Source organism: Streptomyces mauvecolor (assembly GCF_039532965.1).
Taxonomy (GTDB): domain Bacteria; phylum Actinomycetota; class Actinomycetes; order Streptomycetales; family Streptomycetaceae; genus Streptomyces; species Streptomyces violascens.
Genome location: NZ_BAAASQ010000017.1, coordinates 1 through 57536, shown reverse-complemented (window position 1 = coordinate 57536; position 57536 = coordinate 1). Strand labels below are relative to the sequence as shown.

At 69.5% G+C, this 57536-nt stretch carries 47 protein-coding genes, 1 tRNA gene and 2 pseudogenes (1 of these 50 running past the window's edge); 16 read left to right on the top strand and 34 right to left on the bottom strand.

Annotated elements, in window-relative coordinates:
• The 11 genes from ABD346_RS22935 to ABD346_RS22885 form a co-directional block, all read right to left on the bottom strand.
• Nucleotides 1-852, bottom strand: the 5' portion of a protein-coding gene (locus ABD346_RS22935; RefSeq protein ID WP_381229364.1) for a tryptophan 2,3-dioxygenase family protein. The gene continues 9 nt to the left of window position 1, outside the view; only the first 852 of its 861 coding nucleotides appear in the window; its start codon is at nt 850-852; its stop codon lies off the left edge, out of view.
• 102 nt (nt 853-954) lie between these two features.
• Nucleotides 955-1716, bottom strand: a complete 762-nt coding sequence (locus ABD346_RS22930) for a DUF3152 domain-containing protein (RefSeq protein WP_344377269.1) — start codon at nt 1714-1716, stop codon at nt 955-957.
• A gap of 252 nt (nt 1717-1968) precedes the next feature.
• Nucleotides 1969-2382 carry a DUF3151 domain-containing protein gene (locus ABD346_RS22925; protein WP_344377267.1) on the bottom strand — a complete coding sequence of 138 codons (414 nt, stop codon included), beginning with the start codon at nt 2380-2382 and terminating at the stop codon, nt 1969-1971.
• Between the two features lie 251 nt (nt 2383-2633).
• Entirely contained in the window at nt 2634-4088 is a 1455-nt protein-coding gene (locus ABD346_RS22920) for an MFS transporter (RefSeq protein WP_344377292.1), read from the bottom strand.
• Nucleotides 4089-4228: 140 nt separating this feature from the next.
• Entirely contained in the window at nt 4229-5251 is a 1023-nt protein-coding gene (gene fbaA / locus ABD346_RS22915) for a class II fructose-bisphosphate aldolase (protein WP_344377266.1), read from the bottom strand.
• A gap of 245 nt (nt 5252-5496) precedes the next feature.
• Nucleotides 5497-6045, bottom strand: a complete 549-nt coding sequence (pyrE, locus tag ABD346_RS22910) for an orotate phosphoribosyltransferase (protein WP_053726438.1) — start codon at nt 6043-6045, stop codon at nt 5497-5499.
• A gap of 24 nt (nt 6046-6069) precedes the next feature.
• Nucleotides 6070-6858: an aldose epimerase family protein gene (locus ABD346_RS22905; RefSeq protein ID WP_344377264.1), complete on the bottom strand. Its 789-nt coding sequence runs from the start codon at nt 6856-6858 to the stop codon at nt 6070-6072.
• 92 nt (nt 6859-6950) lie between these two features.
• Nucleotides 6951-7883, bottom strand: a complete 933-nt coding sequence (locus ABD346_RS22900; RefSeq protein WP_381229368.1) for an SRPBCC domain-containing protein — start codon at nt 7881-7883, stop codon at nt 6951-6953.
• A gap of 116 nt (nt 7884-7999) precedes the next feature.
• Nucleotides 8000-9577 (bottom strand): polyamine aminopropyltransferase, encoded by a 1578-nt coding sequence (locus tag ABD346_RS22895; protein WP_344377261.1) that lies wholly within the window; start codon nt 9575-9577, stop codon nt 8000-8002.
• A gap of 84 nt (nt 9578-9661) precedes the next feature.
• Entirely contained in the window at nt 9662-10186 is a 525-nt protein-coding gene (locus ABD346_RS22890) for a DUF2617 family protein (protein ID WP_344377259.1), read from the bottom strand.
• A gap of 391 nt (nt 10187-10577) precedes the next feature.
• Nucleotides 10578-10883 carry a hypothetical protein gene (locus ABD346_RS22885; protein WP_344377258.1) on the bottom strand — a complete coding sequence of 102 codons (306 nt, stop codon included), beginning with the start codon at nt 10881-10883 and terminating at the stop codon, nt 10578-10580.
• A gap of 112 nt (nt 10884-10995) precedes the next feature.
• Between ABD346_RS22885 and ABD346_RS22880 the strand changes: the two genes are divergently transcribed.
• Together ABD346_RS22880 and ABD346_RS22875 are read left to right on the top strand one after the other, a co-directional pair.
• Nucleotides 10996-12210 (top strand): pyridoxal phosphate-dependent aminotransferase, encoded by a 1215-nt coding sequence (locus tag ABD346_RS22880; protein ID WP_344377257.1) that lies wholly within the window; start codon nt 10996-10998, stop codon nt 12208-12210.
• A gap of 158 nt (nt 12211-12368) precedes the next feature.
• Nucleotides 12369-13502, top strand: coding sequence for a hypothetical protein (locus ABD346_RS22875; protein ID WP_344377289.1), 1134 nt, complete (start codon nt 12369-12371; stop codon nt 13500-13502).
• Nucleotides 13503-13515: 13 nt separating this feature from the next.
• On the opposite strand, the gene ABD346_RS22870 is transcribed toward ABD346_RS22875, so the two are convergent.
• Both ABD346_RS22870 and clpB read right to left on the bottom strand, forming a co-directional pair.
• Nucleotides 13516-14058, bottom strand: coding sequence for a type III secretion system chaperone family protein (locus ABD346_RS22870; protein ID WP_344377255.1), 543 nt, complete (start codon nt 14056-14058; stop codon nt 13516-13518).
• Between the two features lie 122 nt (nt 14059-14180).
• A complete protein-coding gene (gene clpB, locus ABD346_RS22865; protein WP_344377288.1) occupies nt 14181-16772 on the bottom strand; it encodes an ATP-dependent chaperone ClpB in 2592 nt (863 codons plus the stop codon).
• 131 nt (nt 16773-16903) lie between these two features.
• Between clpB and ABD346_RS22860 the strand changes: the two genes are divergently transcribed.
• The gene (locus tag ABD346_RS22860; protein WP_344377254.1) at nt 16904-17317 is read left to right on the top strand and encodes a pyridoxamine 5'-phosphate oxidase family protein; all 414 of its coding nucleotides are present in this window, start codon (nt 16904-16906) and stop codon (nt 17315-17317) included.
• A gap of 112 nt (nt 17318-17429) precedes the next feature.
• Here ABD346_RS22860 and ABD346_RS22855 read toward each other — a convergent pair whose 3' ends face one another.
• Nucleotides 17430-17762 carry a Rieske (2Fe-2S) protein gene (locus tag ABD346_RS22855; RefSeq protein WP_053726447.1) on the bottom strand — a complete coding sequence of 111 codons (333 nt, stop codon included), beginning with the start codon at nt 17760-17762 and terminating at the stop codon, nt 17430-17432.
• A 340-nt stretch (nt 17763-18102) separates the two neighbouring features.
• Here ABD346_RS22855 and ABD346_RS22850 point away from each other — a divergent pair, with 340 nt between their 5' ends.
• Nucleotides 18103-19080, top strand: coding sequence for a helix-turn-helix transcriptional regulator (locus ABD346_RS22850; RefSeq protein ID WP_344377252.1), 978 nt, complete (start codon nt 18103-18105; stop codon nt 19078-19080).
• Between the two features lie 5 nt (nt 19081-19085).
• On the opposite strand, the gene ABD346_RS22845 is transcribed toward ABD346_RS22850, so the two are convergent.
• The 9 genes from ABD346_RS22845 to ABD346_RS22805 all read right to left on the bottom strand — a co-directional run bounded on the left by ABD346_RS22845 (nt 19086) and on the right by ABD346_RS22805 (nt 28375).
• Complete coding sequence (locus ABD346_RS22845) at nt 19086-19934, bottom strand: helix-turn-helix transcriptional regulator (protein WP_344377251.1); 849 nt, start codon at nt 19932-19934, stop codon at nt 19086-19088.
• A 114-nt stretch (nt 19935-20048) separates the two neighbouring features.
• Nucleotides 20049-21023: a helix-turn-helix transcriptional regulator gene (locus ABD346_RS22840; protein ID WP_344377249.1), complete on the bottom strand. Its 975-nt coding sequence runs from the start codon at nt 21021-21023 to the stop codon at nt 20049-20051.
• A gap of 181 nt (nt 21024-21204) precedes the next feature.
• Nucleotides 21205-21654: a heat shock protein transcriptional repressor HspR gene (locus tag ABD346_RS22835; protein ID WP_344377248.1), complete on the bottom strand. Its 450-nt coding sequence runs from the start codon at nt 21652-21654 to the stop codon at nt 21205-21207.
• 1 nt (nt 21655) lies between these two features.
• Entirely contained in the window at nt 21656-22840 is a 1185-nt protein-coding gene (gene dnaJ, locus ABD346_RS22830; protein WP_344377247.1) for a molecular chaperone DnaJ, read from the bottom strand.
• 45 nt (nt 22841-22885) lie between these two features.
• Nucleotides 22886-23524: a nucleotide exchange factor GrpE gene (grpE, locus tag ABD346_RS22825; protein WP_344377244.1), complete on the bottom strand. Its 639-nt coding sequence runs from the start codon at nt 23522-23524 to the stop codon at nt 22886-22888.
• Entirely contained in the window at nt 23524-25380 is a 1857-nt protein-coding gene (gene dnaK / locus ABD346_RS22820) for a molecular chaperone DnaK (RefSeq protein WP_189967656.1), read from the bottom strand. Before dnaK ends, grpE begins: the two co-directional genes overlap by 1 nt.
• 322 nt (nt 25381-25702) lie before the next feature.
• On the bottom strand, nt 25703-26470 hold the full coding sequence (locus ABD346_RS22815) for an FkbM family methyltransferase (protein ID WP_344377243.1): 768 nt from the start codon (nt 26468-26470) through the stop codon (nt 25703-25705).
• Nucleotides 26467-27507 carry an MraY family glycosyltransferase gene (locus ABD346_RS22810; RefSeq protein ID WP_344377242.1) on the bottom strand — a complete coding sequence of 347 codons (1041 nt, stop codon included), beginning with the start codon at nt 27505-27507 and terminating at the stop codon, nt 26467-26469. The genes ABD346_RS22815 and ABD346_RS22810 overlap by 4 nt, the downstream gene beginning before the upstream one ends.
• Nucleotides 27508-27520: 13 nt before the next feature.
• Nucleotides 27521-28375, bottom strand: coding sequence for an NAD-dependent epimerase/dehydratase family protein (locus ABD346_RS22805; RefSeq protein ID WP_344377239.1), 855 nt, complete (start codon nt 28373-28375; stop codon nt 27521-27523).
• A 249-nt stretch (nt 28376-28624) separates the two neighbouring features.
• On the opposite strand from ABD346_RS22805, the gene ABD346_RS22800 reads away from it, so the two are divergent.
• The gene (locus ABD346_RS22800; RefSeq protein ID WP_344377238.1) at nt 28625-30892 is read left to right on the top strand and encodes a (Fe-S)-binding protein; all 2268 of its coding nucleotides are present in this window, start codon (nt 28625-28627) and stop codon (nt 30890-30892) included.
• Between the two features lie 107 nt (nt 30893-30999).
• Here the strand turns inward: ABD346_RS22800 and ABD346_RS22795 are convergent, their stop codons facing one another.
• Entirely contained in the window at nt 31000-32121 is a 1122-nt protein-coding gene (locus ABD346_RS22795) for a hypothetical protein (protein WP_344377236.1), read from the bottom strand.
• A gap of 254 nt (nt 32122-32375) precedes the next feature.
• Nucleotides 32376-34652, bottom strand: coding sequence for a S9 family peptidase (locus ABD346_RS22790; protein ID WP_344377235.1), 2277 nt, complete (start codon nt 34650-34652; stop codon nt 32376-32378).
• A gap of 188 nt (nt 34653-34840) precedes the next feature.
• On the opposite strand from ABD346_RS22790, the gene ABD346_RS22785 reads away from it, so the two are divergent.
• The gene (locus ABD346_RS22785) at nt 34841-35797 is read left to right on the top strand and encodes a Yip1 family protein (protein WP_344377234.1); all 957 of its coding nucleotides are present in this window, start codon (nt 34841-34843) and stop codon (nt 35795-35797) included.
• A 71-nt stretch (nt 35798-35868) separates the two neighbouring features.
• Here ABD346_RS22785 and ABD346_RS22780 read toward each other — a convergent pair whose 3' ends face one another.
• The 3 genes from ABD346_RS22780 to ABD346_RS22770 all read right to left on the bottom strand — a co-directional run bounded on the left by ABD346_RS22780 (nt 35869) and on the right by ABD346_RS22770 (nt 37228).
• The gene (locus tag ABD346_RS22780; RefSeq protein ID WP_114040692.1) at nt 35869-36375 is read right to left on the bottom strand and encodes a phosphoribosyltransferase; all 507 of its coding nucleotides are present in this window, start codon (nt 36373-36375) and stop codon (nt 35869-35871) included.
• Between the two features lie 2 nt (nt 36376-36377).
• Complete coding sequence (gene dcd / locus ABD346_RS22775) at nt 36378-36953, bottom strand: dCTP deaminase (RefSeq protein ID WP_167158741.1); 576 nt, start codon at nt 36951-36953, stop codon at nt 36378-36380.
• A gap of 89 nt (nt 36954-37042) precedes the next feature.
• On the bottom strand, nt 37043-37228 hold the full coding sequence (locus ABD346_RS22770) for a hypothetical protein (protein WP_189967835.1): 186 nt from the start codon (nt 37226-37228) through the stop codon (nt 37043-37045).
• 229 nt (nt 37229-37457) lie between these two features.
• On the opposite strand from ABD346_RS22770, the gene ABD346_RS22765 reads away from it, so the two are divergent.
• A tRNA-Gly gene (locus ABD346_RS22765) sits at nt 37458-37531 on the top strand.
• Between the two features lie 297 nt (nt 37532-37828).
• Here the strand turns inward: ABD346_RS22765 and ABD346_RS22760 are convergent.
• The 3 genes and pseudogenes from ABD346_RS22760 to ABD346_RS38665 all read right to left on the bottom strand — a co-directional run bounded on the left by ABD346_RS22760 (nt 37829) and on the right by ABD346_RS38665 (nt 39628).
• Nucleotides 37829-39049: pseudogene (locus ABD346_RS22760) on the bottom strand (tyrosine-type recombinase/integrase).
• Nucleotides 39049-39261, bottom strand: coding sequence for a helix-turn-helix domain-containing protein (locus ABD346_RS22755; RefSeq protein WP_344377211.1), 213 nt, complete (start codon nt 39259-39261; stop codon nt 39049-39051). The pseudogene ABD346_RS22760 and the gene ABD346_RS22755 overlap by 1 nt, the downstream one beginning before the upstream one ends.
• Nucleotides 39262-39472: 211 nt before the next feature.
• Nucleotides 39473-39628: a helix-turn-helix domain-containing protein gene (locus ABD346_RS38665; RefSeq protein ID WP_425583021.1), complete on the bottom strand. Its 156-nt coding sequence runs from the start codon at nt 39626-39628 to the stop codon at nt 39473-39475.
• A 794-nt stretch (nt 39629-40422) separates the two neighbouring features.
• On the opposite strand from ABD346_RS38665, the gene ABD346_RS22745 reads away from it, so the two are divergent.
• Nucleotides 40423-41585 (top strand): IS3 family transposase gene (locus tag ABD346_RS22745; RefSeq protein ID WP_344377209.1). Its coding sequence is split into 2 segments (ribosomal slippage): nt 40423-40707 and nt 40710-41585, totalling 1161 coding nucleotides; the frame shifts between segments, so codons are not numbered across the junction.
• A 46-nt stretch (nt 41586-41631) separates the two neighbouring features.
• Here ABD346_RS22745 and ABD346_RS22740 read toward each other — a convergent pair.
• Nucleotides 41632-42219, bottom strand: coding sequence for a hypothetical protein (locus ABD346_RS22740; protein ID WP_344377208.1), 588 nt, complete (start codon nt 42217-42219; stop codon nt 41632-41634).
• Here ABD346_RS22740 and ABD346_RS22735 point away from each other — a divergent pair, their 5' ends adjacent.
• Nucleotides 42220-42414: a hypothetical protein gene (locus ABD346_RS22735; protein ID WP_344377207.1), complete on the top strand. Its 195-nt coding sequence runs from the start codon at nt 42220-42222 to the stop codon at nt 42412-42414. It begins immediately after the preceding gene.
• A 37-nt stretch (nt 42415-42451) separates the two neighbouring features.
• Here the strand turns inward: ABD346_RS22735 and ABD346_RS22730 are convergent, their stop codons facing one another.
• Nucleotides 42452-44302: a toll/interleukin-1 receptor domain-containing protein gene (locus ABD346_RS22730; protein WP_344377205.1), complete on the bottom strand. Its 1851-nt coding sequence runs from the start codon at nt 44300-44302 to the stop codon at nt 42452-42454.
• 915 nt (nt 44303-45217) lie between these two features.
• Between ABD346_RS22730 and ABD346_RS22725 the strand changes: the two genes are divergently transcribed.
• The 5 genes from ABD346_RS22725 to ABD346_RS22705 all read left to right on the top strand — a co-directional run bounded on the left by ABD346_RS22725 (nt 45218) and on the right by ABD346_RS22705 (nt 50622).
• A complete protein-coding gene (locus tag ABD346_RS22725) occupies nt 45218-45979 on the top strand; it encodes a hypothetical protein (protein WP_344377204.1) in 762 nt (253 codons plus the stop codon).
• A gap of 258 nt (nt 45980-46237) precedes the next feature.
• Entirely contained in the window at nt 46238-47329 is a 1092-nt protein-coding gene (locus tag ABD346_RS22720) for a hypothetical protein (RefSeq protein ID WP_344377203.1), read from the top strand.
• A gap of 182 nt (nt 47330-47511) precedes the next feature.
• On the top strand, nt 47512-48306 hold the full coding sequence (locus ABD346_RS22715; protein WP_344377200.1) for a hypothetical protein: 795 nt from the start codon (nt 47512-47514) through the stop codon (nt 48304-48306).
• Nucleotides 48239-49462 carry a helix-turn-helix domain-containing protein gene (locus tag ABD346_RS22710; protein WP_344377199.1) on the top strand — a complete coding sequence of 408 codons (1224 nt, stop codon included), beginning with the start codon at nt 48239-48241 and terminating at the stop codon, nt 49460-49462. The genes ABD346_RS22715 and ABD346_RS22710 overlap by 68 nt, the downstream gene beginning before the upstream one ends.
• A 236-nt stretch (nt 49463-49698) precedes the next feature.
• On the top strand, nt 49699-50622 hold the full coding sequence (locus ABD346_RS22705; RefSeq protein WP_344377197.1) for an exonuclease domain-containing protein: 924 nt from the start codon (nt 49699-49701) through the stop codon (nt 50620-50622).
• Between the two features lie 749 nt (nt 50623-51371).
• Here the strand turns inward: ABD346_RS22705 and ABD346_RS38660 are convergent.
• A pseudogene (locus tag ABD346_RS38660) lies at nt 51372-51461 on the bottom strand (helix-turn-helix domain-containing protein); the annotation flags it as partial.
• Nucleotides 51462-51863: 402 nt separating this feature from the next.
• Between ABD346_RS38660 and ABD346_RS22700 the strand changes: the two are divergent.
• Both ABD346_RS22700 and ABD346_RS22695 read left to right on the top strand, forming a co-directional pair.
• Nucleotides 51864-56459, top strand: coding sequence for an AAA domain-containing protein (locus ABD346_RS22700; RefSeq protein ID WP_344377196.1), 4596 nt, complete (start codon nt 51864-51866; stop codon nt 56457-56459).
• A 1-nt stretch (nt 56460) separates the two neighbouring features.
• Nucleotides 56461-57306, top strand: coding sequence for a hypothetical protein (locus ABD346_RS22695; RefSeq protein ID WP_344377194.1), 846 nt, complete (start codon nt 56461-56463; stop codon nt 57304-57306).
• The last annotated feature ends 230 nt before the right edge of the window (nt 57307-57536 follow it).

Sequence of the window (57536 nt, the reverse complement as noted above, 5' to 3'; positions counted from 1 at the left end):
GCTGCGGGCCGTCCACAGCTCGGGGAACACGTTCTTGGTGGCCCGCTTCTCCAGCCAGGCCACCCCGGCCGAGCCTCCGGTGCCCGACTTGGCGCCCATGGCCCGCCGGGTCGCCACGAGATGGTCGTTGCGCCATCGCCACACGAGTTCGCCGACATCGGTCAACGCCTCGCCCAGGCGCACCAGTTCACCGTTCTGGTCACCCGCGTACAGCTCGGCCCAGACCGCCTCGACCTCGGCGGACGGCTCGTACTTGCGGGTCAGGTCGCGCTGCAGGACCGAGTACGGAACCGCGTACCCGCGCCGCGCGAGCAGCGCGAGCACCTCGTCGTAGAGGCTCGGCTCGCCGAGCGCCTTCTCCAGCTCGGCGTGCACGCGGGGCGCGCCCCGGTGCGGCACCAGCATCGACGCCGACTTGTCGCCGAGCAGGAACTCCATCCGCCGGTACATCGCCGACTGGAACCCGGAGCCCTCGCCGAGCGCGGCCCGGTAGGAGTTGAACTGGGCCGGGGTCAGCTGTGCCAGCGGCGTCCACGACGCGTTGAGCGCCTCCAGCTCCCGTACCGAACGCTTCAGGGCGTCGATCGCGACCGGCACCCGGTCCGCGCGCAGGGCCCGCGACGCGGTCTCCCACTCGTGCACGACGACCGTGAACCACAGCTCCATGACCTGGGTGGTGACCAGGAAGACCATCTCGCCGGGGTCGTCCGAGCGCAGATGCTGGAGGTGGGTGAGGACGTCCGCCTGGACGTAGTCCTCGTACGGTGTCGTGCCCTCGAAGTCCAGATTCGGGGTCTCCGGCTCGTCGCCCTGTTCGGGCGGCGTGACCGGTTCGGACATCTGTGATGACATCGCTGTCTCCTCGATGTGTCCGGGTAGCGGTCCGCCCCTTCCTTGGTCGGCATCGGAGCCCCGGTCCCCACCGGCATCATAAGCACGCTTCCGCGCCCTTCGTCAGGGCGCCGGGGGCCCCGTGACGAACGTCCCGTCCGCGGTGTACGGCCAGGCGTTGGACTTGCAGCCGTTCAGGCCCTTGATCTGCTGCATCATCACCGGGGCGGGCTTCGAGGGACCCGGGCAACCCATGTGCTGGTGGTAGCCGATCATGTGGCCTATCTCGTGGTTGATGATCAGGTGCCGGTACTCGGCGGGCGGCCCGTCGTACTGCGGCGAACCGGTCACCCAGCGCTTGAGGTTGACGATGACACCACCGGTGACCTCGCAGTTCAGCTCGCCGCCGGTGTCGCCGTTGGCAGCACACAGCTTGTCGGTGGTCTTCGGGGTAGCGATCTTGATGACCACATCACCACCGCTGGACACCAGCTGGAAGCGGCCCTTGCCGTGAGCGGCCCAGCTGCGCGGATCGGCGAGGATCGTCTGGACGTCGAGGGCGGCCTGCTTCGCGGAAACATCCGCTCCGTCCTCGACCTGCACCTCGTAGCGGCGCAGCGGGCCGCCGGTTCCGACGACCTTGCCGGAGGCCTGGGCGGTGGTGAAGGTGCCGGGGCCCGACAAAGGCACGGCCGGGGACGGCTTGGCGGGCGGCGACGGCTTGGCGGGCGGCACCTCGATGGGCAGCGGGGGCCGCTCCTCCATGGGGCTGGCCGAGACGTTGCCGGGCTCGACGACCGGCTTGTGCTCCCCGCCGGGCCACTGGGCGAGAGCGGCCCCGCCGACGAGCGTGCCACCGAGCAGACACCCGGTGAGGAGAAGCATGCGGGAACGGAGACGCCGCCGTCCCCTGCGGTCTGCGTGGTGCTGCTGTGCGCTGTGGGCGCCGCGCTTGCCCAAGACGGAGTACTCCCCTGCTCCCGGCTGGGTTGGGGGGAGAGGAGTGGGGCCTCTGCGCCAGCCTGTCCATGCGGCCGGGCGCGCGTGCGATGGTGCCGTCCGCAGCCGCCCGAACCGTCCGTGTCAGCCATACAGATGGCACGAACGGCCCGGACGTTCCCGATCGGCCGGGGTGGCTCAGCCCAGGGTGTCGGCGGCGAGCGGCGAGGAGTCCCGCAGGAAGGTGGTGCAGCGCTCGTACTCGGCGTCCTCGCCGATGGCCTGGGCGGCGCGGGCGAGGGCGTGCAGGGCCCGCAGGAACCCGCGGTTGGGCTCGTGCTCCCACGGCACCGGGCCGTGCCCCTTCCACCCGGCACGACGCAGCGAGTCCAGGCCGCGGTGGTATCCGGTACGGGCGTAGGCGTACGACTCGACGGTGCGGCCACCGTCGAACGCGTCGTCGGCGAGCTGCGCCCAGGCGAGGGAGGAGGTGGGGTACTTGGCGGCGACGTCGGCGGGCGCGGTGCCGCCGGCGAGCAGCTCGCGGGGCTCCGGGTCGTCGGGGAGGTGCGTCGGGGCGGGGCCCCCGAGGAGGTTCTCGTGAATGGACATGCGCCCAAGTCTGCCACCGCGAAGGCCGGCGGCAGCCGGCCGATTTTTCCCCGCCGGGAAGCCGGTTGCCTGGGGCTCCGCCCCAGACCCGTTCGCGCCCGAAGAGCGCTCGTCCTCAATCGCCGGACGGGCTGAAGGCTCCGATGCGGACCAGCACCACCCGAGGAGGGGTCATCGGGGTCTGGGGCGGAGCCCCAGGGGTTCAGGGGGTTCANCGGGGTCCGGGGCGGAGCCCCGGGGGTTCAGGGGGTTCAGGGTGCCGGCTCGCCGTGGTCGGGTTCGATGGCCGGGCCCGGCACCCCGGCCTGCATGCGGCACGCCGGCACAACCGCCTCCGCCGGCCGCCGTACGGTCAGGAAGGCAACCAGGGCGGCCAGCACCAGCGCCCCCGCACACATCGGCATGGCCCGCCGGAACGTCGCCCCGAACTCCGCCGCCGAGCGGTACGCCTCCGGCCCCATCCCCGCGGCCAGCGGCAACGCCGCCACCGCGATCAGGCCGGCCGCCCGCGCGGCCGCGTTGTTGATGCCGCTCGCCAGCCCCGCGCGCCCCTCGTCGACCGACGCGAGCACCGTCGCGGTGAGCGGCGCCACCAGGGTGACCATGCCGAGTCCGAGCACGACAAGGGCGGGCAGGACGTCACGTACGTACGACGCGTGCTCGCCCACCCGCAGCATCAGCAGCATCCCCGCCGCGCACAGCAGCGGCCCGACGGTCAGCGGGATGCGCGGCCCGATCCGCTGCCCCAGCTCGCCCGAACGCGCCGAGAGCAGCAGCATCAGCACGGTCGTCGGCAGCAGCGCCGCGCCCGCGCCGAGTGCCGAGTACCCGGCGACGACCTGGAGCTGGAGGGCGGCGAGGAAGAAGAATCCGCCGAAGGCGGCGTACACGCCCACCGTTACCAGGTTCACGGCCGTAAAAACCCGCGAGCGGAAGATGTCCGGCGGCAGCATCGGGTCGGGCAGGTGCCGCTCACGGCGCACGAAGGCCGCGCCCAGGCCGAGCCCGGCCACCCCCGCCCCGACGACCAGCCGCGACGAACCCTGACCGGGCGCCTCGATCAGCGCGTACGTCACGAGGGCGAGGGTCAGCGCGCCGAGTGCCGCGCCCACCACGTCGAAGCGGCCGGTGTGGGTGCGCGGGTCCCGCGATTCCGGTACGTGGCGCAGGGCGACGGGTACGCAGACCGCGGCCAGCGGCACGTTGATCAGGAACACCCAGCGCCAGCCGGGCCCGTCCACCAGCCAGCCCCCGAGGAACGGGCCCACGGCCGCCCCGACCCCGCCGAGCCCCGACCACACGCCGACCGCGCGGGCCCGGTCGTCCGGGTGGAAGCCCGCCTGGATGATCGCGAGGGAGCCGGGGGTGAGCAGGGCGCCGCCGATGCCCTGGAGGGCGCGGGCGGCGATGAGCACCCCGGCGTTCGGGGCGAGCCCGCACAGCAGCGATCCGGCGGCGAACCACACCACCCCGATCACGAACACCTTCCGCCTGCCGTACCGGTCGCCCAGGGCGCCGCCGAGCAGGATGAGTCCGGCCAGGGTGAGCATGTACGCGTTGACGGTCCACTGGAGCACGGCCATGTCGGTGTCGAGGTCGGTGCCGATGTGGGGCAGGGCGACGTTGACGACGGTCGAGTCCAGCAGGGCCATGCCCGAGCCGAGGACGGTGGTCAGCAGCACCCAGCGGCCGGGACCGGTGCCCATGCGTACGTTGTCCGCCACAGCGGATCTGTCCCCCACCCCACCCCTCCCCGAAACCCGCCGGGGGTGTGGGGCGGGGTGGGGAAATGCCTCGGGCCCGGCCCCCCAAGGGGAAGCCGGGCCCGATGTTCAGCGGCGCTGCATTACTTCAGCTTCGTTCCGGTGGACCGGAGGTTCGCGCACGCCTCGGCCACCCGCTTGGCCATACCCGCCTCGGCCAGCTTGCCCCACGTACGCGGGTCGTACGTCGACTTCTTGCCGACCTCGCCGTCCACCTTCAGGACACCGTCGTAGTTGCGGAACATGTGGTCCGCGACCGGCCGGGTGAAGGCGTACTGGGTGTCGGTGTCGAGGTTCATCTTCACGACGCCGTTCTCCAGCGCGGTGGCGATCTCCTCGGCCGTGGAGCCCGAGCCGCCGTGGAAGACGAAGTCGAACGGCGAGGGCTTGCCGTACTTCTCGCCGACACCCGCCTGGAGGTCCTTGAGCAGCTCGGGGCGGAGCACGACGTTGCCCGGCTTGTAGACGCCGTGGACGTTGCCGAAGGACGCGGCAAGGAGGTAGCGGCCCTTCTCGCCCAGGCCCAGGGCCTCGGCGGTGCGCAGCGCGTCGTCGACGGTCGTGTACAGCTCGTCGTTGATCTCGTGGCTGACGCCGTCCTCCTCGCCACCGGTCGGGGTGATCTCGACCTCAAGGATGATCTTCGCGGCGGCGGCCTTGGCGAGCAGCTCCTGGCCGATGGCCAGGTTGTCCGCGAGGGTCTCGGCGGAGCCGTCCCACATGTGCGACTGGAACAGCGGGTTCAGACCCTTGGCCACGCGCTCGGCGGAGACCTCGATCAGCGGGCGGACGTAGCCGTCCAGCTTGTCCTTGGGGCAGTGGTCGGTGTGCAGCGCGACCGTGATGTCGTACTTGGCGGCGACGACGTGCGCGAACTCGGCCAGGGCGACCGCGCCGGTGACCATGTCCTTGTTGTACTGGCCACCCAGGAACTCCGCACCACCGGTGGAGATCTGGATGATGCCGTCGCTCTCGGCCTCCGCGAAGCCGCGCAGCGCAGCGTGCAGGGTCTGGGTCGAGGTCACGTTGATGGCCGGGTAGGCGAACTTGCCTGCCTTCGCCCGGTCGAGCATCTCGTTGTAGACCTCGGGGGTTGCGATGGGCATCTGTCCGCTCCTTGTGATGTGCGGGTGTGCGATATGTGCTGGCCCTGACCTGGGGGCGACGTCATCGTCGCGGCCTATCTTTCCAGACTCTGACCGCGGCTCCACCCGGCGGACGCAGCAGGGGCGGGCTGTTTCACGTGAAACAGCCCGCCCCTTGAAAAACGCGCAGGTCAGCGGGTCGGATGCCCGAACCCCGGGACCTAGGTCACGACTTTCGCACCTCGGTTACGAGGGTTATACGAGGTTTACGCGAGGCCCAGTTCCGTCGAGGAGAACGCGAAGACGTACGGCACACCCGCGCCCTCGGTGATCTTCTCGGCGGCGCCGGTCGCCCGGTCCACGATCGTCGCGACGGCGACGACCTCGGCGCCGGCCGCGCGGACCGCCTCGACGGCGGTCAGCGGCGAGCCGCCGGTGGTGGAGGTGTCCTCGACGACCAGGACCCGGCGGCCCTTGATGTCCGGGCCCTCGACCTGGCGCTGCATGCCGTGCGCCTTGGCGGCCTTGCGGACGACGAACGCGTCCAGGGTGCGGCCACGGGCGGCGGCCGCGTGCAGCATCGCGCCGGCCACGGGGTCGGCGCCCATGGTCAGGCCGCCGACCGCGTCGAAGTCGAACTCGGCCGTGACGTCGAGCATCACCTGGCCGACCAGCGGCGCGGCGACGCCGTCAAGGGTGACCCGGCGCAGGTCGACGTAGTAGTCGGCCTCGATCCCCGAGGAGAGGGTCACCTTGCCGTGCACCACGGCCTTGTCCTTGATCTGCTGGAGCAGGTCTGCCCGTACGTCAGTCATGCCAGCCAGCTTAAAGGCGGCCGGTCACAGCCGTCGCCAGGTCCACGTCGTCGCGAGCTCCAGCGGCTCGATCGGGGTGACCTGGCGGGGCAGGGTGTTGAGGCCGTTGGGCGGGCCCGACTGCGGCTCCACGCACACGGCCTCGTCCTGCTCGTCGTAGACCACGACCCACTCGGTCGGGCTGGTCACCTTCAGTTCGAGCCGCTCCGGCCAGGTCAGGGTGACGTCGACGCCGTCGGGCATCCCGAAGCAGTCGTCCCAGGGGCCCGGCAGCGGTGGGATGCGCCGCCCGGTGGGCAGGTGGTCGTCGCCGCGCTCCTCCTGCCACTCGGCGTCGAAGGCGAGCTCGACCCGGCTGCCGTCGAGCTCCCGCACGAACCAGGGGTGCCAGCCGACCTGCGCCGGGAAGGAGTTGTCGTACGTCTCGACGCCCATCGTCACCGTCAGCGCGTCCGGGGTCAGCTCGAAGATCTGGGTGACCCTGCCGGTGAACGGCCAGGGCTCGGCCAGTTCGTAGGTGAAGACGGCCTCGGTCCCGGAGACCCGCGCGGTCTTCCAGGCGTGGTCGCGGGCGGTGCCGTGGATGGCGTGCGGGGGCGAGTTGAGCGGCAGCTGGTACTTCACGCCGCCGTCGCGGAACTGGCCGTTCTCCACGCGGCCGCACCACGGCACCATCGGGAAGCAGCCGTACTTGTCGCCCTGGCGCAGCACCTCGGTGCCGTCGATCCGCAGGCTGCTGATCCGGCAGCCGTTGCCCGCGTCGACGGTCAGTTCCACGGCGCCGGCGCCCAATGTGATCTGGTCACTGCTCACGCCGTCGACCCTAGCCGGTGGTCCGCGGATGTGGGGTCAGCGCCCGCACCCGAGATCCGGACAGCCTCGGGCGGGGTTCGGCCACAGGGCTCTCAGCGCCGGCGCCTCAGCGCGCGGCCGACGACCACGGCGGATGCCAGCGCGAGGGCGGCGGCCGGGGCGACCCAGCGCAGGGTCGCACCGGCGTTGCTTCCCGAGGGCGCGGGTACGGGGGCGTACCGGCCGCGCGGCGGTGCGTGGTCGACCTCCTCGGCACTGCGGCCGATCATCGTGCGGCGGGCGTGCGCGGCCTCGGCCGGCATCGGCTCGCCGACCTCGATGGCGAACTCCTCGTCGGCGAGCGGGTCCAGGGACGGCGGCGGCACCTCCGCGTCGAAGACGGAGGCGAGGCTCTCCGGGTCGAGGTCGGAGGCTGCACCGGAAGAGTCCGGGCCGGAGTCGGGGCCGGAAGAGTCCAGGTCGGTATTGAGGTCCGTGTCGAGTTCGGGGTCGAGGCCGGGAGCACGGCCGGCCGGCCGCTCCCCGGGCCCGTCGGCCAGATCCGTGTTGAGGTCGGTGTCGGCGGCCTCCGGCCCGGCGGACCCGTCCGCGAGGCCCTCGTCCCGCGCCGGCCGGGCCAGTTCCGCCGCGAACCGGTCGAGCAGGCGCAGCACCGAGGCCTGGGCCGCGTCGGCCGGCACCTCGGTCGCCCGGCCCTCCGCGAGCGCCGTACCCGCGAAGGCGAGGGTGGTGCCGCCGGGGGCCGCTGCCAGCCGTACGGTCAGGGTGACCTTGGCCGCGCCCGCGCCGCGGACCTCGACGCCCTCGCCCTCGATGGCGAACACGTCGTCGTCCTGCCCGGTGATGCGCAGCGCGCCCCGGTAGGTGATGGTGCTCCCGCCGAGGCGGACCTTCAGCCGACCCGCGATGGGTGGCTCGCCCGCATCCTGCTGGAGCCCCGGCACGCACCGCGCGACCCGGGCGGGATCGCGCAGCGTCTGCCGGAGTGCCTGGGCCTCAACCGGAACGAACACCTCATGCTCCATAGCCACCGAGCCTACTCAGCACCGGCCGCCACGTCTGCGCCAACGCGGCGCCGAATGCCGGACCGGGCCGCCGCCTCAGGCGGTGCGGCCGCCCGGCACCGAGGTCACCCGCCCCCTCAGTCCGCATACCGCGGATGCACCAGCGTCGACGGCGGGAAGGCGGCCGCGCCCGAGGGCGGTGTCAGCCACTCCGTACCGGGGGGCAGCCGCACGCCCGATGCCGCTCCCTGCGCCGAGAACGGATGCGGGGCGGGTCTCGCGGCCAGGACGAAACCCCAGTCGTGCGGGGACTTCGCCGAGTCCAGGGCGCGGTCGGGGCCCGCGGTGAACCCTGCGCTGCGCCCCGTCGCCCGGTACGCGAACGTCGTCAGGCCCGCCGCGCGGACCGTCGAGGCGACCGTCCAGAACGTGCGCGGCCGGCCCTTCACCGGCCCCGCGTGCACCACGAGCCGTCCGCCGGGGCTGAGCACTCGCGAGGCGAGCGCGTAGAACTCCTGCGAGTACAGCTTGGTGCTCGCGGTGATGCCGGGGTCGGGCAGATCGGTGACGACGACGTCGTACGTTCCCGAGGTGTAGCCGTCGCCGCGCAGCCAGCGGAAGGGGTCGGCGATCACCGCGTGCAGCCGCCGGTCCTGGTAGGCGTGGGCGTTCAGGGCCGCCAACTCCGGGTCCTCGCAGGCCAGTTGGGCCAGACCGGGGTCTACTTCGACGAGGGTCACCGAGCGCACGCCGGGGTGGCGCAGCACTTCGCGGGCGGCAAGCCCGTCGCCGCCGCCCAGGATCAGGACGCGGCCGTGCGGGCCGCCGTCGAGCGCGGGCCCCACCAGGGCCGCGTGATAGCGGGACTCGTCGCGGCCATTGACGCGGAGCCGCCCGTCGAGGAACAGGTCGAGGGGCGCGCCGGCCCTGCCCGTCAGGACGATCTCCTGCACGTGGGTCTGCACGGCGACCCGCACCTGCCCCCCGTACACGGCGCGGCGCGCGGCCTGTTCGAAGTCGTCGACCATGGCGGTGGTCAGCGCGAGGGTGGCCAGGACGAGCGCGTTGGCGGCGAGCAGCACCCAGCGGGCGCGCGGGCTCAGGTCGCGGCCGAAGAGCAGCAGGACGAGCGCGCCGCCCGCGACCGCGTTGACCGCGCCGGTGAGCAACGCGCTGGTCAGCTGGCCGAGTTGGGGCAGCAGCAGGAACGGGAAGGCGAGCCCGCCCACGAGCGCGCCCACGTAGTCCGCGGCGAACAGGTCGGCCACCGTGCCGCTCGCGTCGCCCTCGGCGCGCCGCGAGACGCGCTGGATGAGCGTCATCAGGAGCGGGATCTCGGCGCCGATCAGCATGCCGATCGCGAGCGAGAACGCCACCAGGGCGTACCGTGAGCCGCCGAACCAGGCGAACGTGGCGTACAGCGCCATCGCGGAGCAGCCGCCCACCAGGGCGAGCGCGGCCTCGATGAGGCCGAAGCCGACGGCGGCCCGGCAGCGCAGCCGCTTGGCGAGCAGCGAGCCGACGCCCATCGCGAAGACCATCACCGAGAGGACCACCGAGGCCTGGGTGACCGAGTCTCCGATCAAGTACGAGGCGAGGGCGACCAGTTCGAGCTCGTACACCAGGCCGCAGGCGGCACAGATGAACACGACGGCCAGGACGAGGAACCGACCCGACCGCGGCCTCCTCACGGGAGCGGGGAGCGGTTCGATCATGATGCGAACGCTACGTCACACTCCGTTCGCTTCCTGTCACCCACACGGGTTCAACTGGAGCCAACCGTCCGGGGATCGAGCGCCTCAGAGCCCGGCGGGCGCGGACACCCGTACGCCGACCCGGGTCCGGGTCACCACCAACTGCCCTTCCTGCGGGTAGGCGTGCCAGGTGCGCCACCACACCTGGCCGTCGCCGCGCTGCGCGAGCATCGCCGTGAAGGCGTGCGGCGAGCCCGGAAACGTCCCCGCCAGCCCGTTGGGATGGTCGGCCACGAGCGCGAGGAGTTCCTGCGCGCGCCCCGCGAACGAGCCGCGCGAGAGCGTTTCGACGCGTGCGGCGAACTCGTAGTCCCACTCCCCGAGACGTTTCGCCACACCGAGCGGCAGTGGCGTACTGCTGCCGGGCATGCAGGCGACGGTCTCCGAGCAGGTTCCGGCCGCCTCGTCGAGGAGCACCTGGTGCGAGGCACCCAGGAGCCTCAACTGCAGCTTGGCTCCGGTCAGTTCGAGGTCGAGTACGGCGAGGGCGGGCAGCGGCTCGCGGCCCAGCGCCCAGGCGAGGTCGGCGGCACGCGTGTCGGTGTAGGCGGTCTTGAGGGTCGTGAGCATGGGTGGGCTCCGCAAAACACACATGTGGCGGGTGGATGACCGAGGTCGCCTCGGGCCGCAACAAAGGACGGGGGGACCGCTTTCTGATCCCGGGGTCCGAGGGGCTGCGTCGTTTCTCATCTGCGAGGGAATCATGAAGTGCGCGGCGCTCACAGCTTTTTTACCCAACTTGATGGGGTTTCCATCCCCTCGGGGGCCACTCGGTTCAAACGTTCAACTACAGGCGTGAAAGAAGGCGCCCGGCCGGCCGGAACCGACCGGGCGCACAACGGGCACGACCGGCGGCGGAATCGGCTGCCCCGTGACAGCCGCGACCGCGTACGGGCCGGTCGTCCCGTCGGCCCTCGATCCCGAACTCCTGCTGTGCCGCGCGGAGTTCGGGCGTCGGCGCTCAGCTGGAGCCGCAGCCTCCGCCGCCCCCGCAGGACGAGTGGCCGCCGCCGCACGAGGAGTGCCCACCACCGCAGGAGTGGTGGTGCCCGCCGCCCCCGTGGTGCCCGTGGTGCCCGCTCCCGCCGGACGAACCGCCGTCCCCGTCGCCGGCCCACCAGCTGCCGGAGCTCCCGGAGCTGCCGGAGGACGACCACCTCGACCGCTTGCGCCCCGCCATGGCCCTGCGCCGCCGCCGCGCGCCCGGGCTCGCCACGATGATCAGCAGCACCAGCGCGACGATCCCCATCTCGATCGCGATGTCCATTCCCCCACCGTCCTTCCGTGCCGCGGTCCCCCGTTGTCCCGCGTGGTGGGGGGATGCCCCCGGCCGCCGTCGGCCAAAGCACACTTGAGCAACTCCAGAGGTTGCCCGCAGGATGGCGGTCATGACCTCCAGAGCGCGCCCACTCCTCAACCGCCGCCTCGCCGAGTTCGGGACGACGATCTTCGCCGAGATGTCCGCCCTCGCCCAGCGGACCGGGTCCATCAACCTCGGCCAGGGCTTCCCCGACACCGACGGCCCCGAGGCCGTGCGGGAGGCGGCGGTCCGCGCGGTTCGCGATGGCCGGGGCAACCAGTACCCGCCGGGCCCCGGCGTCCCCGAGCTGCGCACCGCGATCGCCGAGCACCAGCGGCGCCTGTACGGCCTCACCTTCGACCCGGACCGTGAGGTCCTGGTCACCGCGGGCGCCACGGAGGCGATCGCCGCCTCCCTGCTCGCGCTGCTCGAACCGGGCGACGAGGTCATCGCCCTGGAGCCGTACTACGACTCGTACGCCGCGTGCATCGCGATGGCCGGCGCCACCCGCGTCCCGGTCACCCTGCGACCGCACGAGGGGCCCCGCGGCGGAGCCGCACATGGACGCTTCGTCCTCGACCTCGACGAACTGCGCGCCGCCGTCACCCCGCGCACCCGGCTGATCCTCCTCAACACCCCACACAACCCGACCGGCACGGTCCTGACCCGCGCCGAACTCGCCGCGGTCGCCGAGCTGGCCTGCGAGCGCGACCTCCTGGTGATCACCGACGAGGTGTACGAGCACCTCGTCTTCGACGGCGCCGAGCACATCCCGCTCGCCTCCTGCCCCGGCATGCGCGAGCGCACGATCACCATCGGCTCGGCGGGCAAGACGTTCTCGTTCACGGGCTGGAAGGTCGGCTGGGTGACGGCGGCCCCCGAGCTGGTGGCCGCGGTCCGCTCGGCCAAGCAGTTCCTGACGTACGTGGCCTCGGGGCCCTTCCAGTACGCGGTGGCCGAGGCGCTGCGGCTGCCGGACTCCTACTTCGCCGGCCTGCGCGCGGAGCACCAGGCCAAGCGGGACCTGCTGAGCGCGGGGCTCGCGGCGGCCGGGTTCGAGGTGTTCCGGCCGGCCGGAACGTACTTCGTGACCACCGACATCCGCCCCCTCGGCGAGAGCGACGGCTTCGCGTTCTGCCGCGCGCTGCCCGAGCGCGCCGGCGTCGTGGCGATCCCCAACGCGGTCTTCTACGACCACCGCGAGGAGGGCGCCCCCTTCGTCCGGTTCGCCTTCTGCAAGCAGACGGCCGTACTCGAAGAGGCGGTCACCCGGCTGAAGGCGCTCGCGGGGTAGGGCGCACCGCCGGGTGGGCGGAGTTCTCCCCGGTCGGGGGCGCACCGGTCGCGGGAAGCGGGATCCGCGCCGAGGGTCGGTATGAACGACCAACGCGCGACCGGAGGTGTCCCCTGTCCGCCGAGATCACCGTCCCCGCCCGCGGCCGCCGGGCAGGGATCATCACGAGCGCCGCGCCCTGGACCGGCGCGCTGCGCCGGGCGGCCCCCGCGCTGGGCCTGTTCGCGGCCGCGCGGCTGACCGGGCTCCTGGTGGTCGCGGCGGCGGCCTGGCACCGGGGGTTCTCGCCCCGCGCGCGGCTCGCGACCTCCTGGGACGCCGACTGGTACGTCCGGATCGCGGCCCACGGCTACGGCCGCACCCTGTCCTGGCCGGACGGCTCGGTCCAGAGCGACCTGGCGTTCTTCCCGCTCTACCCGGGCCTGATCCGTGCCGTGACCACCGTCCTGCCGGTCACCGGCGGCACCGCGGGCCTGATCGTCTCGTGGACCGCGGCGGCCGCCGCGGCCACCGGGATCTATCTGATCGGCGAGCGCCTGTACGGCCGCCCGGTGGGCACCCTGCTCGTGCTGCTGTGGGGGCTGCTTCCGCACTCCGTCGTCCTGACGATGGCGTACACCGAGCCCGTCATGACGGCGCTCGCGGCCTGGTCGCTGTGGGCGGTCCTGGAGCGGCGCTGGCTGTGGGCGGGCTCGCTCGCGCTGCTCGCCGGGCTCGCCCGGCCGAACGCCGTCGCGGTGACCGCGGCGGTGACGGCGGCGGCGGGGTGCGCGATCTGGCGCGGTGAGCGGCGTTCCTGGCGGCCCTGGGCGGGCGCGCTGCTCGCGCCGCTCGGCTGGTGCGGCTACGTGCTGTGGGTCGGGGTGCGCAAGGGCGATCTGCTCGGCGGCTACTTCGCGGTGCAGGCCGGCTGGACGTCCCGGTTCGACTTCGGCGCGGGCACGCTGGAGTTCGTCAAAAGGCTCACGGCGGCCCCGTACGACCTGGGGTTCACGATGGCGGCGCTGCTGACCGCGGTGATGGTCGTCCTGTTCGTCCTGTTCGTCCTCGACCGGCCGCCCGTGCCCCTGCTGATCTACACCGCCATCCTGGTGCTGATCACGGTCGGCGGGGCGGGGTTCTTCGAGTCGAAGCCGCGCTTCCTGCTGCCCGCGTTCCCGCTGCTCGTCCCGCTCGCGCTCGCACTGACGAAAGCCCGGCCCCGGGCGGCGGTCGCGGTGACCGTCGCCCTGGCCGGGCTCTCGTTCTGCTACGGGGCCTATCTGCTGACGCAGGCCACCATGGCGCTGTGAATCCCCCGAAGGGTCACTCCGAGTCGGACTCGCCCGCCTCGTCGCCCTCGCCGCCCTCGACGTCCTTCTCCAGGCCGAGCTGCTCGAGCAGCCACTTGTCGAACTCGATCGAGGCACGGACCCAGCTCACGGTGGACGACACGAAGTGCTCCAGGGCGACGCCGGTGCCGATCAGCATCTGCGCCTCGCCGATGAGGCGGACGGTGCCGTCGTCGTGGGTGTGCGTGTAGACCTTGGGCCACAGGGTGCGGCGGTTCCAGTCGTCGATCGACTCCAGGATCTGGACCTTGTCGTCGATGCTGTGCGGCCGGTCGTAGAACGTCCGCACCGAGAAGACCTGCTGGTCGTCCTCGCCGCGGAACATGAAGTACGTACGGAAATCCTCCCACGGCGCGGCGAGGTCGCCCTCGTCGTCCACGACGTACTTGAGCTCCATCTGGTCCAGGAGCTGCTTCACCAGGTCCTGGTCGGGAACGACGGGCCCGGTCGGCGCACCGCCGGACTGCGGGCCCTGCTGAGCCCCGAAATTCGGAATCGAGGACGGGTCGATGCTCATCGTGAATCTTCCTTCGTACGGTTCCGGTCATCCTCCCCCATGCCGGGGCAGGGGTGGCAACCCCTGCCTCCGGGTATCCGCTGCGGGCTGACCGAATCCGGCCCGGGTGGCGGGGTGCGGCCCTACTTCGCGGCCCCCACGATCAGCCCCTCCCCGAATCGGTCGACCCGAACCGTGTCACCGTCGGTCACTTCACCCGCCAGGATCTCCTTGGCGAGCCGGTCGCCGATGGCGGTCTGGATCAGGCGGCGCAGCGGGCGCGCGCCGTACGCCGGGTCGTTGCCCTCGTCGGCCAGCCACTGAAGGGCCTCGGGGGTGACATCCAGGGTGAGCCGGCGGTCCGCCAGGCGCTTGGCCAGGCGGTCGATCTGGAGCCCGGCGATGTGGGACAGCTCGTCCTTGGTGAGCGCGGAGAAGACCACGAGGTCGTCGAGCCGGTTGAGGAACTCCGGCTTGAAGGAGGCCCGCACCACGTCCAGAACCTGCTGCTTCTTGACGTCCGCGCCGGTCGAGGGCTCGACGAGGTACTGGCTGCCCAGGTTGGAGGTGAGGATCAGGATGGTGTTGCGGAAGTCGACCGTGCGTCCCTGGCCGTCGGTGAGGCGGCCGTCGTCGAGGACCTGGAGCAGGATGTCGAAGACCTCGGGGTGCGCCTTCTCCACCTCGTCGAGGAGCACGACGGAGTACGGGCGGCGGCGGACGGCCTCGGTGAGCTGGCCGCCCTCCTCGTAGCCGACGTAACCGGGAGGCGCGCCGACCAGGCGGGCCACGCTGTGCTTCTCGCTGTACTCCGACATGTCGATGCGGACCATGGCCCGCTCGTCGTCGAAGAGGAAGTCGGCGAGGGCCTTGGCGAGCTCGGTCTTGCCGACGCCCGTCGGGCCGAGGAAGAGGAACGAGCCGGTCGGCCGGTCGGGGTCGGCGATGCCGGCCCGGGTGCGGCGCACCGCGTCCGAGACGGCCTGCACCGCCTCCGACTGGCCGATCAGCCGCTTGCCCAGCTCGCCCTCCATGCGGAGCAGCTTCTGCGTCTCGCCCTCCAACAGGCGCCCGGCGGGGATGCCGGTCCAGGCGCCGACCACATCCGCGATGTCGTCGGGGCCGACCTCCTCCTTGACCATCGTGTCTTTCGACTTCTCCTGCTCGGCCTCGGCCTCGGCGGCCTCCTCCAACTCCCTTTCCAGACCCGGGATTTCGCCGTACAGGAGCTTGGAGGCGGAGTCGAAGTCGCCGTCGCGCTGGGCGCGTTCGGCCTGGCCTCGCAGGTCGTCGAGGCGCTCTTTGAGCTCACCGACCCGGTTGAGGCCCTGCTTCTCCTTCTCCCAGCGTGCGGTGAGCCCGCGCAGCTCCTCCTCCTTGTCGGCGAGGTCCTTGCGGAGCTTGTCGAGGCGCTGGAGCGAGCCGGCGTCGGTCTCGTTCTTCAGCGCCAGCTCCTCCATGCGCAACCGGTCGACGGAGCGCTGGAGTTCGTCGATCTCGACGGGCGAGGAGTCGATCTCCATACGGAGCCGGGACGCCGCCTCGTCGACGAGGTCGATGGCCTTGTCGGGCAGGAAGCGCGAGGTGATGTACCGGTCGGAGAGGGTGGCGGCCGCGACCAGGGCGCCGTCCGCGATCTGCACCTTGTGGTGCGCCTCGTAGCGGCCCTTGAGCCCGCGCAGGATCGCGATGGTGTCCTCGACGCTCGGCTCGGCGACAAGGACCTGCTGGAAGCGGCGCTCCAGGGCCGGGTCCTTCTCGATGCGCTCGCGGTACTCGTCCAGGGTGGTCGCGCCGACCATACGGAGCTCGCCGCGCGCCAGCATGGGCTTGAGCATGTTGCCCGCGTCCATCGCCGAGTCGCCGCCGGCGCCCGCGCCGACCACGGTGTGCAGCTCGTCGATGAACGTGATGATCTGGCCGTCGCTCTCCTTGATCTCGGAGAGGACGGTCTTGAGGCGTTCCTCGAACTCGCCCCGGTACTTCGCGCCCGCGACCATCGCGCCGAGGTCCAGCGAGACCAGCCGCTTGTTCTTCAGCGACTCCGGCACGTCGCCCTTCACGATGCGCTGGGCGAGGCCCTCGACGACGGCGGTCTTGCCGACGCCGGGCTCACCGATGAGCACCGGGTTGTTCTTCGTACGCCGTGAAAGGACCTGGACGACCCGGCGGATCTCCTGGTCCCGGCCGATGACCGGGTCGAGCTTGCCCTCGCGGGCGGCCGCCGTGAAGTCCGTACCGAACTTCTCCAGCGCCTTGTACTGACCCTCCGGGTCGGGTGTGGTCACCCGGCGCCCTCCCCTGCTCGTCTCGAACGCGTCAAGGAGCTTCTTCGCGCTCGCCCCCTGCTGGGAGAGGATCTCACCGGCCTGCCCGCCCTTGGCCGCGAGGCCGATCAGCAGGTGCTCGGTGGACAGGTAGTCGTCGCCCAGCTCCTTGGCGCGCTGGGCCGCGTCCGCGATCACGGCAAGCAGTTCGCGGTTGGGCTGGGGCGGGGCGACGGTGGAGCCGGTCACGCTCGGAAGTGCGGCCAGGAGCCGCTCGGCGCCGGAGCGCACGGCGGCCTGGTCGGCCTCCACGGCGGCCAGCAGGTCGATGACGTTCTCGTTGTCCTGACCCTCCAGGAGCGCGAGCAGGAGATGCGCGGGGGTCAGATCCGGGTGGCCCCCGGCGACGGCCCGGTTGCTCGCGGCGTTGATCGCGTCCCGGCTCTTGTTCGTCAGCTCGGCATCCACGTGCGTTCGCTCCTCCTCGTCGTACGCCTTGGCAATGGCTTCACCGCCTATGACCCTTCCAACGTACACAAAGTTGAGTCCATTCCGCTCAAGGTGTGGCGAAGGGAGGGCGAGGGCTAGGTTGCCTGTCCATGGCCATAGACGTACGCAAGCCCGACGACGGCTATCTCAGCTTCTGGCGCGAGCGCCACATCTGCACCTTGACGACGCAGCGGCCGGACGGCTCGCCGCACGTGGTGCCGGTGGGGGCGACGTACGACCCGGAGGCGGGGCTCGCCCGGATCATCACCAACAAGGGGAGCCGGAAGGTCGCCAACGTCCTGGCGGCGCTCGCGCAGGACCCGGCGGGCGCGCGGGTCGCGCTCTGCCAGCTGGAGGGCAGGCGCTGGGCGACGCTCGAGGGCCGCGCGGTCGTGCGCACGGAACCCGAACTGATCGCGGACGCGGTGGAGCGCTATGCCGTGCGCTACCAGCGGACTCCGGCCCCGAACCCGGACCGGGTGCTGATCGAGATCAGGCTGACCAGGGCGATGGGCAACACCTGAGCCGGTGGCCGTCCGTACCCGGACAGCACAGCGGCGCCACCGTGTTCAGGTCCACGATGGCGCCGCTGTGTGGGGGAAGCACCTGCGCGATGTACAACGACGGGGGATCGCGTCAGGCACTGCGGGGGGTGGCGGTGGATGAATCGGGTTGAGCCTCCGACTCGAAAAGCTGGTGGTCACGTTGGTCGAGATTCACGAAGACCATGCCGTACCGGACAACACAGCGAATGGGCTGCGGTGCCCCGCGCGGCCGGCGCAGGCACCGGTAGGCACGGACGTCCTCGTCGTCCTCACGGGCGATCAGGATCGGCTCACCGAGCAGAGTGACCATCAACGAATCGCCACGAAAAGGAACTGCTGTGGCGAGGTCGATGAAGTGCCACCCCGAGCGGTAGGCCGTGGCCATTTCGCGACGGAAGGTGCGGTCGTCGGGCGGGAAGCTCATGCGACAGCACCCTTAGGGGCGGACTCCCAGGTGACATCCGTGCCTATCGCCGCGACCTTCGGTGCGATCTCCCAGGTGACGTCCATTGCGGTCGTGGCTGAGGACTTCGCGGGGTGGGTCTCCCAAGTAACGTCCCCAGGCGCCGAGAGAGCGCAGAGAGCAGCCGCCACAACGGCTGTCGTGCTTAGTGCTCGAACCATCCTGCTCATGGCCGATCTCCACCTCTTTTGATCATTACCTCCCCCCGCGGATACGACGATGGCCCACTCCGGCCACTTGCACCAGCGCAGCCAGGCATCATGTTCCTGTAATTCAAAAGGATGAGGGGGGTGCAACTAGGTTGAAACAAGGGCACATAGGACACGATCACGGCCCAGTTGATCTGTGCGAGACAGGAACGGCTCTGTACGCCCTTGCCCTGCGTACAGGCGGGATTACCCGCTCAGAGGCCGACTCCGCCCCGTGTCTGGTCGACCTCACCCTGCTGCGCCCCGACCCCGACGACGCCCAGCTGCTGCGCCCGGTTCCGCCCACGGTGGTGCTCAACCTGCTGACCCAGCCACTGGAACGCGAGATCCAGGAGCGCAGAAAGCAGTCGGTTGCCCTCGCGAACACCTTCGAGCCGTTCATGTCGATCGCGACGCCCGCGACCACCGGCACGCACGCGATCACGGTCCTCGAAGGCCTGGAACTCATCAACGCGACCCTCGACCGCGTCATCAACGAGTGCACCGAAGAACTGCTCGTCATCCAGCCCGGCAGCGGCCGCAGGCCCGAGAGCTTCGAGGCGGGGCTGCGCCGCATAGAGCCGCTGCTCGCCCGCGGCGTCGAGATGCGCACCCTCTACCAGCACACCGCCCGCCACCACTCCGCCACGATCGGCTACGTGGAACGGATCGCTCCGTACGGTCTGGAGGTGCGCACCCTGGAGGAGATCATCGACCGGCTGATCATCATGGACCGCAAGGTCGCCTTCATCCCGGCGCGCAGCGACCGCCAAGTCGCCCTGGAACTGCGGCACGAGGGGCTCGTGCAGTACCTGGTGGGCGTCTTCGACCAGTTCTGGCAGTACGCCACCCCCTGGGACGACGAGGTGCCGTACCACCTGGAGACGGCCGGCATCACCGGCGTCCAGCGCTCCATCGCCAAGCTCCTGGTGGAGGGCCACGTGGACGAGGCGATCGCCCGCCGCCTCGGCATGAACGTACGCACCTGCCGCGCGCACATCGCCAAGCTGGCGGCCGCGCTCGGCAGCGGGAGCCGGGCCCAGCTCGGCTTCCTCATCGCACAGTCCGGCATCCTGGACCAGGACGCCTGAAGCCGTCACCGCGGGGCGACCGGGTGCGCGGGGCCGCCGAGGCCGGCCCGGGCGATGCGGACGCCGAGCTGGGCGCGGCTGGAGGAGCCGAGCGCCTCGGCGAGGCGGCCGATGTGGTGGCGGCAGGTGCGCACACTGATGCCGAGCCGCTGCGCGACGACCGCGTCCTGGTGCCCCTCGGCCAGCAGCGCCGCGATGACCCGCTCCCGGTGCGTGATGCCGGTGATGCCGGTCGCGGCCGGTACGGGTTCGGCGAGCGGCACGGCCCGGTTCCACAGGCACTCGAAGACCGTCACCAGATGGCCGACGAGCGCGGGCTGGCGCAGCTCCAGGGCGCTGGTGCGCTCGGGGTTGGCGGGCAGGAACGCCACCGTACGGTCGAAGACCATCATCCGGTCGGTGACCTCGTCCAGGGTGCGCACCTCGGCACCGTCGCCGAGCCGCTCCAAGTAGGCGGTCAGGGCGGGCCCGTAGCGGGCGACGTGCGTGTACAGGGTGCGCATCCGCGCACCGCGCTCCACCAGGGCCGGGTCCCGCGTCGAGGCGTGCGCCAGGATGCTCGGCGAGCGGATCCCGTCGGGCTGCACGGTCAGCATCTCGGTGGTGCAGGCGGCCGAGGCCGCGGCGATGGCCGCGTCGATCTCGTCGAACCCGTCGAGCACCCGGACGGCCGCGCAGGGCTCGGGGGCGCGCAGGCCGATCGACGCGTACCGCTCGAAGGCCTCGGCGATCCGGCCCGCGCGGTGCCGCGCGTCGGCCAGGCCGTCATGGATGCCGCGCACAAGCAGAGCCACGGCAGCGGCGTCCACCTCGCCGCCCCCCGGCCCCGCGTCCCCGTGAGTCGAGCTGTTCATACTGGACACCACGATGCATCCGGAGCCGCCGGGCCACCACCATCATGTTGCTGCACTGCATCAACTGGAGGTGCAACAAAGCTCGACATGTCCCCATGTTGCGTACGCCCTGGATTACCGAGGGTGCGCATCCAGGCCCAACTGGGCGATGCGGACACCGAGTTGGGTGCGGCTGCTGCTGCCGAGCACATCGGCGAGGCGGCCGATGTGGTGGCGGCAGGTGCGCACACTGATGCCGAGCCGCTGCGCGATCACCGCGTCCTGGTGCCCCTCGGCCAGCAGCGCCGCGATGACCCGCTCCCGGTGCGTGACGCCCTCGATGTCGGTGGCCGCGGGCACGGCCTCGGTCAGCGGCACCGCGAGCCGCCACAACCGCTCGAAGACGGTCGCGAGGTACTCGACGAGCGCCGGGTGGCGCAGCTCCAGGGCGCTGCTGTCGTCCGCGGCGGCCGGGATGATCGCCACCGTACGGTCGAACAGGAGGAGCCGGTCGGTGACTTCGTCGAGGGTGCGCACCTCGACCGCGCGGCCCTCCAGCTGGTGCAGGTAGTCGGCGAGACCGGTGCCGTAGCGGGCGACGTGGGTGTACAGGGTGCGCATCCGTACCCCGCGCCCCACCATGTCCAGAGCCCGCGGCAGCGCCTGCGACAGGACGTGCTCGGGGCGGATGCCGCGGGGCTGGATGGTGAGCGCCTCGGTGGTGCAGTCGGCGATCGCTTCGTCGATGGCCGCGTTGATGCGGGGGATGCCGTCCAGGACGCGGATGGCCTCGGTGCCGGCCGGCGCGGGCGCGTCCAGGGCGGCGAAACGCTCGAACGCCGCCGCCACCACGCCCGTTCGGGCCTGGCTCGCCGCGATGTCCTCGTGGATGCCGCGAAGCAGCCGCGCCATCACCGCCTGCGGGGAGGTCGGCAGGAGCCATTCGAGGGCGCCCGGGTCGGGGTGCAGAAGGCCGAGGTCGATCAGGCAGGTCGCGTCGTCCGCCGCCTCGCGCGCGAGGCGTCCGGCACGCAGCGCGTCCGCGTACGCCCGTTCCCCGGCCGCGCACAGCCGGTCCGCGCCATGCGGATGCGCCACCTGCTCAGACATGCTCTCCCCCGCCTCCCTGCGACCGAGCCCGATGACCTTATCCCCATCGGGCCCCGCGTTCACGGTGATCGCCGAGTGACCGCGGGGCGATCGCCGAGTGACCGCCCGGCGCGAAAGGCCCGCCACCCCCGGAGGGGAGGCGGGCCTTGTCGGACGCGTGGAGGGAGCGAGCCCGACGGGGCTACTCCGACGACCTCTTCGGGCGCCAGACGACCAGCGCGCTGGCCTGCTGGACGTCCTGGTACGGGACCAGGTCCCGCCGGTAGGAGGCGTGCACCTGGGCCTCGCGCTGCTGCATGGCGACGGCCGCGCCCTCGACCGCGGAGGACAGCTCGGCGACCCGGGCCTGGAGGGCTGCGACCTGGTGCTCCAGCTCGATGATGCGCTTGATGCCCGCCAGGTTGATGCCCTCGTCCTGCGACAACTGCTGCACCGTACGCAGCAGTTCGATGTCGCGGGCCGAGTAGCGCCGGCCGCGCCCGGCCGTGCGGTCGGGCGAGACCAGGCCGAGGCGGTCGTACTGCCGCAGGGTCTGCGGGTGGAGGCCGGAGAGCTGGGCCGCCACCGAGATGACGTACACCGGCGTCTCTTCGTTCAACTCATAGGGGTTGCGACTCCGGCGGGGGTCCATCTCATGCTCCCTTCGCGGCCTGGAACAGTTCTGCCCGCGGGTCCTGGCCCGCAGTCGCCTCGCGGTAGGTCTCCAAGGCCTCGCGGGCCTTGTCGTCCAGTTCCTTCGGCACGGTCACCTCGACCGTGACCAGGAGGTCGCCCCGGGTGCCGTCCTTGCGGACCGCGCCCTTGCCGCGGGCCCGCATCGTACGGCCGTTGGGGGTGCCCGCGGGCAGTTTCAGGGTGACCGGCGGGCCGCTGAGCGTGGGCACCTTGACCTCGGCGCCGAGGGCGGCCTCCGTGAAGGTGACCGGCACCGTGACGGTGAGGTTGTCGTCCTTGCGGCCGAACACCGGGTGCGCGTCCACGTGGACGACGACGTACAGGTCGCCCGCGGGGCCGCCCCGTTCGCCCGGCGCACCCTTGCCGCGCAGCCTGATCCGCTGGTTGTTGCTGACGCCCGCCGGGATGCGGACCTGCATGGTGCGCGAGGAACGCGCCCGGCCGCTGCCCTTGCAGACGTCGCACGGGTTCTCCGCGATCAGGCCGCGGCCCTTGCAGTCCACGCACGGGTCGGTCAGCGAGAAGCCGCCGCCCGAGCCGCGCGAGACCTGGCCGGTGCCGACACAGGTCGGGCACACGCGGGGCGTGCCGTTCTTGTCGCCGGTGCCCGAGCAGGCCTTGCAGGGGGACTGGCTGGACAGCCGGATCGGGACGGTGGCCCCGTCGACCGCCTCGGTGAAGCTGAGCGTCACCTCGGACTCCAGGTCCTGCCCGCGGCGCGGCTGGGTGCGCGTTCCCGCACCCGCGCCGCCCCGGTTGAACAGGCCGCCGAACACGTCGCCGAGCCCGCCGCCGAAGCCGCCGGCTCCTGCGCCGCCGCCCGGCTGCTGGCCGCCGAACAGGTCGCCCAGGTCGAAGTTGAAGCTGCCGCCGCCCGCGCCCGGACCGGCCCGGAAGCCGCCGTTGCCGAACAGGGCGCGCGCCTCGTCGTACTCCTTGCGCTTCTTGGGGTCGCCGAGGATGTCGTTGGCCTCGGAGATCTCCTTGAAGCGCTCCTCCGCCTTGGCGTCGCCCTTGTTGGCGTCGGGGTGGTTCTCGCGCGCGAGCTTGCGGTACGCCTTCTTGATCTCTGCGTCGGTGGCGTCCTTGGGGACGCCGAGAACCTTGTAGTAGTCCTTCTCGACGAAGTCCTTCGTGTTCATCGACGTCCCTCCTCCCGGACGATCACTTCTTCAATGACCGCTGCGTCAGCCCTTGTCGGGGCCACCGCTCTCCTCGTCGCTCGACTTTTCTTCCTTGGCCGCCGCGCCCGGCTGGGGCTCGGCCACCGCGACCCGCGCGGGGCGGATCGTACGTTCGCCGATCCGGTACCCCGGCTGCAGGATCGCCACGCAGGTCGTCTCCGTGACGTCCGGCGCGTAGCTGTGCATCAGGGCCTCGTGGACCGTCGGGTCGAAGGGCTCGCCCTCCTTGCCGAACTGCTGCAGGCCCATCTTCGCGGCGACCGTCTCGAGAGACTCGGCCACCGACTTGAAGCCGCCCTGCAGCTCGCCGTGCTCACGGGCCCGGCCGATGTCGTCGAGCGTGGGCAGCAGCTCGGTCAGGAGGCCGGCGACGGCGATCTCCTTGACCGTGACGCGGTCCCGCTCCACACGACGGCGGTAGTTCTGGTACTCGGCCTGCAGGCGCTGGAGGTCCGCGGTGCGCTCGGTGAGCGCCGTCTGGGCCTGGTCCAGCTGAGCCTGCAGAGCGATCTCCTTGGCCGCGTCCCCGGCCGGGGCCGCCTTCCCCTCCTTGGAGGAGTCGGCGGCCTTCGGCTCGGCGTCTTCCTGAGCGCCGGAGGGGACGTCGGGCTTCTCCTCGAAGCCCGGGGTCTCCTCAGACATCAGGCGGCGCCGCCCTTCGCGTCGTGCGGCTTCTCGTCGTCGACGATCTCGGCGTCGACCACGTCGTCCTCGGGCTTGGCCTGCTGGGCGCCCTCGGCACCCGGGGCCGCACCCTGCGCGGCCTGGGCGTCGGCGTACATGGCCTGGCCCAGCTTCTGCGAGACGGCGGCGACCTTCTCCGTGGCGGTGCGGATCTCCGCCGAGTCCTCGCCCTTGAGCTTCTCCTTCAGCTCGGCGACGGCGGCCTCGACCTCGGTCTTGACCTCGCCCGGGACCTTGTCCTCGTTGTCCTTGAGGAACTTCTCGGTCTGGTAGACGAGCTGCTCGCCCTGGTTGCGGCTCTCGGCGGCCTCGCGGCGGCGGTGGTCCTCCTCCGCGTACTGCTCGGCCTCCTCACGCATGCGGTTGACCTCGTCCTTCGGCAGCGAGGAGCCGCCGGTGACGGTCATCTTCTGCTCCTTGCCCGTGCCGAGGTCCTTCGCGGTCACGTGCATGATGCCGTTGGCGTCGATGTCGAAGGCGACCTCGATCTGCGGGACGCCGCGCGGGGCCGGCGGCAGACCGGTCAGCTCGAACATCCCGAGCTTCTTGTTGTACGCCGCGATCTCGCGCTCGCCCTGGTAGACCTGGATCTGCACGGACGGCTGGTTGTCCTCGGCCGTCGTGAAGATCTCGGACCGCTTGGTCGGGATCGTGGTGTTGCGCTCGATGAGCTTGGTCATGATCCCTCCCTTGGTCTCGATGCCGAGGGACAGCGGGGTGACGTCGAGGAGCAGGACGTCCTTGACCTCGCCCTTGAGGACACCGGCCTGGAGGGCGGCGCCGATGGCGACGACCTCGTCCGGGTTGACGCCCTTGTTGGCCTCGTTGCCGCCGGTCAGCTCCTTGACGAGCTCGGCGACGGCCGGCATGCGGGTGGAACCGCCGACGAGAACGACGTGGTCGATCTCGGACAGGTTGATGCCCGCGTCCTTGATGACGTTGTGGAACGGCGTCTTGCAGCGCTCCAGGAGGTCGCTGGTCAGCTGCTGGAACTGGGCGCGCGTGAGCTTCTCGTCCAGGTGCAGCGGGCCCTCGGCGGACGCCGTGATGTAGGGCAGGTTGATCGAGGTCTCGGTGGACGAGGACAGTTCGATCTTGGCCTTCTCGGCGGCCTCGCGGAGGCGCTGGAGGGCCATCTTGTCCTTGGACAGGTCCACGCCGTGACCGGACTGGAACTGCTTGACCAGGTAGTCGACGACGCGCTGGTCCCAGTCGTCACCACCGAGGTGGTTGTCACCGTTGGTGGCCTTCACCTCGACGACGCCGTCGCCGATCTCCAGGAGGGACACGTCGAAGGTGCCGCCACCGAGGTCGAAGACGAGGATCGTCTGGTCGTCCTTGTCGAGGCCGTAGGCGAGCGCCGCGGCCGTCGGCTCGTTGACGATGCGCAGGACGTTGAGGCCCGCGATCTCGCCGGCCTCCTTGGTCGCCTGGCGCTCGGAGTCGTTGAAGTACGCCGGCACGGTGATGACCGCGTCGGTGACCTTCTCGCCGAGGTAGGCCTCCGCGTCGCGCTTCAGCTTCTGCAGGATGAAGGCGCTCATCTGCTGCGGGTTGAAGCTCTTGCCGTCGAGCTCGATCTTCCAGTCGGTGCCCATGTGGCGCTTGACCGACCGGATGGTCCTGTCGACGTTGGTGACCGCCTGGCGCTTGGCGACCTCGCCGACCAGCACCTCGCCGTTCTTCGCGAAGGCGACGACGGACGGCGTGGTCCTGGCGCCCTCTGCGTTGGTGATGACGGTGGGCTCGCCGCCTTCAAGAACGCTGACGACGGAGTTAGTCGTGCCCAGGTCGATGCCGACCGCACGTGCCATTTCGATTCCTCCTGCTGACTACTTGAGTGGAACTGGCTCAAGGATGCATCATCCGCCCCGGCCGGTCAACAGAGCTGAGTCTTGGGGGCTCAACTTTTATGTGCGGCTTACGTGTGTACGGTCTCCGGGGGGCGGGATTTGCGCAGTTCCCCGCGCCCCTGAACGCCCCTGCGGGGCGATCGGGCGCGCGGTGGCGATCGCCCGCAGGGGCGCCTCGAAGGGGCGCAGGGAACGGCGCGAGAACCAGGTACGGTCCGCGGGCGACGGCGGGTTTGGGGGCGCGGGGAACTGCGCAAGCGCCCCACCGGCCCGCAGGGGCCCCCTACTCCGCCCGCGCCGCAGGCACAGGCACCCGGCCCGGCGGGGCGAGGGCAGACTCCCTCAGCAGAATCACGTCGCACCGCAGCATCCGGCCGTCGCCCGGGGCGGTGAGGCCCGGCGCGAGGGACATCAGGGTCAGGCCCAGCTGATCCCGGGCCAGCGCGAGCAGGTCGTCGAAGAGCTTGCCGCCCGCGAAGAGCGGCACCAGCGGCGCCCCCATCCGCACGCCGCAGATCTCGTCCGCGAACCGACCGACGCCGCCCAGGACTTGGGCCTCGTACCCCTGCACGTCCAGATGGAGGAAGACCCGCTCGCCGGGGGCGACGAACTGCTCCCAGAGCTCGTCCAGGCGCCGGGTCTCCACGATGGCCTTGCCCGTGTGCACGGTGCGGGGGTGGCGGGGCAGCATCGGGAGCAGGGAGCTGGCGGGGCCGAAGTCGCCGTAGATGTTGAGGGTGGCCTGGCCGGTGCGGTCGCCGAGCGCGTACGGCAGCACGCTCCAGGTGTTGTCGGAGGCGGCGCGGTGGCGCAGTTCGGCGCGGGGTTCGCGCAGCGGCTCGAAGGAGACGACGCGGCCGCGGTAGCCGGCCTCGCGCAGCATCGCGCCGAAGTCGCCGCGGTGCGCGCCGACATCGAGGACCAGGTCGATCTCGTACCGGGCGAGCAGGCGGACCAGTTCGCGGTCGCCGGGGTGGTGGCGGCCCACGTCGATGCCGAGCCAGCGCATCGCGGCGTGCACCGGGCGGCGGAGTGCCCGAAGCCGGTTCATCCCAGGCCCCCCGCCAGGTCGACGGCGGCGCCGGCGCTCTCGTTGGGGGTGCGGGCGTGCGGGGCGCGGCGGCGCGAGGCGGGCCCGTACACCGGCACCCGCAGGAGCAGCACGACCGCGACGGGCACGACGAGGCCCAGCGGCAGCGCCGCGACCGGGTCGATGCGCCCGTCGTGGATCTGGAGGCCGACGAGCGTGGCGGCCAGCGCCGCGGCGCCGAGGACGACGGCCGAGCCCTGCGTGGTGAGCCCCAGTTTCCGCAGCCGGTGGGCGATGTGGTCGCCGCCGCCGCGCAGTATCGAGCGTCCCGCGCGGCGCCGCGAGACAAGCACGAGCAGCGTGTCGGTGAGGACGACGAGGGTAAGCGCGAAGAGTTCGGCACAGGTCTGCGCGCCGGGCTCCCGGGTGTGCACGGCGACCGCCGAGGAGGCGAGCAGGAACCCGGTGAACAGGGAGCCGCAGTCGCCGAGATGGATGCGGGCCGGGTACCAGTTGTGCAGCAGGAAGCCGGTCAGTGCGGCGGCGAGCACGCTCAGGAGCAGCCCGTGCCCAGGGTGCCCCTCGGCGATCGCGCACACCGCGAGGCCGAGCGCGGTCACCGCGGCGACCGCACCCATCGCGCCGTCGGAGCTGTCCAGGACCTGGAAGGCGTGGGTGACGAAGACGATCCACAGCACCGCGAGCGCCCCCGCGCCCGGCGAGAGCCCGGCCAGCGTGACGACGGTGGTCGCCGCGGCCGCCTCCACCACGAGCCGGACCCGTACGCCGAGCGGCCGCAGGTCGCCGACCAGGCCGATCAGCGCGACCGCGCCGGACGCGGCGAGCAGCGGAGCGACCCCCTCGCCGAGTTCGGCGACGTCGAGCACCGGCCCCGCGCAGGCCACCCCGAGGGTGGTGAGGGAGACGGCAATGCCGCCCAGGTGCGGGGTGACGTCGCCGCCCTTGCGGCCGAACTTCAGCATCACGGCGCGGATCAGGGCGGCGAGCAGAGCGGTCACCACGACGGCCGACGTCGCGGCCGCGAGCCCGTGCAGCATGTCGGCCGCCCCCTCAGCCGAGGTGCTGCCCGGCCGGCGACGCGGCGGGCTCTCGGAGGCCGGGCAGGACGACGGGGGCTTCGGCGCGGGCCCGGGCGATCGCCGCGTCCAGGATGTCGTCGAGGGAGCGGGCCGGCCGCCACCCGGTCAGCTCGCGCAGCGGCGCCGTGTCGAAGGGCCGGACGTTCCTCGCGTACGCCTCGTGCGGGACGCGGTCGACGACGTACGGGTAGTGGCGGACGGCGGACGTGCCGCCGCCGCGGGCCAGGGTGCGTTCGGCCAGGGCCATCACGGTGATCTCCTCGCTGCCTGCGATGTCGAACTCGGCGCCCCCCGCGCCGGGACGGTCGAGCAGGGCGAGCAGCGCGTCGACGGCGTCGGCGACGTCGAGGAAGCGGCACCCGCGGGTGCCGTCGCCGTGCACCACCAGGGGATCGCCCGCGACCGCCCGGCGCACGAGCCGGGTCAGCAGGGTCGCGTGGCCGGGCGACTGGCGCGGCCCGACGGTGTCGCCGTGGCGTACGACGGTGGCGCCCGAGGCCACCTCGCCGCGGCCGTCCGCCGCCGCGATCAGGAGCCGTCTGCCGTGCCGCAGGGCGGCCGCGCCGATGGCCCCGGTCACGGGCGCGAGGTGGACCACGGTGTCGCAGCAGGCGGTGAGTTCGTCGGCCAGGCGCTCGTCCAGGACCGAGCCGCGCACGAAGCGCAGCCGCGGATCGGGCCAGGCGGCGGCGAGGTTGGCGCGGGCGCCGGTGGACAGGTCGTCGAGCACGAGCACGGTGTGGCCCTGGCCGAGCAGCGCATCGGCGAGGTGCGAGCCGATGAATCCGGCACCACCGGTGACGAGGTACGTGGCGGGAGCTGGCATGGGGACACCCATTCGGTTCGACCGACGTTGCGGACAACAAGTTAGTTTGTTATGTCCGCATATGTGGTGAATAACACGATGGATATCCGGCGCCGACCAAGGGCACGCTGAGCGACACAGATCACCGCTTGCGCGGCTACAGTGCGGCGGTAGAAGTGGGTACGCTCAGGTGGACTGGATAAGTTACTGCTTAGTAATGCGTCCGGGCCCGTCCCCGTAACCCACCTCGCAGGCCCGAGGAGCCCCCTCATGCAACTCGCCGCGATCATCGTGTCGCTGGTCCTAATCGCGGTCGGCGTAGCGCTGTTCGGCCGTGCCCTCGTGCAGATCTACCGCTTCGTGCGGCTCGGCCAGAACGTGCCGGCCGGCACCCGCACGGCCGATCCCTACCGGCGTGCGGTCACCGTGGTGAAGGAGTTCCTCGGCCACACCCGCATGAACAAGTGGGGGATCGTCGGCGTCGCGCACTGGTTCGTGGCGGTGGGCTTCTTCTCGCTGCTCCTGACGATCGTCAACGCCATCGGCCAGCTCTTCAAGGCCGACTGGATCCTGCCGGTCATCGGCGACTGGGCGCCGTACAACGTGTTCGTCGAGTTCCTCGGGACGATGACGACGATCGGCATCCTCACCCTGATCGTCATCCGGCAGCTGAACCGGCCGGGCCGGCCGGGCCGCAAGTCCCGGTTCGCGGGCTCCAACACGGGCCAGGCGTACTTCGTCGAGGCCGTCATCCTCATCGTCGGCATCTGCATCTTCACGCTGCATGCCCTTGAGGGCGCCCAGCACCACGTCGACGGCTACGAGGCCTCGTTCTTCGTCTCGTACCCGGTGGTCGCCTGGTTCCGCGGCATGGACCTGTCCACGCTGCAGAACCTCACGTACTTCTTCGCGGGCCTGAAGATCGCGACGTCGTTCATCTGGATGATCACGGTCGCGCTCAAGACCGACATGGGCGTCGCCTGGCACCGCTTCCTGGCCTTCCCGAACATCTTCTTCAAGCGCGAGTCGGACGGCGGCGTCGCCCTCGGCGCGCTCCAGCCGATGGCCTCGAACGGCAAGCTCGTCGACTTCGAGGACCCGGGCGAGGACGACGTCTACGGCGTCTCGCAGATCGAGCACTTCTCCTGGAAGGGCATCCTCGACTTCTCCACCTGCACCGAGTGCGGGCGCTGCCAGTCTCAGTGCCCCGCCTGGAACACGGGCAAGCCGCTCTCCCCCAAGCTCCTGATCATGTCCCTGCGCGACCACGCGCACGCCAAGGCCCCGTACCTGCTCGCGGGCGGCGGCAAGGACATGGAGGGGAACGAGAAGGCGACCGAGGAGCAGCTGGCGAACGTCCCCGCGGCCGCCCTCGCGGAGGCCGAGCGCCCCCTGATCGGCACCGTCGAGGAGAACGGCGTCATCGACCCGGACGTCCTGTGGTCCTGCACCACCTGCGGCGCCTGTGTCGAGCAGTGCCCGGTCGACATCGAGCACATCGACCACATCGTCGACATGCGCCGCTACCAGGTGATGATCGAGTCCGCGTTCCCGTCCGAGGCGGGCACGATGCTCAAGAACCTGGAGAAGAAGGGCAACCCCTGGGGTCTCGCCAAGAAGCAGCGCGTCGAGTGGACCAAGGAGGTCGACTTCGAGGTCCCGATCGTCGGCAAGGACATCGAGGACCTCACCGAGGTCGACTACCTGTACTGGGTCGGCTGCGCGGGCGCCCTCGAAGACCGGGCGAAGAAGACCACCAAGGCCTTCGCGGAACTCCTTCACATGGCGGGCGTCAAGTTCGCGATCATGGGCGGCGACGAGAAGTGCACCGGTGACTCGGCCCGCCGCCTCGGCAACGAGCCGCTGTTCCAGCAGCTCGGCCAGGAGAACGTCGCGATGCTGAACATGGCGTACGGCGAGGACGAAGAAGACGAGTCGACGAAGAAGCCGAAGTCGGCCAAGAAGATCGTCGCGACCTGCCCGCACTGCTTCAACACGATCGCGAACGAGTACCCGCAGCTGGGCGGCGAGTTCGAGGTCATCCACCACACGCAGCTGCTCCAGCACCTCATCGACGAGGGCAAGCTGGTCCCGGTCACCCCGGTCGACGGCCTGATCACCTACCACGACCCGTGCTACCTGGGCCGTCACAACAAGGTCTACACGCCCCCGCGCGAGATCATGTCGGCCGTCCCGGGCCTGCGCCAGCAGGAGATGCACCGCCACAAGGAGCGCGGCTTCTGCTGCGGCGCCGGTGGTGCACGCATGTGGATGGAGGAGCGGATCGGCAAGCGCATCAACAACGAGCGCGTGGACGAGGCCCTGTCCCTCAACCCGGACATCGTCTCGACGGCCTGCCCGTTCTGCCTCGTCATGCTGACGGACTCCGTCAACGGCAAGAAGAACGACGGCAAGGCCAAGGAGAACCTCCAGGTCGTGGACGTGGCGCAGCTGCTCCTCGACTCGGTGAAGACCCCGGTCGACCCGGCCGGCACCGCCGAGGCGGAGAACGCGCCGGAGCCCGAGCCGGTGAAGTAACACCGGTTCACGGACGCACGGAAGCGGCCGGTTCTGCCCCGAGGGCGGAACCGGCCGCTTTCCGTTGTACGCAGCCTGCTGTACGAGGCGTCCCGTACCCGGCGTCGTCAGCGCTGGTCGCCGCGGCGGCGCAGCATCGCGAAGCCGAGGCCCGCGGCACCCGCGGCGGCCATACCGCCACCGGCGGCGATCATCGGGGCCTGGTCGGAGGAGGCACCCGAGACACCCTCGGCACCGGCCTTGACGCCGCCCTTGGGCACGATGCCGGTGGCGGTCTTCACCGGCTGCTGCTGCTTCTTGCCGTCCTTCTGGACGGTGTACTTCTCGATCAGCTTGCCGTCGAAGTCGTAGACCCAGCTGTTGCCACCGTTCTTGCCGTCGATGACGACGAACTTGTAGACACCCTTGCCGGCGTTGACGATCTTGTAGGTCCAGCCGTCGTTGAGGGCCGACGGGTCCTTCAGGTCGATGGCGCCGAGGAAGTTCCCGTTCGGCATGGAGATCTCGACGCGCGGGCCGTTGGTGGTCTTGATGAGCTTGGCCATGCGGCCGTCGGGCATGGTGATCTTCACGGAGGAGATCACGTCGGACTTCTTGCCGTCCTTCTTGCGCTCGTCCCTGCGCTCGTCCTTCTTGGACCGGTCCTTCTTCTCGTCCTTCTTGCCGCCCTCGACCCACGAGGTGACGGTGCCGTCCGGGTTCAGCACGACGTACAGGCCGTTGTTCTGGCCGGTGGCGGAGGCGCCCTTGGCGACGAGGGTGTCGAGCTTGCTGCCGTTCGCCCAGATCTCGGCCTCGTAGTGGTTCTGGCCGAGCTTGTAGACCTTGGCGACCGAACCGTCCGCGAGCTTGACGGACTTCACGAAGGAGCGCACGTCCTTCTTCGTGTCGTCCTTCTTGGAGTCGTCCTTGGAGTCGCCCTTCTTGGACTCGTCCTTCTTCGCGTCCTTGTCGGTCTCGTCCTTCTTGGACTCGTCCTTCTTCGACTCGTCCTTCTTCGACTCGTCCTTCTTGGTGTCGTCCTTCTTCTCATCGTCCTTGGCGGGCAGGACCTGGTCCTTCGGGTCCTGCTTCGGGTCCTCGGTGCCGGGCAGCACCTGCTGCCGGCCCTGCTGGTCGGACGGCGCGGTGGGCGAGTCGGCGAAGGCGGCACCGGCCGGGAGGGCCAGAGCGGCGATGGCTCCGGTGGCGATGGCGGCGGTGCGGATGGTACGGCGAGTGGCGCGCATGGGTGCTCTTCCTCGTAACGGTAGAAGCGTGAAGCTTGTTTGTTATGTCGTGTCTGTGGCCCTTTGTGGCGGCGACATCAACAAAGTTACGAGTGCGATGTTTGGGTAATGCGTAAGCAATGTAACGGCTGCCTCCTGCTTCGCCCGCGGCCGTGTAAATCGCTCGGAATTCAACCAAAACAGGCAGGCATTCACACTCTCCGCATGCGCCCGCTCACCCAGCGCCCATCACTGTGCCCGCCGGACCGGCCGGGCTAGCCGAAGAGCCCGCCGAGCAGCGCCACGTCGAAGGGGGCCGGGGTCAGCCGGTATTCCGGGGGCTCGACGCCCCTCAGGTGCCGGACCAGGAAGTCCCAGCGGCGCCGGGTCACGTAGTGCTCGTAGCCCCTGAAGATGTGCTCGGCACCCGGGACGATCAGCAGGTCGAAGTCCTTGTCGGCGGCGATGAGCCGGTCCACGAGCCGCATCGTGAGCTGTGGGTGGACGTTGTCGTCGAGGCCGCCGTGCACCAGGAGCAGCTTGCCTTCGAGCCGGTCGGCGAGCTCGGCGTTGGAGGCTCGGGCGTACGCCCCGGGGTCCGGCCCGTCGTAGGTCTCGGCCCACCACAGGTGGTAGAGCCGGTTGTCGTGGTTGCCGGCCTCGGCGACGCCCACCTTGTAGACCTCCGGGTACGCGCACAGGGCCCGCACGGTCGCGTAGCCGCCGCCCGACAGGCCGAAGGCGCCGACCCGGTCGAGGTCGAGCCAGGGCCGCTCGGCGCCGAGCCGGCGCAGCGCGGCGACGTGGTCGTCGAGCCCGCCGGCCGCGTCCAGGTGTCCGAAGGAGGCGTCGTGGAAGGCCTTGTCGCGGCCGGGCGTGCCGCGGCCGTCGAGGGCCACCACGGCGAACCCGAGCGCGGCGAGTGCCTCGGCGTCATACCCGTACGCCCCGGCGTCGAAGGAGGGCAGGACGCGGCGGACGTGCGGGCCGGGGTAGGGGTGGTCGACGACCGGGTAGCGCCGGGCCGGGTCGAAGCCGTGCGGCCGGTGGAGCACGCCGTAGAGGTCGGTCGTGCCGTCGGCGGCCTTGACGCGGAACCGCTCGGGCGGCGTCCAGCCCGTCGCGGTGAGCCCGGTGATGTCGGCGTCCTCCAGAGCGACCAGGACCCGCCCGTCCCAGTCCCGTACGACGATGGAGGGCGGAAGGGCGGTGGTGGAGGCGGAGTCGATGAAGTAGTCGTCCCCGGCCTGCACGACATGGTCCAGGTCGTCCTCGGTCAGCCGCCGGAAGCCGGACCCGTCGAGCCCGACCCGGCAGACCGTGCGCCGGTAGGGATCGGCGGCGATCAGCCCGGCGGCAACGAAGTGGACGACCCTGCGCCCCTCGTCGACGCGCAGGATCTCCTGCACGGCCCACTCGCCGGAAGTCACCTGCGTACGGACCTCGCCCGTGTGGGCGTCGTACAGATAAAGATGCCCGTTGCCGTCGCGCTGGGAGTACCAGAGCACCTCGGCGCCGCCCGCGAGCACCTCGACCATCGGCGGCTCGCTCGCGAACTGGTTGGGCTCGACACGGGTGTCGCCGGTCTCGGTCACCAGCGTGGTGACCTCGCCGCTCGCGGGGTCGAGCCGGCGCAGCCGCAGGGTGCGCAGATCGCGCGAGCGGTCGAGGTAGTGGACGGCCGCGCCGTCCTCGGCCCACCAGGCCCACTTCGAGGTGACCGGCGAGATCAGCGGCATGAGGATCGGCTCGGTCCGCGCGGCCACCGCCTCGCCGCTTGCCACGTCGAGTACGAGGAGCTCGCCGAGCGGCACCCGGTCGTCGCCGGGGAACGCGTACCGCTGAGTCAGCAGGCGGGGCGCGCCGCCACCGTCCGGCACGGCGTCGACGAGGTGCGTCTCGCGGACGCCGCGCAGGTCGGTGCGGTGGGTGAGCACCCGCGTGGAGTCCGGCGACCAGGCCACGGCGGGCGGCAGCCGGTCGATCCCGACCTTGCGCAGGAGCACGTCGGCGCTGAACGGGCTTGTTCCATAGGCGAGTTGGGCCTGCCCGTCGTGAGTGAGGGCCCACTCGCGACCATCGCTCCGCACCCATAAATCGTGCCCGCGAGCGAACACCTCCCGCTTCCCGTCGGGCGAGCGGACCGCGAGGGGGTCCTGTCCGGCCGGCGCGTCGACCCGCTCGCAGCGGTACGTATCCGTACGACAGCGCCATGCGGAGCCGAACGCGGCGAACGCGATGAAGGCGCTCTCGTACTCGATCGAGGCGAACGGCAGCGCGTCCGGATCGACCGGCTGCCCGCACGCGGCGGCGAGGGCGGCCGCGAGCCGCGGATGGTCGAAGGCATCCTCACGGCTCCCGGCAGCGGGGTCGACAAGGACGAACCGTGCCCCCTCATCGCTCTCCACCCGATACCAGAACCGGCTCCCGCCCCCGATCCAGTGCGGGGTGACACTGCCGCCCCGCACGAGCCGGGGCCGGTTGTGCCGCAGCAGCTGCTCGGCGGCCCGATAGGCGGCAACGTCCAGCCGTTCACCAGCACCTGATCCCATGCGCCCCTCCGGAATACGCTGTGCGCACGGTGTGCGCGTCCCTGCGAACACCGTACCCACAATGGAACGATGTACGCAGAACGAACGGTGCGAAAGCTCCCCCTAGGGGATGTCACAGCTCAGCCGCAAAGGCGTCCGGTTCCGGCGGCCCCCGGTTGGCGTACCGGCGGAACAGGTACGTTCGATTCGTGGCTGGATTCAGGATCGGACGCGGCGGCCGGGACAACAACCGCCCCCCGCGGCAACCGCAACAACAAGGGCAGCAGCAGGCACCGGCACCGCAGTGGCCGGGCGACCGGCAGCAGCCGCAGTACGGGCATGGGCAGGGGAACGCACAGCAGCGACCGCAGAGTTACGGGCAGGGGCAGCCGCCGCAGTACGGGGGCGGGCAGCCGCAGTACCGGCAGCCCTATCCGCAGCAGGACGAGCCGGAGTACTTCGGCGACCCGTACTACCAGGACCAGGGCCGGCCGCAGGCCTACGCCCCCGCCCAGGACCCGTACGCGAACAACCCGGGCCACACCCAGGCGTTCAGCATCGGCGAGGACCCGTACGGCGACGGCGCGACCTACCGGGCGGGCGCGGTCACGGCCCCGCCGAGCGGCCCCCGCCTGCACTGGAAGGAGCTCGTGTCCGGCATCGTGATGCGGCCGGGCCCGACGTTCTGGCAGATGCGGGACTATCCCGTGTGGGGCCCGGCGCTCATCATCACGTTCCTCTACGGGATGCTGGCGATCTTCGGTTTCGACAAGGCCCGCGAGGACGTCATCAGCACCACGCTGTCCAAGGCGGTGCCGGTGGTCCTCACCACCGGCGTCGTGTTCGTGGCCGGCGGCCTGATCCTCGGCGCGGTCACCCACACCCTGGCCCGCCAGCTCGGCGGAGACGGCGCGTGGCAGCCGACGGTGGGCCTCTCCATGCTGATCATGTCCCTGACGGACGCTCCGCGCCTGCTGCTCGCCCTGTTCCTGGGCGGCGACAACGGCGTGGTCCAGATCCTGGGCTGGGCGACCTGGCTGGCGGCCGGCGCCCTGTTCACCTCGATGGTGTCCAAGTCCCACGACCTGCCCTGGCCGAAGGCGCTCGGCGCGTCCGCGATCCAGCTGATCGCGCTGCTCTCGCTGATCAAACTGGGCACGATCTAGCCGTACGCACACGGAAGGGCCCCGCCGGGCTGTACGGCCCGGCGGGGCCCTTCGCAGTTCCTGGGGCTGGACTAGGCGTCCAGCACCTGCCCCTCACGCCGGACAACGGGCGGCTCGACGGACCAGGGGAAGTTGATCCACTCGTCCGTCCGCTTCCAGACGTACTCACACTTCACAAGGGAGTGGGACTTCTCGTAGATGACGGCGCTGCGGACCTCGGCGACGTGGTCGAGGCAGAAGTCGTGGACCAGCTTGAGCGTCTTGCCGGTGTCGGCGACGTCGTCCGTGATCAGGACCTTCTTGCCGGAGAAGTCGATGGCGTTGGGCACGGGGGCCAGCATGACCGGCATTTCGAGGGTGGTGCCCACACCGGTGTAGAACTCGACGTTCACCAGGTGGATGTTCTTGCAGTCGAGGGCGTAGGCGAGCCCGCCGGCGACGAAGACGCCGCCGCGCGCGATGGAGACGACGATGTCGGGCTCGTAGCCGTCGTCGGCGATGGTCTGCGCGAGCTCGCGGATCGCGCCGCCGAACTTCTCGTAGGTGAGGTTCTCGCGCACGTCGTTCTGGTCGTTCATGCTCACACCTGGGTCCGATGGAAATTGAGGAAGGACCGCGAGGCGGTGGGCCCGCGCTGCCCCTGGTACCGGGAGCCGTACCGCTGAGACCCGTAAGGCTCCTCGGCGGACGACGACAGCCGGAACAGACAAAGCTGCCCGATCTTCATGCCGGGCCAGAGCTTTATCGGAAGGGTGGCGACGTTGGAGAGCTCAAGGGTTACGTGACCGGAGAACCCGGGGTCGATGAACCCGGCGGTGGAGTGCGTGACGAGCCCGAGCCGCCCGAGCGAGCTCTTGCCTTCGAGCCGACTGGCGAGATCATCGGGGAGCGTGATGACCTCGTACGTCGAGGCGAGCACGAACTCCCCGGGATGCAGGATGAACGCCTCGTCCCCCTCCGGCTCGACGAGCCGGGTGAGGTCGGCCTGCTCGACGGCGGGGTCGATGTGCGGGTAGCGGTGGTTCTCGAACACCCGGAAGAAGCGGTCGAGGCGCACGTCGATGCTGGACGGCTGCACCATGGATTCGTCGTAGGGATCGATCCGTACCCGCCCGGAGTCGATCTCGGCCCGGATGTCCTTGTCTGAGAGAAGCACTCCCCGAGGATACGCAAGGCGCGCGGCCCCGCCCCAATCGGACGGCCCCGCGCGCCTGTGAGCCCCGGCATTTCGGTGTGGAGCGGGCGCTACCGCTGCTCGGGCAGTACGGGCACGGCATGACGCAGCCGCGCGCACCGCGGACAGCGGATCAGCCGACCGGGCCCGATCCGGCCGGCGCCGAGCTGCTGCATCGGAAACGAATCCGTGGTGAAGACGTGCCCTCCGGCGCAGCGGACGACGGTGCGCTCCAACGAGTCCATCAAGTCGCTCAAGTCCCTTCCCCAACAAGCATGGACGGAGAAACCACCACATTAGGGGATGAACAGGACGCCGCTCCATGCGGCACTCCGCCCAAGCACACACCCTTCACCGTACGCCCCAACTCCCCCCGCCCGCACGGCGATCCCGCCCCACGACAACGCCACGGCCCCCGGTGAATCCACCGGGGGCCGGGCATGGGGTAGAGTGAGCGACGACCGCTTCCCCATGGGGAACGATCACGCGAGTGTAGTTTAATGGTAGAACATAAGCTTCCCAAGCTTAGAGCGCGGGTTCGATTCCCGTCACTCGCTCCATAACGAAACCCCAGGTCAGCGGCCTGGGGTTTGTTTGTTATCTAGACCAATTTCTCGGCGCGTGCCATGCGCGTGCCATAAGGGACCGATTAACGCGCCGAATTGGGGCCCACAAGCCCCCCCCTTAAGGGTGCGCAAGGGAATCGTCTCGAATCCTGAGACGCATTTCGTGTGACCTGCGCCACTTGCCAGGCGCAGTGCCGCTTGTGTGCGGCTGCGAATTCCCCTGGGCTTGTCGCAGTTGGTAGACACGCCGCAGCGCCGGACCGGCAGGTACCGGTCCGGCGCTGCGAATGGTCACGCCTCCTGGGAGATAGGGGCGTCGACGGTGTCGCGTGCACGCGGGACGAAGGGGTGGACGGTCGCCCCTTCGTCCGTCGCGTGCTCGGACACCTCCGCTTCCGCGCGCTGGCGACGCACATCGACGTCGATGGCACCGGCGAGCTTGCGCTGATGCTTTCGTGTGGAGTGCTGATAGATCAGCTGGGCCCGCTCAGAGGAGTGTCCGGCTCGGAACATGAGGTCCTTCATCTTCGCGCCGGTGTCGGCGGCGATGGTGTTGCCGGTGTGCCGCAGGTCGTAGAAGCGGAAGCCTTCGGGCAGGCCGACCTGGCCGCGAGCCTTGCGCCACTTACGGCCGAAGGTCGTCCCCCTCAGCCGGGCCCCTCACTCGCCGACGAACACCAGTCCCTCGGGGCCAGCCTCGGCGAACCAGTCGAGGTGACGCCGAACGTCGAGGTGCATGAAGCCGGGCAGGACGATCTCCCGTTTTCCCGCACGGGACTTGGGGTCGCCGATCACGCGGCGGCCGACGTTCAGTTCGGGGGCGGCTCTCCGTACATAGAGGGCACTGCCGTCCGTAGCGATGTCCTTGCGCCGCAACTCGGCCAGCTCCTCCGGCCGCATCGAGGCGAAGGCGCCGAGCAGCACCATCAGCCGCCAGCGGATGCCGATCGCCTCGGCGACCGCGAAGACCTGCTCGACCGCAGCGACCGGGCGTTCATCCGCCTCTTCCTTGCCCGCCCCACGGATCTTGCAGGGATTGCGTCGGATCAGGTCGTCGTCCACGGCCGTCTCCATGATGGCCTTCAGCAGCCGGTACGCCTTGGCCACCTGCGTCTTGCCGGTGGCCTCCAGGCGCTCGGCGCGCCAAGTGCGCACCTTGCCGGGGCTGATGACGTTCACGTACTGCTGCCCGAACGTCGGAGCGAGGTGGAGCCTCAGCAGGCGGCGGTACACCTCCTCGGTGGTCGGGGCGATGCCGCGCTCATCGATCCAGCGCTTGGCGTACTCGGCGAACAGCACCTCGCCTGCGGTCGGGTCGAGCCAGTCGCCGCGCGACTGATCGGCCTGCATCTGGGCGAGGAAGACCTCGGCGTCCTTCTTCGTCTCGAACCTCTCCGGCGCAGGCCGCAGAATCCCGTCCGTGCCGGGATAGCGGGCCTGGTAGCGGCCGGAGGGCAGCTTGCGTATCGCCCCGAAGCTGCGGCGCGGCGCCTTCTGGCGCGGGCGGGCCATCAGGCCGCCATCCCATAGCGGGAGCGCCGGGTGCGGACCGGCTCAACAGTCCGCTCCTCTATGTACGCGGACAGCACGCTCTCGGCGATGCGGACGTGCTTGCCGACCTTGACGTACCGGATGCGGCGTTCGGAGACGAGGCGGCGGATGAAGCGCTCGCCCACGCCGAGGCGGTCGGCTGCCTCGGGGGCGGAGAGGAGTCGGTCAGCCATGCAGGGTCACCTCCTTCGCGGCGGGGAGGAGGTGGGGGTGGTGCGGGAGGGCAGGGGGCATTGCGGTTCGGCGCAAGGAGGTTCCTCGTCTGGCACGGCGGTGCGATTCCGCAGACGTGCCAATGGTGATGGTCGTTCAGACGCGGGCAGGGATAAACGGCTGCGCGCTCACGGGCGTTGGCGCACCCCAGCGTGAGTCGGCAGCGGGTCGCTACGGGGCCTCGTGGAGGAGGTCGAGCGGGCAGACGCCGAGTGCGGCGGCGATGGCGACGAGGTCGTCGACGTCGCAGCGCCGTCGCCGGCGTTCGATGCGCGAGATCGTCGTGACGGTCATCGGGCGCCCGAACACAGTCACGCGGGCGGCCAGCTGGCGCTGGGCGAGACCGCGGGCGGTACGGGCGCGCTCGATGGCGCGGGCGGCCGCTCTCCGGCGGGACCCATTTCGGCGAGGCGTTTAGGCATAGGTCAATTTGTAGCTTGGAAAACGCCATTTTGGAAGTTCCGTTTCTACTGCTATGTTGCGCCGCTTTGCCGTCAGAACCCCTGCATCGCTCCAGTGCAGCGCGCAACATATACGACGATCCCCGGTTAGCGAAATAACGGGCCGTCAGGCCACCGCGCCAGGTGGCACTGCCCATGGAGGAGGAGCACCTTCCCTGCTCAGGCCACCTGTCCCGCCATCGAGAAGGCGTGGCGCGTCTAGGTGGCGAAGTGCTACGAGTTGTCCGTTTCGCGTCGACTATTTCCCGGAACTATTTCGTCAACCGGGGATCTGGGGCTAACGTTTTAATTCCCGGTACAGGACGCGTTCACCAACAGCTGTTTGCTTTCCCGGCGTGACGCTGGACTTTTTCCGGGTGGGTGTGGCTCTATTGGCCATGCCTTTAGGGTCCCCCTGCCCCGAGGGCAAGAAAAAACCCCGGCGCGCCAACGCCGGGGCCAACGAGTCCCCTACCGAATCACCCGCGTCTGAACGACTGAGCGGTGGCGATCGCACGCCACCGTGGGAGGAACCTCTATGCCCCACAGTAGGGCCTTCACGGCACTACTCGCACCCCCGTCCACCCGCTCCACCACGGCGTCCCCGGCCTTGGGTCTGCTGCACGATCGGGTGACATCTGAACTGGCTTGCCCTGTGGGGCGGGTGGGAAGGATGTCGCTGTGCCCAAGCCTTATCCGGAAGAGTTCCGCGAGGACGTCGTGCGGGTCGCGAGGAACCGCGGCCCGGGCGTGACGGTCGAGCAGGTGGCCGCCGACTTCGGTGTCCACGCGATGACGCTGTGGAAGTGGATGCGCCGGGCGGACATCGACGACGGGACAAAGCCCGGAATGCCCAGCCAGGAGAGCGTGGAACTTCGGGAAGCACGCCGGCGGATCAAGCTGCTGGAGCAGGAGAACGAGGTCCTTCGCAGGGCCGCGGCGTACCTGTCCCAGGCGAATCTGCCGGGAAAAGGATCTACCCGCTCGTGAAAGAGCTCGCCGCCGGCGGGGTGCCCGTCACGGTGACGTGCCGGGTTCTGAAGCTCGCCAGACAGCCCTACTACCGCTGGCTGGAGCGTCCAGTGACCGATGCCGAGTTCGAGCAGGCCGTTCGCGCGAACGCGTTGTTCGACGCTCATCGTGAGGATCCGGAGTTCGGCTACCGCTTCCTGGCCGACGAAGCCCGCGGCACCGGCGTGGAAATGGCGGATCGGACCGCGTGGCGGATCTGCCGGGACAACAACTGGTGGAGCGTCTTCGGCAAGAAGCGCGGCCGGACCAAGAAGGCCGGTCCACCGGTCCACGACGACTTCGTCCGCCGCGACTTCACCGTGACCGGACCGAACCGGCTGTGGCTCACCGACATCACTGAACACGCCACCGGCGAAGGCACGTTGTATCTCTGCGCGGTCAAGGACGTCTTCAGCAAGAGGATCGTCGGCTACTCGATCGACACGCGGATGAAGTCCCGCCTGGCCGTCGCGGCCCTGAACAACGCCGTGGCCCGGCGCGGACACGTCGACGGGTGCATTCTCCACAGCGATCGCGGATCGCAGTTTCGGTCACGGAAGTTCGTCCGGGCGCTCGATCGGTACCGAATGGTCGGCTCGATAGGGAGGGTCGGGGCGGCAGGCGACAACGCGGCCATGGAGTCCTTCTTCAGCCTGCTGCAGAAGAACGTCCTCAACCGCAGGAGCTGGGCCACCCGCGAGGAACTCCGGATCGCGATCGTGACCTGGATCGAACGGACCTACCACCGACGCCGCAGACAAGCCTCCCTCAGCCGGCTGACCCCCGTCGAATACGAGACCGTCATGACCACACCGGCCCTCCAGGCCGCGTGACCAAACCTGTCACCCAAACCTGCAGCAGATTCTGGACGCGTCGCTCCTAGCCCCCGCCGCCGGCACTCACCGGCAAACACCCCTCTTCACGGCCCTGCGCTCCTTCGCGGCGTTCGGCAGCCGGGCCATCACCGCGGAGCACGCGATCGGCCTGCTGGACCAAGCGTGGAACTCCTCCGAGCGCACCCGCCACGTCGTCGACATCTGCCTCAACGGTATCCAGGCCGCCACGCCCTTTGACGGCCATGGTGAGCTGCTGCGTGATCCGGCCTCCGAGGCTGTACGGGACCACCCTCTCGACCACATCTTCCATTTCCGTCTCGCCTCCGGACAGCACATGGTCCGCGACCACGGTACGGCCCTGGAGAGCATCAACACCGCCCTGCGCCTGCTTCCTGCCGTCGGTAGTCGCGGCAGCCACAAGCTCCTCCAGGAGCAGTACCTCGCGAAGCGCGATGCGATCCTGGAAGGCAGGCTGCGTGCCGAGCTGGACGCCGCTCATGAGCAGCGTCTCCTCGTCCAGGAAGAACGGCACCATCAGCAGTGGCAGCAGCTCGAAGGGGAACTCCACCGCCGGGGCGAGGAACAGGCCAAGGCTCATCGTGAGGGACAGGAGACGGCCCGCGTCAACCATGTGCGGTCGGTCGAACTCGTCGCCGTCTTCACTTCCGCCATCGCCTTCGCCGTAGGCTCTCTCCAGGTGACCCTGACCGGCTCCTTTTCACTCCACGACCGGCTCCTGCTCATAGCTGCATGGGGTGCCGCCCATGTGATCTTCGCGCTGCTGGTCGTCGGCGGGACATGGCTGATCACCCGGCCACGCACATGAGCTCGCAGCACAGCCAGTCCGACCCTGACGGGAGCGCTCAGACCCCGGCCGAGATTCCGAACTCCGCTCCGGAGATCTCCGCCAGAGATGCTGCCACGGCCCGCAGCGGCTCCTGCAGGGCGTTCAGGTCCGAGCGGAACGCGTCGGCGCACTCCCAGCTGCGTTCGTGATCCAGCTGGCTGATGTCCGACGGGCAGTGCGCCTCCCAAGCCATGAGGAGGGGGTGCCAGCGAGTCGTGAAGGGGCGGAGGATTTCGTTCAGGAGGTGGTCCGCCACCGACTGGACCGTGTGGGCCTCGCCCGGTTCCAGGCCGATGCTGTAGCGGCGGAGCATGTCGCGGGTGAACTGGAACAGGGTGCTCAGGGAGGTGAGCGCCTCGCGCAGGCTGCCGCTGCCGGCCGGGAGTTCCTGTACGCCGATGCGGCTCACCAGCTCGACTTGCAAGTCGAAGGCGGCCATCCGCTCGGCTTCTCTTACCCTCATCGTGATGCCCTCCTGCCGTACGCCGGGAACCCGGAGGCCGGGACCGTCCAGCGTAGTGGTCGTGGCTCCGAGACTGGAGAGGACCGCACGACGCAGTGTCTCCGCGCGGGCCGCGTCGCCTTCGTGGTGGAGCCAGGAGTGCGCAGTGATCGGGTGCAGGTGGTGCGGGACGGGGGTCAGCAGTCCACGGACGGTCAGTTCGGCAAGTCCGGCGTTTGCGCGCCTCAGCGCGACGGCGTGGGGCAGCCGGTCGGCAGCGGTGAGAGCCATGGCCACGGTCTCGGCAGTGGCCGGCAACGGGGACAGGGCGAGTGCGCAGCGCAGTACGTCCTGGGCCTCTGCGGGCGCGGTGAGGGCGTCGTGGATGTGGTGGGCCGTGAGTTCGTCCCCGGCGAGTTCGTCGAGGAGGGAGCGGCCAGGTTCGTAGAGGCGGCTGACCAGGGCTGCGGCGCTGCGACCCGCGGCAGCGCGGCCGAGCAGCCCGAGTGCCGCGGGGTGCCCGGCAGCCGCATCCGCGATCTCGGTAGCTCCGGCAAGGGCAGCGGCGGCCGCGTCGGGGAGCGGTTCCAGGTCGAGGTGTTCGCCGTGGCCCGCGTAGGCACGGCTGCGGGTGATCAGCAGAGTGCGGACCAGAGGATGCGGAGCGGTGAGTTCCATGACCGCACGTGGTGGTAGGCCGTGGGGCACATCGTCCACAACGTACAGGCAGGGTCCGTCGGGTGCTTGCGGTGGCTGTGGCGCGGCGGCGTGTGCCCAGTGCACGCCGCCGGGGAACGCGGCGCCGAACCGCAGCGCGTATTCCCGTGCCAGGCGGGTCTTGCCGATGCCGGGCATGCCGCGCAGCTGAACGGGACCGGCCAAGGTACGGCCGGTGACGAGGGGAGCCTCCTGAACGTGCAGGGCACTGTGCAGCCGCCACAGTTCGGGCAGCCTGCCGGTGAATTGCCCGATGGCGCCGGGCAGCTCGCCATGGACACGTGGGGGTGCCGCTTCCAGGCGCATAGGGCCGGGGATCTGTCGCAGGTGAGCGAGCACGTCCGCGACCAGGGTCTCCGGTTCGCCGTGCCGGGTGTCGCGCAGTTCGACCGGGTGGATGTGCGTGGTGTCCGGCTCGGGATTGACCACCAGCACTCGGCGGCGCGGATCGCCCTCGCCGAGCCCGGCGAGGAACGCGGCGGTCAGCTCCCATTGACAGGCCGGTCGTTCGGGATAGCCGGTCGAGTAGTACGCCAGCAGGACGCGAGAGTCGGCGAGTGCGGAACGGATCGCGTCGCTGATGCCGGCGAACCCGGCGACCGCCGACTCGTCGGTGAACACCGTCAGCCCGACCGCGATGAACTCCTCATAGAGTCGACGGACTTGCCCGGCATCTTGGCGGCTGTAGCTGAGGAAGACATCCCACACGGTGTCATACCCTACTGTGGGGAACCGGGGAGGCGATCATGACGCAGTCCGGAGAAACGCCGCGGCGCGGGCGAACGGGCCCTTCGCAGATCACGGCGAAACTGACCATCCCGTTCGTCGGTGAGGTCGCGGGCGTGTGGCAGCCGGCCGATGCCGAGCGCACAGCTGCCTGGGAGTTGTACTTCCAACTGGCCAGCCGAGTCGCGGTCGTTCCGCTGGAGCGGGACGAGGGAGTTCTGCGCGAGGCGCTCACCTCGCTGTACTCCCTCTACGACGTCACCCGGGGCATCCTGCACGAGCACGGTCCAGCCGTCGCGCCGCCCGTGCCGGAGGGCCGGCTCACCTTTGGCGTGCTGGCGATGGTCACCCTCAATCGCGTTCTACGGCCGGTGTTGACGGTCTGGCACCCTCGGCTCGCGGCCTACGAAGCGCTGCGGCCTGACGGCACAGACCCGGTGAGCTATGAACGCGCCTGGCCCGAGGCCGATGAGTTGCGGCGCCAGCTGGACGTCACTCGTCAGGCGCTGCGTTCCCTCGCACGAACACTGCAACAGGTGGCTGGGGTGGGCGATCTGATCGACCTACCGGTGCCCAGGCCGCCCCTGCCTCCGCCTGCGCGTACGCCACCTCCGCCGTCCGTCCGGCCCCCGTTGGGCCGTGATGATGGGCCCGTTGGGGACACCCCCCCCCCGCTGACCAGGGGTAGTGACACGTCTTTCGCGAGCGCTTGGCGTGGCCGGAGCGCCGAGCGGAAACCCCATACGGCCTGTGGGGGTGTGGGTGTCGCTCCACGAGCGGCCAGAGTGGGGGCCGGAGCCGCTGTCGGGGCAAGGGACCGATGCCGTCCCTGACCGGCAACGACAGCCGGAGACACCTCGTCCGAATACACCGCAGCCAGGACTTTGGGAGACACGCATGGCCAAACTGACAGAGGAGCAGCGCCAGAAGCGCGCTGTCGACCGCAGCCGCCGTGAAGCCCTTCAGGCTGAGGAACGAGATCGACAGGACAAGGAGCGCCGCGAGATGTGGCGGCTCAAGGGGATGTACCTGACGTGGGAGGAGTACCTGGCGGGCGAGCCGTGCAGGAACTGCGGCCTGGTCCTGAACGATGCCCGCGGCAGCTGGCCCGGAACCATGCACCTCTCTCCCGCGGAGAAGATCGAGTACGAGGCAGAGGACGCACGCTTCCGTACACGCCACGCCGACTGCTGGGGAGCCCGCTGGTGTATCAGCGGGTCACGGACGTGGCACTGCTCTACATGCTGCCCGCCGCACCCCACTGGCCCCGGGATGGCCGAGCGACTCAGCAAGATCTTGGCGTCCGGGCCTTCGTGGGAAGAGAGGAAGAAGCACCAGGACGCGTGGGAGCTGACTCTCACCTGTGACCACACCGCCCGATTCGTCCAGCACCGGGAGCACAATCGCGTATCGCCGTCGGTGGTCGAATGTCCGGAGTGCGGCACTCGCCGAGGCATCGTGGCCGCCAAGCGCATCGGACCGGCTTACACGGACGAGATCGCCCTCTCCGATCGCGAGGCCGCCGACAAGAATCGCCTCAAGGCAGAGCTCACCGCCGCCAAGGCGAAACTAGCGAGGCAGCAGCGGAGCGCCGCGGAGACCCAGCGACGCATCAACGAGCTGGAAGGGCAACTCAGGGCTGACCGCGCACCCCGCTAGGCTCGCATCCACGAGAGCGCCGGTGGGTCCTCGGCAACGCCACAAGCGGACGTCCCACGCGCCAGCCGCTGAATTTGGCAAACCGTCCACCGGCGGCACGAAAACCGCGCCGGAGGCGATGGCGCGGGGTAATCCACTGCCGGCAGCCTCAGTTGAGATGACCGGCCGGCGTTAGCCGAGAGCGGCCGCGTCCTGAGAGTGCCGGTCGGGCGCTTCCACCGGAGAGGCATTGTCAGTGCCTAGGGGGATGATCCGCCCATGGTCAAGAATGTCTTTGTCTGGTGCGTGATCGGCAGCGCTCTCTACATGCTGATGACGCTGACTTTTGTCGTACCGCGCTGGGTGGATCGCAAGCGTGTACCACACGGTTGGCCCGGCCGTTTGGCCCTACGACTCAAGCTGATGAAACCGCGACGAAGTCGTGTCGTGCGTGTCCGGCAGTTGCTGAGCGAACATCGCGTCGCCGAGGCGGACCTCCCCTCGGCAGAACGGCTCGAGAAGCGGGTGACGGATCTGACCTGCTCCTTGGCGTCGATCTACCTCCTGTGGCTCCTGCCTTTCTTGGGAGTCCTCGCAGCGATCATGATCATGGTAAACACTCGGATCAGTACTAGCTTCTGGATGCTGGTACTCCTCTGGAGCTTGCTGACGTCGGCGCTCGTTCTGGCCGACGTGGACCGCAGATCACTCCACCGGTCGGTGCCGCACGAACACACGGTCCACATGGCGATTCGGGCGTGGGAAGCGATCACGTCCCACGGCTCACCGGACCGCGAGGTTCGAGGCCACACCCGCAATTCCGCCTTCTGCGATGCGATCGGTGACCTGTGTGACGCATTGGAACGACAAGCGGAACTGGAACCGCGCCGCACCGACCCGGTACAGCGCTCTCGGATCCGCCACCATGCACACGAGATCGTCAGGAATCTCCACGCGGCCAAAATCCGACTGGCGGAAGGAGATCAGGACCAGCTGGCGGCCTTGGCACAGATCATCGCTTCCGTGCTCACTTACGCCTCAGCTCCCACCAACGCCCTGGCCAGCTCAACTCGGTTGGCCGACGAGAACATCCTGTCCCCGAATCCTGACTGGGACGGCCCCCACCTGCAGCCCAACTCCCCGGCCTTGGGTGCGCTGGGGTATGCCCTCTTCATCTGCATAGTCGCCGGTGCGGGCTACCTCCTCTCCCTCACCAACTTCCCCGAGGCCATCACCAGCGTTCTGGTTGTCCTAGCCGTGGGCGCAGGGCACGCGCTGCTCAGGCGGATGCGCCTTCCGTTCCCTTCCCTCCCGTCCTCACCGCAACCCGAGGCGGGCACGGCCGATTCGCCTTGCCACTCGGCGCACTGAACGCCCGGTAGACCACACTCGATCGGTGGCGAGAAGGAACGCGCCGGACAGGCGCTGGGGCCGACTCAAGGGCTAAGAACACGGCGCACGCCAAAGCGGTTGTGCAAAATATATGACATCAACTAAAGTCATGATCGCACTGGAATGCTTCGATGCGTAGTCCGACCCTAGGAGTCGTCCGCATGAGTACGCCTTCGTCGTCGTGGACGACCGATGTGTTCGGTAAGCAAGCAGCGGCTGTACGTCTCGCCCTCGGGCAGGGCCTTCGCAACATGCAGGCCAACGCACAGGCTGCACAGGAGCAGGCAGCATCCCGCACCACCCGCACCTACGGCACCAGCCGGTATGAGAACCAGTACGAGCGGCTGCAGGACGAACTCAAGGACCTCCCCGGCGCCCGCGCCGTCCAGCCGTTCGGCTTCTCCTACGAGTTGATGCTCATCGGTAACGGGCTGCTCTACCCGTTCCGGTACTCCAAGACCAAGTCGGACGTACGCAGCGCTCGCATCCCCAGCGAGTCCCGGCTGGTCCGGGAGATCTTCACCTTCGCACCGGCACCGAAGCACACGCAGGATCCGTTCGACCTCGACTTCGGGCCAGCTGTCCCGGTCGCCGAACCGCGCGGCGCTCTGGCAACCGTCCCGCAGGGCACTCAACTGGTCCTGGTGCCCTTCGCCTGCAACGCCTCCGAGCTCCTCGAGGCGTACTGGGGCATCGCGGCGCTCGGGATGAACCGGCAGCTGGAATGGACCACCGATCCCGAGCCGCTTCACCTGCCTCAGTCGGTCACGTCGTACACGCTGCGGCCGATCAGCATTCCGAACCAGGCCACGGCACACACCAGCTTCGCGGACGGAACCGAGCCCGCCCTTACGCTGTCCTCTCGTACCGCCTCGGATCAAGCCCTGCATGTGCCTGTGCAGACCGAGGCAGAACCCATCGAGGACCAGAGCAGCGAAGACGATGCGACCCATTAAGCAGGACCTCATTCCCGGTACGGAAGAACGAGGCGCCACCCCACGCGCTGTCTCCGACGCCTTCGATCCCACCCGGCTGACACAAGCCCGTCGCCTAGCGGAGATGACGAAGAAGGACGTGGCGACGCAGCTCGGGGTAACGCCTGCCGCCGTAGGGCAATACGAGACGGGGGTGTCGAAGCCACGACCTGACTTGATCCCCCGGCTCGCCGAGATCCTCGGGGTTCCAGTGACGTTCTTCCTGCTGGGAAGGCCCGCTAATCGGCTCGACGCATCCATGGCGCATTTCCGGAGCCTCCGCAGTACGCCGAAGTCCCAACGAGAGCGTGCGCTCGCCTTCGCCGAGCAGGTCTGGGAACTCACGTACGCGCTGGAGCAGCGAATCCAGTTGCCTCTGGTCGACCTCCCCGGTTTCGCCGGAGGTGAGGTCCACCCTGGCGAAGAGCTGTCCACGGACCCGGCATCCGCCGCCCGCGAGCTCCGCACGCGCTGGGGCCTCGGTGACGGACCCGTCACGCACTTGGTGAGGCGGATGGAATCCCACGGAATTGTGGTGATCACGCCGCCTGCCAGTGATCCTTCCGCTGCGAGCGTGGACGCCTTCTCCACCCGGGCCGCGCGCCCCCTCGTCGTACTGACGGCCAACCGAGCCGACGACATCTACCGGCATCGGTTCACGGCTGCCCATGAGCTGGGCCACCTTGTGCTTCACGGGGATGCCACCGGAGACAGTCGCCAGGAAAAGGAGGCCGACGCCTTCGCCGCCGAGTTCCTGACCCCTCAGGACAGCATCCTGCCCCTGCTGCCACGTCGCATGGATTTTGCGCGGCTGGCCGAGCTCAGGGGAGTCTGGGGTGTCTCCCTCCACTCGCTGGTCTACCGCTGCCGCGAGCTGGGACTGATCTCCGACGCGACCGCCAGCAGGTCCTATCAGCGCCTACGCGCTCTCGACGGCCAGCCCGGGTTCACGGCGGAGTCCGTCTCGAGCTTCCCCGGTGAACAGCCTTCGCTGCTCCGTCAAGCCTTTGACCTGGCCGCCGAAGAAGCGGGAGTCTCTGTCCCCCAACTGGCACATGAGCTGGCCTGGACAAGCAAGAGAGTCCAAAGCCTCCTAGGCGTCCAAGAGCAGAGGCCGGTGCTCCGGCTGGTGCAGTAGAGCGCTGGACCGCACTGGTCCCAAGCGCCCCTAGCCGGACACAGACATACCGCCCGGTAGATGGTCACCGCTAGCGAATACATCGTCACCGGGGCTGCGACGAGCACGCGGCTGGAGACCTCCAGCAGACCCGTCGTCCCACAGCTTGCCGTCGAGTTCGAACTTCCGCACAGCTGAAACCCATTGGCGACTTTTGACCCTTGCGTCCCTTACGACTCCTCACGACACTCCGTGTCATGTCTTCCTGGGTAGCGATCGATTTCGAGACGGCGAACGAGCACCGCGGCAGCGCGTGCTCCGTCGGTATGACAGCAGTTGACGGGGATCGTGTCGTGGACACCTGGAGCATGCTGATCCAGCCACCCGCCGCGCTCAGCCACTTCAACCCGTACAACGTCCGGGTTCACGGCATCACGGCCGACGATGTCGCCACCGCACCCGGCTGGAAGACCGCGCTCGCCGCGATCCTCGCGTTCGCGGACGGGCGCCCTCTGATCGCCCACAATGCCGGATTCGACTTGAGCGTCATCAGGGCGGCCTGCGACGCCGAAGCGATCAGCTGGCCAGAGCTTCGGTACACCTGCTCGCAGGTCGTCGCCCGCCGTACGTGGAAGCTTTTGTCCTACGGGCTGCCCCACTGCATGGACGCCGCTGGCCTCGACTTCACGAACCACCACAACCCGGAAGCCGATTCCCGCGCATCAGCCGAGGTCATGCTCGCGGCGATCCGCGAAGCCGGCACGGCGTCCCTCGACGACCTGCTCGCCAAGCATCAGATCCGATGGGGCTCCATGACCCCCGATGGCCAGTGGCGTGGCAGCCAGTACCAGGGCTCTGGTCAGCGGGACCGCAGGCCCGTTCCCGGCGCCAACCCCGACGCCGACCCCGACGGAGCGCTATACGGACTGACGGTCTGCCTCACCGGCACGCTCACCTCCATGAAGCGGGACGAGGCATTCGCCCGCCTTGCCAAGGTCGGCGCGCAACCGGCGAAGAAGATGACCAGGACGACCGACATCCTGGTCTCTGCCACGCAGACCCAGCTCAAGCCCGGGACCACCCTGAGCGGCAAGGCGAAAGAAGCCCAAGCCCTGCTCGACGCCGGACAGGCCATCGAGGTTCTTGATGAGGACGAATTCCTCCGCCGCCTTGGGTCCTGACCCAAGGGGCGAGCCTTCTCACATGGTGGGTCAGACCGGTAGTGCGCTGTGGCTTCGGCGAGGTCGTTCCAGCCGATGAGGTGGGCCAAGGCGATCGCGAGGTTGCGAAAGATGGTGAGGGCTCGGGGAGCATTTCCGGTGCGGACGCGGCAGGCGTCCTAGCGAAACGTGCTGTCGCTGACTTGGTGCAGGACTTCCGGGTGCCAGTTCCGGCGTACGGTGGCGGCGAGTTGGGCCTGCTCAGCCTTCAGGCTGGTGACCGCGTAGACGCGTTCGAGGGTGACCTTGCCGGTACGGACATCGCCCGGCGGCGCACGACCTGCAGGGCCTGCACGGCATTCGGGAGGTCGAGGTTGGCGACGGTGGCGCGACCTTATCCAGCAGCGGATGTCCCGCCAACGGCGGTGCCGGTCAGTTCCAGCGCCTGGAGCAAGGGCCGGAACGCCGGTAATCTCCTTGCTCTTGACGTCGACCTGCCGCTGGGCGGTCACGGTGCGTTCGCGTTGCACGACGGCAGCGAACAGATGGACCGCGGTACGGGCATGGGCGCGCAAGCCGCGCGGGGACTTGCCGTCCCAGCCAGGGCCCGCAGTCCGTCGGTGGGTTCGAGCTGCTCGGCGAGCCGGGCACCGACGGCCGTGTCCAGGACATCGGCTTCGATCCGGGCCGGTAGTCGTCCCAACGTACAGGCGCGCGGTACGCCTGCCCCAGGCCGAGGCGGTGGCTCACATCGCACGGCAGGCCGGCAGGGCCACCTCCCCGTCACTGACTCCTGCCTCGATCAAGTCAGCAGCCGAGAGACGAACTCGCCCACGGCGAGCCCGTTCCTCGGCTGTCAGCCCACCGCCATGGGCATACCTTCATCCCTCCGGCATAACGCGGGTGACACCAACCGTCATGGCCAGACGTAACCGGCACCGTTAAAGATTTTTAGCTGGATCTGATCCGCACGCCGTCAGCAGGGAATTAAGCCAACCACAGCACTGCATCCCGAACGGCGCCAGGACACGAAGAATCGTTACTTCATCGGCACGGTGTCCTCACCCCGGCATCTCTTTAAGGCCAGTACATCTGGCTGATAGCACCGTGCCGCTGTCCGCTGAGGTGGCGTCCTGCGCGCCGGAGATCCTTCGTCTCCCTGAATCGCATTCAAGCCAATTGCTGCCCAGGCGGTTGCTGAAGTCTATTTGCCCCTTCATCCTGATGCGTTCACCGCAATCAGAATGATCATGGGGGGATTCATGGTTCAGCAGGCGGCCCGCGCGGATGCCCCTGCCACAGTCCGACAGACCCGCAATCTGGTCGAGTACGTACGAGAAATCGTACGAGCGACCCACAAGCCGGTCCGCGACTGCGAGCAGTACCCAACCAGGTTGTGGCTGTCCGCTCTTCCGCCGGGTGTGGTGCCCGCCCGGCAGACCCGCAGTGGCACGCTGCTGAAGGTGCGGCACCTGCGTCGCGATGCTGCCCCTGCGCTGCCGGAAGAGCTGGCCGGATGGGTCTCGCCTGAGGCGGCGGCGAAGGCGTCACGGCAAGATCCGCCGCTGGCTGCGACCGGTCCCGGCCACGGCTGGGTCGAGGACGAGGACGGCAACTGGGTTGAGGTCACTCAGGTTGCTCTCGAGGACGCGCCGGAGGTTCAGCGCGCCTACGGCCCATGGCTCACGGCCTGGCGGCGATGGGCCAGTGCCGAACTCGCTGCAGATCCGTACCGCAAGCTGTACCGCAAAGTGCACGGCTTGGCCCGCACGCTCCGTGAAGAGGGTGATGCTCACGAGCTGGTGCTGGGTGTCGGGCTGCTGACGTGCGGCGCGGGCAACGGGCGGGAGCCGGTGCGTCGGCATCTGCTAACCGCTCCGCTGTCCGTCACGGTCGACAACGCCAAGAACGAGATCGTCGTCTCGCTGACGCGGGACGGTGGGCTCCGCTTGGAAGACACAGAGTTCCTGGAGGAAAGCGACGGATACAGCACTGCGACGCTGACTCCCCTGCGCGATCGGCTGCAGACCGGAGATCTGCCTCATCCATTGTCCCCGGACATGGAACAACTCTTGGTCGACTGGGCAGACCGCGCACTGGGAGAACACGCTGCGGTGCGTTTCGATGCCGACTGGGACCAACCGGAGGGGGCGAGGGAACCCGGTTTCGCTCTACGGCCTGCTCCCGCCGTGCTGCTGCGTGAGCGTGGCCGCGGTGCCCTCGTGGGCTTCTACGAGAAGATTGCCGAACGTCTCGCCGAACCTGGGAGCAGAGCCCCTCTTGGCCTCGCACGCCTCATTGTGCCGCCAGAAGTGCAGCAGCTCCCCGGGTGGAGCGCCGGCTACGAGGCCGCCGCTGCACCGGCGCTTGGGCCCGATCCGCTCTTCCCGCTGGCGACCAACGCCGCCCAGCGCGATGTGCTCGCCCGTCTCCAGCAGGACACCGGCGTTGTTGTCCAGGGACCGCCCGGTACTGGCAAGACGCACACCATCGCCAACCTCGTGTGCGCGCTGCTGGCTGACGGAAAGCGCGTTCTGGTGACCAGTGAGAAGGATCAAGCGCTGCGGGTTCTCAGAGACAAGCTCCCGCCCTCGTTGCGCAGCTTATGCGTGTTGCAGGGGGATCCGCGGCGCGGTGGTACTGAGGAACTGGACCGGTCGATCCGCGCTCTGTCACGCCAGCACACGACCACCACGCCCGCACGGCTGGCCGAGGAGGCCAGAGATCTGGAGGCGCAGCGCACTCAGCTCAGCGCGCGCAGCGCGGTGTTGAGAGCCCAACTGCGCGAGCTGCGCGAAGTTGAGTGGCGTGAGTACACCGACCTCCCGGAGGGCTATCAGGGACTGCTCGCCCAGATCGTGGAGGCCGTGACCGCCGGCCAGGAGTTGCATGGCTGGCTGCCGCCTCTGCCTGAGGGCTCCTCCGATGTCGCTCCGCTCGACAACAGCGAGGCGTGGCGCCTGGTGTCACTGGTCGAACGCCATGGTGCAGTGGTCCTCGACGAGCACGGCAGCCTGTGTCCCGACCCTGCTCAACTGCCCACTGTCCTGCAGCTCGCTGATGCTGTGCAGACCCTAGAGGCAGCCCGGCGTGCCCGCCTCGCCGACGCACCCAATCCCCTTGCTAACGATCTTGTTGCTCGCGGGCCCGAGTTCGTCGCGTCCCTGCGCACACGCTTGCGTGAAGCGGCCACTGCCTTGCAGCGGGCAGGGCTTGACCAGGATGTTTCACGCTGGGAGCCCCAGAACTGGCGGACTAACGCGCTGCGACATGGCCTCGCCGATCAGAAGCAGGGCTTATGGGATCTGGTGCGGCAGGCCGGTACGGCCGCCGAGCAGGTGCAGCGCTTACTCGTCGACCAAAGTCACCGTCATGTCGAGGTGCCGCCACTGGAGATTGAGGACCTTGCCGCCTGGACCACGGCCGGCCAGGTGTTGTGGGAGTACCTGCATGCCGGTGGAAAGCTGCGGGGGTGGAAGGCGCGACGGCCCCGGCGCGCAGCGCAGCAGCTCCTTGAGCAATGCCGGGTTGACGGGCGCCGACCGGACAGTGCCAATGACATCGCCGCGATCCTCACACGGCTTCGCGCCGAGCGAAGCGTCGTGGAGCTCAACCGTCACTGGGTGGACGTTGGCGCGCCTCCCGCCGACGGGCCGGCCCACGTGGCACTGGCCGAACTCCTGGACCGCAAGCATGACCTGGAAGCGGTGGATCTCTTCGCCCAGGCGGGGGCTGCCGTTCACGGGGCACTCCTACGGGCCCAGGTTCAGGCGACGGTGCGAACTCCCCAAGACTGGGAGACCCTGCGCACCGCCCTCACCCATGCCGAGCGTGTGCTCACTGCGGACGCGGCGGAACGCATCCTCCAGGGAATGGCCGATGCCCTGCCGCAGCCTGGGCCGCGTGGTGGCCCCGAGCTGGCTGCCGCACACCGGGCCATCGGCGCCCGCGACGTAGCCGCCTACGAGCAGGCCCTGGCGGCGCTCGACGCCGCGTACTTACGAGAGGCCGATCGCCGCGAAGCCCGTAAGCTGCTCGGCCGGCTCGCCGAAGGCCACCCGGAACTAGCCCGCTTGCTGACATCCACCCCCACAGCGCCCCACTGGGCGCTTCGGCTGCCGACCCTGTCCGAAGCGTGGCTCTGGCGCAAAGCCCAAGCCTTCACCGAGCGCATGCACGATCAAGGGCGAGAAGAGCGGCTCGACGCTGAACTGGCCGAGATAGAAGCTCGCCTGAAGGATGTGGTCGAACAGCTGGCAGCCTCCCGCGCCCTAGGACACTGCCTTGAACGCCTGACGGTCCGACAGAAACAGGCACTCAGTTCGTATGCCGATGCCATGGCCCGCGTCGGGACCGGCACGTCCCCTTCCGCCCGACGCCACCGTCGCAGCGCCCGCTCAGCGATGCGCGACGCCATGGGCGCGGTCCCCGCCTGGGTCATGTCGGTTAAGCAAGTCGCTGCAGCCCTCCCACCTGAACCGGACTCCTTCGACGTGGTCATCGTCGACGAGGCCAGCCAGGTCGGTCTCGACGGTCTGATGCTGCTCTGGCTGGCGCCGCGCGTCATCGTGGTTGGCGATGACCGCCAGTGCGTGCCCGGCTACCTGCCTATCGACCACGACCGCCTGCGGCGCCGTCTCGATGAGCTCCTGCCCGAACTGCTCGACTGGCAGCGCAGCGCCTTGGACCCCGACGGCGCGAATCTCTACGCCCTGCTCCGTAACCGATACACCGAAGTAATCATGCTGACTGAGCACTTCCGCTGCATGCCGGAGATCATTCAGTGGTCTTCGCACCAGTTCTACGACAAGGACCTGGTGCCCCTGCGCCAGTACGGCGCCGACCGACTTCGCCCTCTTCAGGTCGTCCACGTGCCGGAAGGTCTCTGTGAGGGGTTCGGTGACCGCCTGGTCAACCGGCTGGAGGCGGAGCGACTCGTCGCCAAGCTCAAGGAGCTGACCCAGGATCCCACCTACGCAAAGCGGACCTTTGGTGTCATCCCGCTGCGCTCCGGAGCCTCTGTGCGGCTCATTGACGACCTCATCGACACGGAGATCGAACCCGCCGTACGCGACCGCCACCGGATCCGGGTCGGCGTCGCCACCGACTTCCAGGGCGACGAACGGGACGTGATGCTGCTGGCGACAGTGATCGACAGTGACCACGTCCGCAAGATCAGGGGTGTTCGCGACGGACGCCGGTTCAATGTCGCCGCCAGCCGCGCCCGCGACCAGATGTGGCTGTTCACCTCCGTCACTACTGACCAGTTGCCGAGCGACGACCTGCGTCATTCCCTCATCACGCACATGCGATCCCCCGCCCCTGTCCACAAGGCACCCCCAGAGCTGGAAGCCGTCCCCGAGCAGGAGAGGATCGATCCTTTCGATTCGCTGTTCGAGCAGCGTGTATTCCGGAAAATCAGGCAGCGCGGATATCACGTTGTGCCTCAATGGAAGGTGGGCAAGAAGCGCATCGACTTGGTAGTGACCGGCGAGCACGCCCGCCTTGCGGTCGAATGCGACGGGAGCCCGCACCACTGGACCCCCACGCAGATTCAGGAGGACTACGAACGCGAGCGGGAACTGCGGCGGGCTGGCTGGTCCTTCTGGCGACTGCGCAGCAGCGCGTTCGCCCTGGCCTCGGACGACGCACTCCTTCCGCTGTGGGCGCGTTTAGGCACCATGGGAATCCTGCCAGGAGCAATAGAAGAGGCCGGAGGGGAAACCGTATCCCCCTGGACCCCCATAGAACTCGATGAGAACGAACCCGACAGCGAAGACGACGCGGCCACAGGCAAGAACGACGACCACCCCACCGTCGGCGGCACCGCCGGCGAAACCGATGAAACGGAAGCCTGAGATGCCTGAACCGCTCGACGAGAGCACCCTGGCCGAAATCGCCCGCCTTATCTGCGGCGACGACGGCCCCGTGCGCTACCTGCGCGGCTGGGAGCTTGCAGGCTTCTTCCGCCGTGCAGGATGGCAGCACGTCCCCGACCACGACGGCAGCAGCCCGCGACACCAGTGGACAACAAAGCTCCTGCTCGACCGGCGCGAGAGTAGCCCCCAAGACATCGAGAAGGTCATTCTTCGCCTCGCCGACGCCCGCGAGTTCCATGGGCAGAAGAAGGAATTCGAAGCCATCCAGGAGCGGCTTAACAAGCTGCTCCTCCTGGAAGGGTTGGAGATCGGGCTCGTCGCCAACAAACCCGTCCTCACCGAGGTGGGCTCCAGCGCAACGCGAACCCTTCCGCGGGTCGAGCTGCAGGTGTCGGTCCAGGACGTGGTGGACGACCCCGCACTGGCCGACTCCGTGCAGGTCCGGCTCCAGGAAGCGACCGTCTGCTACGAGCACGGCGCCTATGTCTCCGCAGTGATCATGCTGGGCAGCCTCCTCGAAGGCGTCCTGCTCCATGCAGCTACGTCGCGCCCCTCCGCCCGCCCCATGCCCAAGGCGGCCAAGGACATGGGGCTACAAGACCTCGTGCAGTTCGCGCACAGCAACGGGTGGATCGAACCTGACGCCAAGATGGCCTTCGACCTCGTCCGCCACTACCGCAACTCAGTTCACCCGCATCTGGAGAAGCGGACCGGGCACCGCCCCAACAAGGACACCGTGGATATGTGCTGGCCTCTTGTCAACGCCACCCTCAACGATCTCGCAGCGACCGCACCTCCACAATCGCCTCAGCCACGTCGACATTAGAGGCACTCGTTCGTTCATCGTGTCGGCTCCGGAGGTCTTCGAGGTACGGCCCCGGAGCCGGGACCACGGATGTCGTGCGTCGGCCGCACCCGGCGACCACCCCTCGAACGACCCTCGACTCGTGCGGCAGCGAGCCCCCCGTCACCACGGCTATGCGCTCGCGAACGCTCACTTAGAGGTCATCTCATTTGGCTAGTCTCCGGTAGCAGATGAGGGTGCAGGCGATGCTG

Coding starts and splice junctions, on each gene's coding strand:
- ABD346_RS22925 (WP_344377267.1), bottom strand. CDS start 2,382: ATGTCCATTCACGAGAACCTCCTCGGGGGCCCCGCCCCGACGCACCTC.
- ABD346_RS22900 (WP_381229368.1), bottom strand. CDS start 7,883: ATGGAGCATGAGGTGTTCGTTCCGGTTGAGGCCCAGGCACTCCGGCAG.
- ABD346_RS22755 (WP_344377211.1), bottom strand. CDS start 39,261: ATGGCTGACCGACTCCTCTCCGCCCCCGAGGCAGCCGACCGCCTCGGC.
- ABD346_RS22710 (WP_344377199.1), top strand. CDS start 48,239: ATGTGCCTGTGCAGACCGAGGCAGAACCCATCGAGGACCAGAGCAGCG.
- ABD346_RS22695 (WP_344377194.1), top strand. CDS start 56,461: ATGCCTGAACCGCTCGACGAGAGCACCCTGGCCGAAATCGCCCGCCTT.
- ABD346_RS22845 (WP_344377251.1), bottom strand. CDS start 19,934: ATGAACAGCTCGACTCACGGGGACGCGGGGCCGGGGGGCGGCGAGGTG.
- ABD346_RS22840 (WP_344377249.1), bottom strand. CDS start 21,023: ATGTCTGAGCAGGTGGCGCATCCGCATGGCGCGGACCGGCTGTGCGCG.
- ABD346_RS22705 (WP_344377197.1), top strand. CDS start 49,699: ATGTCTTCCTGGGTAGCGATCGATTTCGAGACGGCGAACGAGCACCGC.
- ABD346_RS22780 (WP_114040692.1), bottom strand. CDS start 36,375: ATGAACGACCAGAACGACGTGCGCGAGAACCTCACCTACGAGAAGTTC.
- ABD346_RS22725 (WP_344377204.1), top strand. CDS start 45,218: ATGGCCAAACTGACAGAGGAGCAGCGCCAGAAGCGCGCTGTCGACCGC.
- ABD346_RS22920 (WP_344377292.1), bottom strand. CDS start 4,088: ATGGGCACCGGTCCCGGCCGCTGGGTGCTGCTGACCACCGTCCTCGGC.
- ABD346_RS22885 (WP_344377258.1), bottom strand. CDS start 10,883: ATGGACATCGCGATCGAGATGGGGATCGTCGCGCTGGTGCTGCTGATC.
- ABD346_RS22795 (WP_344377236.1), bottom strand. CDS start 32,121: ATGCGCGCCACTCGCCGTACCATCCGCACCGCCGCCATCGCCACCGGA.
- ABD346_RS22810 (WP_344377242.1), bottom strand. CDS start 27,507: ATGCTGCACGGGCTCGCGGCCGCGACGTCGGCCGTCGTGGTGACCGCT.
- dnaJ (WP_344377247.1), bottom strand. CDS start 22,840: ATGAACACGAAGGACTTCGTCGAGAAGGACTACTACAAGGTTCTCGGC.
- ABD346_RS22855 (WP_053726447.1), bottom strand. CDS start 17,762: ATGAGCTTCCCGCCCGACGACCGCACCTTCCGTCGCGAAATGGCCACG.
- ABD346_RS22805 (WP_344377239.1), bottom strand. CDS start 28,375: ATGCCAGCTCCCGCCACGTACCTCGTCACCGGTGGTGCCGGATTCATC.
- ABD346_RS22835 (WP_344377248.1), bottom strand. CDS start 21,654: ATGGACCCCCGCCGGAGTCGCAACCCCTATGAGTTGAACGAAGAGACG.
- fbaA (WP_344377266.1), bottom strand. CDS start 5,251: ATGCCCATCGCAACCCCCGAGGTCTACAACGAGATGCTCGACCGGGCG.
- ABD346_RS22870 (WP_344377255.1), bottom strand. CDS start 14,058: ATGAGCATCGACCCGTCCTCGATTCCGAATTTCGGGGCTCAGCAGGGC.
- ABD346_RS22815 (WP_344377243.1), bottom strand. CDS start 26,470: ATGAACCGGCTTCGGGCACTCCGCCGCCCGGTGCACGCCGCGATGCGC.
- ABD346_RS22890 (WP_344377259.1), bottom strand. CDS start 10,186: ATGCTCACGACCCTCAAGACCGCCTACACCGACACGCGTGCCGCCGAC.
- ABD346_RS22930 (WP_344377269.1), bottom strand. CDS start 1,716: ATGCTTCTCCTCACCGGGTGTCTGCTCGGTGGCACGCTCGTCGGCGGG.
- ABD346_RS22895 (WP_344377261.1), bottom strand. CDS start 9,577: ATGATCGAACCGCTCCCCGCTCCCGTGAGGAGGCCGCGGTCGGGTCGG.
- grpE (WP_344377244.1), bottom strand. CDS start 23,524: ATGTCTGAGGAGACCCCGGGCTTCGAGGAGAAGCCCGACGTCCCCTCC.
- ABD346_RS22700 (WP_344377196.1), top strand. CDS start 51,864: ATGGTTCAGCAGGCGGCCCGCGCGGATGCCCCTGCCACAGTCCGACAG.
- ABD346_RS22790 (WP_344377235.1), bottom strand. CDS start 34,652: ATGGGATCAGGTGCTGGTGAACGGCTGGACGTTGCCGCCTATCGGGCC.
- ABD346_RS22800 (WP_344377238.1), top strand. CDS start 28,625: ATGCAACTCGCCGCGATCATCGTGTCGCTGGTCCTAATCGCGGTCGGC.
- ABD346_RS22740 (WP_344377208.1), bottom strand. CDS start 42,219: ATGGTTGACGCGGGCCGTCTCCTGTCCCTCACGATGAGCCTTGGCCTG.
- ABD346_RS22860 (WP_344377254.1), top strand. CDS start 16,904: ATGGCCATAGACGTACGCAAGCCCGACGACGGCTATCTCAGCTTCTGG.
- ABD346_RS22720 (WP_344377203.1), top strand. CDS start 46,238: ATGGTCAAGAATGTCTTTGTCTGGTGCGTGATCGGCAGCGCTCTCTAC.
- ABD346_RS22715 (WP_344377200.1), top strand. CDS start 47,512: ATGAGTACGCCTTCGTCGTCGTGGACGACCGATGTGTTCGGTAAGCAA.
- ABD346_RS22880 (WP_344377257.1), top strand. CDS start 10,996: ATGGCGGTCATGACCTCCAGAGCGCGCCCACTCCTCAACCGCCGCCTC.
- dnaK (WP_189967656.1), bottom strand. CDS start 25,380: ATGGCACGTGCGGTCGGCATCGACCTGGGCACGACTAACTCCGTCGTC.
- pyrE (WP_053726438.1), bottom strand. CDS start 6,045: ATGACTGACGTACGGGCAGACCTGCTCCAGCAGATCAAGGACAAGGCC.